A 54,495-nucleotide genomic window follows, 5' to 3' on the forward strand; every position below is an offset into this window, starting at 1 on the left:
CAAATCAGAGGGCAGGGCGGGTTCTTCGGGGCCCGCCCGGTTCACTTTTTTTAAGCAAGTTGGCCCTGCTGACTTGCTTATGACATGAAAATGTAGCAAATGGCGCGCGAGCGCTATTTGCGCCTTGCTTCGTTTTATCGAGGCAGGCAATTGCCAAAGACATTAAGGTGGGCCTTCGGCCTGGAGACGAGAACGGACTGCCGCTGTTGGCGCACCCGTTCGATCTTTGACACTGGTGGTCCCGCCTTAGGATAACGAACAACTCGTGCTGTAACGTTGGCACGTGGAAACAAGAAACAAGGATAACGTCGAATGAACGGCCAAAATATCCGCATTCGCCTGAAGGCGTTCGATCACCGCATTCTCGACGCTTCGACGCGTGAGATCGTGTCGACGGCGAAGCGCACCGGCGCAAGCGTCCGGGGCCCCGTTCCGCTTCCGACTCGCATCGAGAAGTTTACGGTTAACCGGTCCCCCCACATCGACAAGAAAAGCCGCGAGCAGTTCGAGATGCGCACACACAAGCGCCTTCTCGATATCGTAGACCCGACACCACAGACCGTGGACGCGCTGATGAAGCTCGACCTCGCCGCAGGTGTCGATGTTGAGATCAAGCTCTGAGGCTTTTGTCTCGAGCTGAGTGAGAAGGATTGAACCGATGCGTTCGGGTGTAATTGCACAGAAAGTGGGAATGACCCGCGTCTATAACGACGCTGGTGAGCACATCCCGGTTACCGTTTTGCGGCTGGAGAGCTGCCAGGTCGTCGCACAGCGCACTGTTGAGAAGAATGGCTATGTTGCCGTTCAGCTCGGTGCTGGCGTCGCCAAGGTAAAGAACACCTCCAAGGCTATGCGTGGCAACTTCGCCATCGCTAATGTCGAGCCGAAGTCGAAGCTCGTTGAGTTTCGCGTTTCCGAAGAAAATCTGATCGACGTCGGCACTGAGCTGAAGGCCGATCATTTTGCTGCTGGTCAGCTGGTGGATGTCACCGGCACTTCGATCGGTAAGGGTTTTGCCGGTGCTATGAAGCGCCATAACTTCGGTGGTCTGCGGGCGACCCACGGTGTTTCCGTGTCGCACCGTTCGCACGGTTCGACTGGTAACAACCAGGATCCGGGCAAGGTCTGGAAGGGCAAGCGCATGGCTGGTCACATGGGCCAGACGCGTATCACCACGCAAAACCTCGAAATCGTCTCGACGGATGAAGACCGCGGACTGATCCTCGTCAAGGGTGCCGTTCCCGGCTCCAAGGGCGCCTGGATTGAAGTTCGCGACGCCGTCAAGTCGGCCGCGAAGTAAGGGAGCCAGCTATTATGGAATTCAACGTCAAGACCCTCGAGGGAAAAGACGCCGGCCAGGTTTCCCTGTCGGACGCGATTTTCGGCCTCGATCCACGCGAGGATATCCTCGCACGCATGGTGCGTTACCAGCTCGCTAAGAAGCAGCAGGGCACGCACAAGACCAAGAGCCGTTCCGAGATTGCTCGCACCGGTGCGAAGATGTTCAAGCAGAAGGGTACGGGCCGCGCTCGTCACCATTCGGCTCGCGCTCCGCAGTTCCGCGGCGGTGGTCGTGCACACGGCCCGGTCGTTCGCAGCCACGAGCATGATCTTCCTAAGAAGGTTCGCGCTCTTGCTCTGCGTCACGCTCTGTCTGCAAAGCTGAAGTCTGAAGATCTGATCGTCATCGACAACCTGGTTGCTTCTGAAGCAAAGACCAAGGCTCTCGTCGGTACGTTCGCATCGCTTGGCCTGACCAACGTGCTGTTCATCGGCGGTGCTGAGCTCGACAGCAACTTCAAGCTCGCAGCCCAGAACATCCCGAATGTGGACGTTCTGCCGGTCCAGGGCATCAATGTTTACGACATCCTGCGTCGCGGTAAGCTCGTGCTTTCCAAGGCTGCGGTTGAAGCCCTCGAGGAGCGTTTCAAGTGACCGACATTCGCCACTATGATGTGATCGTATCTCCTTCGATCACCGAAAAGTCGACACTGGTTTCCGAGTATAACCAGATCGTCTTCAACGTTGCCAAGACTGCTTCGAAGCCGGAAATCAAGGCTGCTGTGGAAGCTCTCTTCGGTGTGAAGGTCACTGCCGTCAATACGCTGGTCCGCAAGGGCAAGGTGAAGCGCTTCAAGGGCTTCATCGGCAAGCAGAAGGACGTCAAGAAGGCTGTCGTAACCCTGGCCGAAGGTCAGACGATCGACATCTCCACCGGTCTCTGAGGTAAAGAAAAATGGCACTGAAAAGCTATAATCCGACGACCCCGAGCCAGCGTCAGCTGGTTATCGTCGACCGTTCGGGCCTCTGGAAGGGCAAGCCCCTCAAGTCGCTGACTGAAGGTCTGTCCAAGAGCGGTGGTCGCAACAACAACGGTCGTATCACTGCCCGCTTCATCGGCGGTGGTCACAAGCGTACCTATCGCTTGGTCGACTTCAAGCGTCGCAAGTTCGATATTGAAGGCACGGTCGAGCGTCTGGAATACGACCCTAACCGTACCGCGTTCATCGCGCTCGTCACCTACACGGACGGCGAACAGGCCTACATCATCGCTCCGCAGCGTCTTGCTGCAGGCGACAAGGTCATCGCTTCCTCGAAGGCTGTCGACGTGAAGCCCGGCAACACCATGCCGCTGCAGTTCATCCCGGTTGGTTCGATCGTTCACAACGTCGAAATGAAGCCAGGCAAGGGCGGTCAGATTGCTCGCTCCGCCGGCACCTATGTGCAGCTCGTCGGCCGCGATGCCGGCATGGCGATCCTGCGCCTCAACTCTGGTGAACAGCGTCTCGTTCCGGGCTCCTGCCTGGCGTCGATCGGTGCTGTCTCCAACCCCGATCACGGCAACATCAACGACGGCAAGGCCGGTCGTACCGTATGGCGTGGCAAGCGTCCGCATAACCGCGGCGTTGTCATGAACCCGGTCGACCACCCGCACGGCGGTGGTGAAGGCCGTACCTCTGGTGGACGCCATCCGGTGTCCCCGTGGGGCAAGCCCACCAAGGGCAAGCGCACGCGTTCGAACAAGTCCACGGACAAGTTCATCATGCGCTCGCGCCACGTCAAGAAGTAAGAGAGGAAGTCGTTAAATGGCTCGTTCAGTTTGGAAAGGTCCGTTTGTTGACGGCTATCTTCTCAAGAAGGCTGAGAAGGTGCGCGAAGGCGGACGCAGTGAAGTGATCAAGATGTGGACCCGTCGGTCCACGATCTTGCCGCAGTTTGTCGGTTTGACGTTCGGCGTCTACAACGGCAACAAGCACGTGCCGGTCAGCGTCAACGAAGACATGGTCGGACACAAGTTTGGTGAATTCGCTCCCACCCGGACCTATTACGGTCACGGCGCGGACAAGAAGGCGAAGAGGAAGTAATCATGGCGAAGGCAAAGACCGAACGCCGGCTGAAGGACAACGAAGCACAGGCAGTCGCCCGTACGCTTCGCGTCAGCCCGCAGAAGCTAAACCTGGTTGCCGCCATGATCCGCGGCAAGAAGGTTGAACGCGCTCTGGCAGAACTCGAGTTCTCCCGCAAGCGCATCGCAGGCACGGTGAAGAAGACTCTCGAGTCCGCTATCGCCAACGCCGAAAACAACCATGACCTCGACGTCGACACGCTGATCGTAGCGGAAGCCTACGTCGGCAAGTCGATCACGATGAAGCGTTTCCACGCTCGCGGCCGTGGCCGTGCATCGCGGATCGAAAAGCCGTTCGCGCATCTGACGATCGTCGTTCGCGAAGTCGAGGAAAAAGGGGAGGCCGCATAATGGGTCAGAAAATCAATCCTATCGGTTTTCGCCTCGGCATCAACCGTACATGGGACAGCCGTTGGTTCGCCGACAACGCCGAATACGGCCAGCTGCTTCATGAAGACCTGAAGATCCGCGCATACCTGATGTCCGAGCTGAAGCAGGCCGGCATCGCCAAGGTGGTTATCGAGCGTCCGCACAAGAAGTGCCGCGTCACGATCCACTCGGCTCGCCCGGGTCTGATCATCGGCAAGAAGGGTGCGGACATCGAGAAGCTTCGCAAGAAGATCTCCACGATGACCAACTCCGAAACGCACCTCAACATCGTTGAAGTGCGCAAGCCGGAAGTCGACGCAACGCTCGTTGCTCAGTCGATCGCCCAGCAGCTCGAACGCCGCGTGGCTTTCCGCCGTGCGATGAAGCGTGCTGTTCAGTCTGCCATGCGTCTTGGCGCCGAAGGCATCAAGATCACTTGCGCCGGCCGTCTCGGTGGCGCGGAAATCGCTCGTACCGAATGGTACCGCGAAGGCCGCGTGCCGTTGCACACACTGCGCGCCGACATCGACTACGGTACGGCTGAAGCCGAAACCGCATTCGGTATCTGCGGCATCAAGGTCTGGATCTTCAAGGGCGAAATCCTTGAGCACGATCCGATGGCGTCGGAACGTCGCGCGCTGGAAGGCGATGCGCAGGGTCCGGCAAGCCGTGAGCGTGGCGATCGTGGCGACCGTCGCCGCGAACGTGAAAACGCTTGATTAGCGCTGGCGAAAGATAAGCTCGGAGAAGTAATAAAATGTTGCAGCCAAAGCGTACCAAGTTCCGCAAGCAGTTCAAGGGCCGCATCAAGGGCGTTGCCAAGGGTGGCTTCGACCTCGCATTCGGCGAATTCGGTTTGAAGGCTCAGGAACCTAACCGTGTCAACGCACGTGAGATCGAAGCGGCCCGCCGCGCGATCACACGTTACATGAAGCGTGCGGGTCGTGTATGGATCCGCGTATTCCCAGACGTACCGGTCACGGCAAAGCCGACCGAAGTGCGTATGGGTAAGGGTAAGGGTTCTGTTGAATACTGGGCTTGCAAGGTCAAGCCTGGTCGTATCATGTTCGAGATCGACGGCGTTTCGGAAGAGATCGCGCGCGAGGCACTTCGCCTCGGGTCTGCCAAGCTCTCGGTCACGACGCGCTTCGTACAGCGCATCGCAGATTAAGGAGAAGGCACGATGAAAGCCGAAGACGTACGCGGTCTGACCGCCGACCAGCTCAAGGACAAGCTTGCTGACCTGAAGAAGGAGCAGTTCAACCTGCGCTTCCAGAAGGCCACCGGCCAGCTCGAGAAATCCTCGCGCATCACCGAGGTCCGCAAGGATATCGCTCGCGTGAAAACCATTGCCCGCCAGAAGGCGGCAGAAGCCAAGGCCTAAAGGAAGAATAATATGCCGAAACGCATTCTGCAGGGCGTAGTCGTTTCCGACAAGAACGAGAAGACCGTTGTTGTCCGCGTCGAGCGCCGCTTCGCTCACCCTTTGCTTCAGAAGACCGTTCGCCGGTCCAAGAAGTATAAGGCCCATGACGAAAACAACCAGTTCAAGGTTGGTGACGTAGTTTCCATTCAGGAATGCGCCCCGATCTCCAAAGACAAGACCTGGACGGTTATCAACGCCCAGGCTTAAAGACTTCAGGATTTTGCGTCAGGCCCTTGCGTCGGACACAGAATCCTGTAAGAAGCACGCCACTGGCGTAGAACGCTCGGAAACGAGCGTTCTTTTGCTTTCAGCGCACGGAAGGTCCCACTTAGGGAAACCACCTTGGCAAGACCGATCCCGCGCATACTGAAAATGTGTTCATAGCCAGCTCCGTTCGTATTCATGCGCGCGGATAGTTGGTCATTAGAAAAAGGCGACCTGACATGATTCAGATGCAAACAAACCTCGACGTGGCGGATAATTCCGGCGCACGTCGTGTCATGTGCATCAAGGTGCTGGGCGGCTCCAAGCGCAAGTACGCTTCGATCGGCGACGTTATCGTCGTTTCGATCAAGGAAGCTATTCCGCGCGGCCGCGTGAAGAAGGGTGACGTGATGAAGGCGGTGGTTGTGCGTACCGCCAAGGACATCCGTCGCGCCGACGGCAGCGTCATCCGCTTCGACAACAACGCAGCGGTCCTCATCGACAACAAGAAAGAGCCGATCGGCACCCGTATCTTCGGACCGGTTCCGCGCGAACTTCGCGCCAAGAACCATATGAAGATCATCTCGCTGGCTCCTGAAGTTCTGTAAGGAGCGAGAGATATGCAGAAGATCAAGAAGGGCGACAACGTCGTCGTACTGACCGGCAAGGACAAGGGCCGCACCGGTGAAGTAATCCAGGTTATGCCGAAGGAAGACCGTGCGGTCGTTCGCGGCATCAACATGGTGAAGCGCCACCAGCGTCAGTCGCAGACGCAGGAAGCTGGCATCATCAACAAGGAAGCGTCCATCCATCTGTCGAACATCGCGGTTGCCGCGAAAGACGGTAAGCCAACTCGCGTTGGTTTCTCGGTCGTCGACGGTAAGAAGGTGCGTGTCGCCAAGCGTACGGGAGATGTGATCGATGGCTGAGTCCAAGTATGAGCCGCGGCTCAAGGCGGAATACGTTTCCCGCATCCGCGCCGCGCTGAAGGAGCAGTTTTCCTACTCCAACGACATGATGATCCCCAAGCTGGACAAGATCGTCATCAACATGGGTGTGGGCGAAGCAACTGCCGACAGCAAGAAGCCAACGGTTGCAGCAGCCGACCTCGCAGCGATCGCCGGCCAGAAGCCGGTCATCACCAAGGCACGGAATTCCATCGCGGGCTTCAAGGTTCGCGAATTCATGCCGATCGGTGCCAAGGTTACGCTTCGCGGCGCCCGCATGTACGAATTCATGGATCGACTGGTCAACATCGCGCTTCCGCGCGTTCGCGACTTTCGCGGCCTGAACCCGAAGTCCTTTGACGGCCGTGGCAACTTTGCCATGGGCATCAAGGAACACATTGTGTTCCCGGAGATCAACTACGACAAGGTTGATCAGATGTGGGGCATGGACATCATCGTTTGCACGACGGCTACCAACGACGACGAAGCACGGGCTCTCCTGAAAGAGTTCAACTTCCCGTTCCGCCAGTAACCGTAACGACGAGCGTTTAAAAGGAACTCCGATATGGCGAAAACCAGCGCAGTTGAAAAGAACAAGCGCCGCCGCAAGACCGTCGCGGACCATGCAGCCAAGCGTGCTGTATTGAAGGCGACCATCATGAACCAGGAACTTCCGATCGAAGAGCGGTTCAAGGCAACTATCAAGCTCGCTTCTCTGCCACGCGATGGCTCGAAGACGCGTATCCGCAACCGTTGCGAAGTCACCGGTCGCCCACGCGCTTTCTATCGCAAGCTTAAGATGTCGCGTATTGCACTTCGCGAACTCGGCAGCCTCGGCAAAGTGCCGGGCATCGTCAAGTCGAGCTGGTAAGGAGATCGTTAGATGACCATGACTGATCCCTTGGGCGATATGCTCACACGTATCCGCAACGGCGCTTCCCGCCGCAAGTCGACCGTTTCGACGCCAGCCTCCAGGCTGCGCGTTCGCGTTCTCGACGTGCTGCAGGCTGAAGGCTACATCCGCGGTTACACTGAAACCGATTTCGGCAACGGCAAGGCCGAGATCGAAATCGAACTGAAGTACTACGAAGGCGCGTCGGTGATCCGTGAGATTGGCCGCGTGTCCAAGCCGGGCCGCCGAGTTTATGTCTCGGTCAAGTCCATCCCTCAGGTCGCGAACGGCCTCGGCATCACCATCCTTTCGACTCCGAAGGGCGTGATGGCCGATCACCAGGCTCGCGAACAGAACGTAGGCGGCGAGGTTCTTTGCTCGGTCTTCTAAGACTGCGCAAGGATCTCCCTAGCGAACAGACAGGATTGAATAATGTCTCGTATCGGTAAAAAGCCCGTTCAGGTTCCTGCAGGGATCACGGCCTCGGTTGATGGCCAGAAAGTCACTGCCAAGGGCCCGAAGGGCGAGCTTTTCTTCGTCGCTAACGACGAAATCAAGCTTGAAATTAAAGACAATGCCATTTCGGTGACTCCGGTCAACGATTCCAAGGATGCTCGTTCGAAGTGGGGCATGTCCCGCACGATGATCGAAAACATCCTGAAGGGTGTGAAGGACGGTTTCGAGCGCAAGCTTGAAATCAACGGCGTTGGTTACCGCGCGTCGCTGCAGGGCAAGAACCTGCAGCTGGCTCTCGGTTTCAGCCACGACGTGGTCTATCAGACCCCGGAAGGCATCACCATTGCCGTGCCGAAGCCGACGGAAATCATCGTCTCCGGCATTAATAAACAGCAGGTCGGTCAGGTAGCAGCGGAAATCCGCGAATACCGCGGTCCAGAGCCCTACAAGGGCAAAGGCGTCAAGTACGCTGAGGAACGGATCGTCCGCAAGGAAGGCAAGAAGAAGTAAGGACGCGGGATCATGGCTACCAGAAAAGAAGCACTCACAAAGCGTGCGAGCCGTGTTCGCCGTCAGATCAAGAAGGTCGCAAATGGCCGTCCGCGTCTGTCGGTTCACCGCTCCTCGAAAAACATCTACGTTCAGGTCATCGACGACGTGGCCGGCCGCACGCTTGCAGCCGCTTCCACGCTCGACGTCGATCTGCGCAAGTCGCTGAAGACCGGTGCGGACGTTGCAGCAGCTGCTGCCGTTGGCAAGTTGGTTGCAGAGCGCGCTGCCAAGGCTGGCGTGACGGAAGTCGTGTTCGACCGCGGCGCCTTCATCTACCACGGCCGCATCAAGGCTCTTGCTGAAGCTGCCCGCGAAGGCGGCCTGAGCTTCTAAGAAATTTCGCCCGGTCTGCCTGAAGAAGGGGAGGCCGGGCGATTTGCGGTTTTACCGCATCACGTCCGGTACGCCGGACAATCTCAACCTGCCGTTCCACCCGCAAAAGAAAAAGGAAAAGGACAATGGCACAGGAAAGAAGAGGTTCGGGCAACGATCGCCAGAACCGCGAAGAGCGCGATAGCGAATTCGTCGACAAGCTGGTCGCGATCAACCGCGTCGCCAAGGTCGTCAAGGGCGGCCGTCGTTTCGGTTTTGCTGCTCTCGTCGTCGTCGGCGACCAGAAGGGTCGCGTTGGCTTCGGTCATGGCAAGGCACGCGAAGTGCCGGAAGCCATCCGCAAGGCAACCGAATCTGCAAAGCGCGATCTGATCTTCGTACCGCTGCGTGACGGCCGTACGCTGCATCACGACGTCAATGGTCGTCACGGCGCCGGCAAGGTTCTGCTGCGCTCGGCCAAGGCTGGTACCGGTATCATCGCCGGCGGCCCGATGCGCGCTGTATTCGAAACGCTCGGCGTCCATGACGTTGTTGCGAAGTCGACTGGTTCGTCGAACCCATACAACATGGTTCGCGCAACGTTCGACGCTCTGAAGCACCAGGTGCATCCGAAGGACGTAGCAGCTCAGCGTGGCCTCAAGTATGCCACCCTGCAGTCGCGCCGCGCCGCTTCCGGCAATGCGTCGGAAGAATAAGAGGAGTCTGAACCATGGCTAAGGCTACGCAGAAGACTGAAGCAAAGACGGTTACCGTTCAGCAGATCGGCAGCCCAATCCGCCGCCCGGCCGAACAGCGCGCAACGCTGATCGGTCTTGGCCTCAACAAGATGCATCGGACCAGCACTCTGGAAGATACTCCTTCCGTTCGTGGCATGATCCGTGCTGTCCAGCATCTCGTTCGCGTCGTCGAAGAGAAGTGAGACGGAGGAATTGACCATGAAACTGAATGAGATCAAGGACAACGAAGGCTCTTCGAAGGACCGTATCCGCGTTGGTCGCGGTATCGGTTCCGGCAAGGGCAAGACCGGTGGACGCGGCGTCAAGGGTCAGAAGGCCCGTTCAGGCGTCTCGATCAACGGCTTCGAAGGCGGTCAGATGCCAATCTACCGTCGTCTTCCGAAGCGCGGCTTCAACAACATCTTCGCATCTGAATACGCAACCGTATCGCTCGGCCGTATCCAGACTGCGATCGATGCTGGCAAGCTCGACGCAAACGCGACTGTCGACGCAGCAGCTCTCAAGGCTGCCGGCGTCATCCGTCGCCTCAAGGACGGCGTTCGCGTCCTGTCCGGCGGCGAACTGACAACCAAGGTTTCGATCGAAGTCGCCGGTGCCTCCAAGGCTGCCGTCGAAAAGATCGAAAAGTCGGGCGGCTCGATCAAGCTGCTCGTGGTTGCTGAAACAGCCGCTGAATAAATCGTTTGAAAATCACCCGGTGTGAGCTTCACACCGGGTGATTTTATGTCCATATGTGAGCCTCACGATCCCCAAGGCAGTCCGGCCGGTCAGCTACCGGGATCAGACGGAAAAATGGGTGAGGCAGGCGATTGCGACAGCATCTCGCGCCCCCAGCTTTCTGAAAACAGAATCAAGACTGCGTTCCGGAAGGCACATGCCGCCGGGGGATGGGTCGGGCGGAGAATTGCATGGCTTCTGCAGCTGAACAACTGGCCTCAAATCTGAATTTCAAAACTTTCGCCAAGGCGGAAGATCTCAAGAAACGCCTGTGGTTCACGCTGGCAGCGCTTCTTGTCTATCGCTTGGGCACGCATATCCCGCTGCCAGGCCTCAACCCTGAAGCCTATGCGCAGGCCTTTAGCGGTCAGTCGGGTGGCATTCTCGGCCTCTTCAACATGTTCTCCGGCGGTGCTGTCGAGCGCATGGCGATCTTCGCCCTCGGCATCATGCCTTACATTTCCGCTTCGATTATCGTGCAGCTGATGACTTCGGTCGTCCCGTCGCTCGAGAACCTGAAGAAGGAAGGCGAGGCGGGTCGCAAGATCATCAACCAGTACACTCGCTACGGCACTGTGATTCTCGGCGCGCTTCAGGCCTACGGTATCGCTGCCGGCCTCTCGAGCGGTCAGGGCATCGTGTCCAACCCGGGCTGGTTCTTCACGCTCTCAACGGTCGTCACGCTGCTTGGCGGCACGATGTTCCTGATGTGGCTTGGTGAGCAGATCACCTCGCGCGGTATCGGCAACGGTATTTCGCTGATCATCTTTGCCGGTATTGCCGCAGGTCTTCCTGGCGCGCTCGCCAACACAATGGAACTCGGTCGTACCGGCGCTCTGCCGACGGCTCTGATTCTCACCGTTATCATCGTCGCGATCGCCGTCATTGCGCTGATCGTGTTTGTTGAACGCGCCCAGCGTCGGCTTTTGATCCAGTATCCGAAGCGTCAGGTCGGCAACCGCATGTTCCAGGGCGATACCTCGCACCTTCCGCTGAAGCTCAATACAGCGGGCGTTATTCCGGCAATCTTTGCATCCTCGCTTCTGCTTCTGCCGGCAACGGCTGCGGGCTTTGCCGGCAATTCACAGCTGCCAGATTGGGCAACGGGGATCATTGCAGCTCTTGGCCACGGCCAGCCGCTGTTTATGCTGTTCTACGCCATGCTGATCGCGTTCTTCGCCTTCTTCTACACGGCCATCGTCTTCAACCCGAAGGATACGGCTGATAACCTGAAGAAGCACGGCGGCTTCATTCCCGGCATCCGTCCCGGCGAGCGTACCGCGGAATATATCGATTACGTCCTGACCCGAATCACGGTCGTCGGCGCTATCTATCTCGTCGTGGTCTGCATTCTTCCCGAATTCCTGGTGGCCAGAACGGGCGTTCCGTTAGCCCTTGGTGGTACTTCGCTTTTGATCGTGGTCAGTGTAACCCTTGATACGGTTGCGCAGATCCAGGGACACCTCATCGCGCAGCAGTATGAGGGATTGATCAAGAAGTCGAAACTACGCGGTGGAAAGAGGGGACGATGAGACTGATTCTTTTAGGACCGCCGGGCGCGGGCAAGGGGACCCAAGCCCAGCGGATCGTGGAGAAGCATGGCATTCCGCAGCTCTCCACTGGTGATATGCTGCGGGCAGCCGTGGCAGCTGAGACCGAAGTCGGCAAGCGCGCCAAGGCAGTCATGGATGCGGGCAACCTCGTCTCTGACGAGATCGTCAACGCGATCGTCTCCGAGCGCATAGACGCGCCTGACTGCGCGAACGGTTTCATCCTTGACGGTTTTCCCCGCACGCTCGTGCAGGCGGACGCCACTGAGGCGATGCTGTCTGCCAAGGGGCTCGATCTTTCCGTCGTGATTGAACTTCGCGTCGACGATAAGGAGCTTGTCCGTCGCGTCTCCGGTCGCTATTCCTGCGCCCAGTGCGGGACGGTCTACCACGACTCGGATAAGAAGCCTTCGTCGGAGGGCACGTGCGACAAGTGTGGCTCGACCCACTTCAAGCGTCGGCCGGACGACAACGCTGAGACCATGACCAAGCGTCTCGAGGTTTACTACAAGGAAACCTCGCCGCTCATTGGTTACTACTATGCCAAAGGCAAGCTCAAGGTTGTCGATGGCATGGCCGAGATGGATACTGTCACGGCCGATATCGAAAAGATCCTCGCCAGTCTCTGAGACTGTCTTGGATGGTTTAAAGAATCTTGGGGTGGAGCAGTTGCATTCAAGCACTGATTCCGCTACACACCGCGCCAACTCGCGACAGTTTTACAGCGATCGGCGCGGATTCCCGCAAGGACATCCGGGGCGATCATTTTGCCTGTCTCGTATGAAGTTTGAACTGGCGACCGTATCCAAAGGTCGCTTTCATGGAAGAAGTACCGCTTGCCGGATGGCAACCGGAACGCAAGGAGAATAGACGTGGCACGTATCGCTGGCGTCAACATCCCGACTGCGAAGCGCGTTGTCATCGCGCTGACCTACATTCACGGGATCGGCCCGAAATTCGCACAGGAAATTATGGAGAAGGTTGGTCTTGCCGCTGAAAAGCGCGTCCATCAGCTGACCGACTCTGAAGTCCTGCAGATCCGCGAAACCATCGACCGCGATTATCGCGTCGAAGGTGATCTTCGTCGCGAAACCGCGATGAACATCAAGCGCCTCATGGACCTCGGCTGCTATCGCGGCCTGCGTCACCGTCGTGGCCTTCCGGTCCGCGGTCAGCGCACGCACACCAATGCCCGCACCCGCAAGGGTCCGGCAAAGGCGATTGCTGGTAAGAAGAAGTAATTTTGGATCGATAGTCGCAAAGCGGGCAGGGCTCCTGTCCGCTTTTTCGTGACTGTTTGATCTGAGGTGGAGCCGCTGGCATTACGGCGGTGCAGAGATCAACGAAAGGAATACCATGGCCAAGGAAGCCACACGCGTACGCCGCCGCGAACGCAAAAATATTACGTCGGGCGTTGCCCACGTCAATTCGACGTTCAACAACACGATGATCACCATCACCGACGCACAGGGCAATGCAATTGCCTGGTCGTCTGCTGGTGCCAAGGGCTTCAAGGGTTCGCGCAAGTCGACCCCGTTCGCAGCTCAGATCGCTGCCGAAGACTGCGCCAAGAAGGCTCAGGAGCACGGCATGAAGTCGCTCGAAGTCGAAGTCTGCGGTCCGGGTTCCGGTCGCGAATCGGCTCTGCGCGCTCTGCAGGCTGCCGGCTTCATGATCACCTCGATCCGCGACGTGACCCCGATCCCGCACAACGGTTGCCGCCCGCGCAAGAAGCGCCGCGTCTAATGGACGTTTTTGGAGCTCGCTTCGCAGCGATCTTCATCTGAACCCGGTAATAGCCGCTCCGTCTCCTGAAAGAGTCGAGGCGGCTTTCACCGTATAGCCGGAAGGGTATTTCCGGTGTTCCTCGTGCTCGGTTACCACGATTGGATGGTGGTAACGAACGGAAGGTAGTAGGTCATGATCCAGAAGAACTGGCAGGAACTGATTAAGCCGAACAAGGTGGAGTTTTCCTCTTCCGGCCGTACAAAGGCAACGCTTGTTGCTGAGCCTCTCGAGCGCGGCTTCGGCCTGACGCTCGGCAACGCGCTTCGTCGCGTACTTCTGTCGTCGCTGCGCGGTGCTGCTGTTACCGCAGTGCAGATCGACGGCGTTCTGCACGAATTCTCCTCCATCCCCGGCGTTCGGGAAGATGTGACGGACATCGTGCTGAACATCAAGGAAATCGCCATCAAGATGGATGGTGACGATTCCAAGCGTATGGTCGTGCGCAAGCAGGGCCCGGGCTCCGTTACCGCCGGCGACATTCAGACGGTTGGCGATATCGAGATCCTCAACCCCGACCACGTGATCTGCACGCTCGACGAGGGTGCTGAGATCCGTATGGAATTCACGGTCAACAACGGCAAGGGCTACGTTCCTGCCGATCGTAACCGTGCGGAAGATGCTCCGATCGGTCTCATCCCGGTCGACAGCCTGTATTCCCCGGTCAAGAAAGTGTCCTACAAGGTGGAAAACACCCGTGAAGGCCAGGTTCTCGACTATGACAAGCTGACCATGACCATCGAAACCGATGGTTCGGTCTCGGGTGAAGACGCCGTAGCCTTCGCCGCTCGTATCCTTCAGGACCAGCTGTCGGTCTTCGTCAACTTCGACGAGCCGCAGAAGGAAGCAGAAGAGGAAGCCGTCACCGAACTCGCGTTCAACCCGGCGCTCCTCAAGAAGGTCGACGAACTGGAACTTTCCGTCCGTTCGGCCAACTGCCTGAAGAACGACAACATCGTCTATATCGGCGACCTCATCCAGAAGACCGAAGCCGAGATGCTCCGCACTCCGAATTTCGGTCGCAAGTCGCTGAACGAGATCAAGGAAGTTCTGGCATCCATGGGCCTCCATCTTGGTATGGAAGTTCCTGCATGGCCGCCGGAAAACATCGAAGATCTCGCCAAGCGTTACGAAGACCAATACTAACAGGATCAGACTGCAGGCGAATGCCTGCAAGTGAAGGAGACACACCATGCGTCACGGAAATTCGGGCCGTAAGCTCAACCGCACCGCAAGCCACCGCAAGGCCATGTTTGCCAACATGGCGGCTTCGCTCATCACCCATGAGCAGATTGTAACAACCCTGCCGAAGGCGAAGGAAATTCGCCCGATCGTCGAAAAGCTTGTCACCCTCGGCAAGCGCGGCGACCTGCACGCTCGTCGTCAGGCGATCTCGCAGATCCAGGATCAGGACGCTGTTCGCAAGCTGTTCGATGCCATCGCTTCGCGTTACGCAACCCGCAACGGCGGCTACCTGCGCATCATGAAGGCCGGCTATCGTCAGGGCGACAACGCTCCGATGGCTGTCATCGAATTCGTCGAGCGCGACGTCGATGCCAAGGGCGCAGCCGACAAGGCTCGCGTTGCTGCTGAAGCAGAAACTGCCGAAGCCGCATAATTCGATCCCAGGATCGCACTTTTCGAAAAGGCCGGGTGGAAACGCCCGGCCTTTTCTTTTGGGAAATGAGGGGGCGGGCTCGAGCATGACTGCACCACGATCCATACGCGTTCAGCGCTGCCTCGCCACGCTGCTTGTGATCTGCGCGGGGTTTCTGCTGCGCCGCTTCGGTTACGATCTCGGTCTTTCCTTCTTTGTCGTGAAATACGGTGGGTCAGTTCTCTGGGGTGCGATGGTGTTTCTTGCGTTGGCCACGCTGACCGGATCGGTGAACATCGGCAGGCTCGCCTTTGCGGCATTCCTCATCGCCCTTATCGTCGAATTCTCAAGGCTCTATCACCCGCCCGAGTTGGATGCGTTTCGACTGACGACGGCCGGCAAACTGTTGCTCGGACGGGTGTTTTCCCTGTGGCATATCGCAGCTTACGCTTTCGGTATCGGGACTGCCGCATTTGTCGAGGCGTGGGGCCTCAAACGGGGACGTAGATCTTCTGTTTGATATGCTTGAGATTCGCAACGATCGTGAATGTCATCACCACCAGCAGGGACCACGAACTCCATTTGCCAAGATGCACGACCGACCACGCCCCGATCTGGTTCGGATATTGCCAGATCCCGAAAAAGGTCGAGATATTCTCCGCCAGCCAGATGAAGAAGCCGATCAGCACGAACGCGATGAGAAGCGGCATCCGTCTTTCGCGATCGTAGGGCCGGTAGGTGACGGTGGTGCGGGCGTAAAGGCCGAGCGCGCAGGCAGCGATATTCCAGCGATAGTCGCCGATGAAATGGTGGGTGAAGAAATTCGCGTAGATTGCAATCGCGATCAGGCCGGCCATCCAGTAGCTGGGATGGTGGTGGATCCGCAGATCGAAAAGCCGCCAGGCCTGGATGATGTAGCTCCCCACGGCGGCATACATGAAGCCGGAAAACAGCGGCACGCCAAGCACTTTCGCGTAGGCGAAGTCAGGGTAGGACCATGACTGGATGCTGCCGGAGGTCTTGAACACCTCGAGCGCAAAGCCGACCACGTGGAAAAGACCGATCGCTTTTGCCTCATCCCAGGTTTCTAGCTTGCTCCAGATCATAAGGGACTGGATTGCCAGCGCGATGATTAGCAGAACGTCGTAGCGCGGGATGCCGAGCACGCCCGTTCGCGGAACGATGAAGATCGACACAAAAAACAGGCCGGCGAACAGGCAGGCCCGCGCTTCCTTGATGCCGAAGTAGAGAAACTCGATGACGAAACGCGTGATACCGTGGATCTCTCCAAACGGCCGATGGTTGCAAAGATAGACATCCAGCAAGGATAGTCGTCCGCCGTCCGCAGTCGATTCTGGTGTCATCAAAACATCTCCGCTGCACGGACTGAAGCCTGCGGTGACTGTGACTGTCAAGTTCGGGGGATGGCAGGCTGACCGGCCTGCCGAATGACTGAAGCTCCCTATATCGCTGTTGCCACATCCCGTTTTTTTAGCGACAATCGAGCCGTGACGCATTTGGTGGGAGGAGCCCGATGCATGACCCTGTTTCCCATGCCGACCAAGTCTACGCGTCGGCCAATTCCCCTGTCGCGAGTTCAGCTGTAGTCGCGTCCTGGCGCCGCTGCATGACCATGCATCACTTGGCGCCAGAGGACCGGCGGATGCCGGAGCGGGTGACAGAGCAGGAACTTGACGTCGCCCGAAAACAGTCGGAGCGTCTTATCGGGCAGGCGAGGGACGAGCTCGATCGGCTGTTCATGGTCGTCGGTCGCGCCGGCTGCTGCATCCTGATGACCGACAGCAAAGGTATCGCGCTTGACCGTCGCGGCGCAGCGGGCGACGACAAGGATTTTCGTGCGCTGGGCCTCTGGACCGGCTCGGTCTGGACCGAGGAGAGTATCGGGACCAACGGGATCGGCACCGCAATCGCCGACGACCGGCCGATATCGATCATCCGCGACCAGCACTTCTTTGCATCCAATATCGATCTGAGCTGCACGACTGCGCCCATTCGTGATCACCGTGGAGTTCTGGCCGGCGCGCTCGATGTCTCGACGTGCCGAAGTGACGCAAACGAAGGCACGATCGCCATCCTGTCGCAGACGGTGCGTGAGGCGGCATCCCGGATCGAGCTGAACCTGTTCCGAAACGCGTTTCAAGGTGCCCGCTTCGTGATGGTGCCGAGTGAGACGGGATCTCCAATGGCGCTCCTGGCTGTAGATCGCGACGACCTTGTGATCGGTGCCACGCGTGCTGCGCGATCGGCGCTGCGTCTGGACGACGATCGGATTGCGGAAGGGATCCCGGCCTCCGATCTACTTAACGAATCGAGCAGGGATGCGCGCGAACTCCTGGGCGATGCCGAGCGCTCGGCGCTTCTTCGGGCGTTGTCTCGTGTCCACGGCAACGTCTCGCTGGCAGCCCAGGTGCTCGGCGTCAGCCGTTCCACCCTGCATCGCAAGATGAAGCGATTTGGCATTCAATGACGGGGAGTTTTGTCGCAGACTTGCGACAGAGTGCATCGCGGTATCGCGGGTGAGGCCTGTTTTCACCACGCCAGAAGCGCAGATTCTGTTCCATCGGGTTCGCTTTGAACCTGTTCATCATGGGAGGATGACATGCTGCACCAGAAAATCGTTGAGTCACCGTTCAAGCTCAAATACGGCAACTATATCGGCGGTGAGTGGAAAGAACCGATCAGCGGCAAGTATTTCGACAACGTCACGCCGATCACCGGCGGCAAGATCTGCGAGATCCCGCGGTCTGACGAAAAGGATGTCAATGCGGCGCTCGACGCTGCACACGCCGCCAAGGAAAAATGGGGCCGCATGGCGCCGGCTGACCGCTCGAACATCCTGATGAAGATCGCCCAGCGGATGGAAGACAAGCTGGAAGTTCTGGCGCAGGCCGAAACCTGGGACAACGGCAAGCCGATCCGTGAGACAATGGCAGCCGACATCCCGCTCGCCATCGATCACTTCCGCTATTTCGCATCCTGCATCCGTGCCCAGGAAGGTTCGATCAGTGAAATCGACCACGATACGGTCGCCTATCACTTCCACGAACCGCTTGGCGTCGTCGGCCAGATCATTCCGTGGAATTTCCCGATTCTGATGGCCGCCTGGAAGCTTGCACCGGCGCTTGCCGCCGGCAACTGCGTTGTCATCAAGCCGGCCGAGCAGACGCCGGCCTCGCTTCTGGTCTGGGCGGAACTCGTCGGTGACCTCCTGCCACCCGGCGTGCTGAATATCGTCAATGGTTTCGGCCTCGAAGCCGGAAAACCTCTTGCGACCAGCAACCGGATTGCCAAGATCGCCTTTACAGGAGAGACCACGACAGGCCGGCTGATCATGCAATATGCCAGCCAAAACCTTATCCCTGTCACGCTCGAACTTGGCGGCAAGTCGCCGAACATCTTCTTCGCCGATGTGATGAATGAAGACGACGATTTCCTCGACAAGGCGCTGGAAGGCTTTGCGATGTTCGCGCTGAACCAGGGCGAAGTCTGCACATGCCCCAGCCGCGCACTGATCCAGGAATCGGTTTACGATCGTTTCATGGAGCGGGCGGTCAAACGCGTCGAAGCCATCACGCAGGGCAACCCGCTCGATAGCTCGACCATGATTGGCGCGCAGGCATCCTCGGAGCAGATGGAAAAGATTCTGTCCTATCTCGACATCGGCAAGCAGGAGGGCGCGGAAGTCCTGACCGGCGGCGTCAAGAACGATCTCGGCGGCGAGTTGGCGAACGGCTACTACATCAAGCCGACGATCTTCAAGGGCCACAACAAGATGCGGATCTTCCAGGAGGAGATCTTCGGACCGGTAGTGTCGGTAACGACCTTCAAGGACGAAAAGCAGGCGCTGGAGATCGCCAACGATACGCTGTACGGGCTCGGCGCCGGCGTGTGGACCCGCGACGGCAACCGCGCCTATCGCTTCGGCCGGGAGATCCAGGCCGGCCGCGTGTGGACCAATTGCTATCACGCCTATCCCGCGCATGCGGCATTTGGCGGGTACAAGCAGTCCGGGATTGGTCGCGAAAACCACAAGATGATGCTCGACCACTACCAGCAGACCAAGAACATGCTGGTGAGCTACAGCCCGAAGAAGCTCGGGTTCTTCTGATCGATCTCAACCCAAGCATGGGCTCCCGGCTGCAGGGTCGGGAGCCTTTTCAATGTCTCGATGCGAACAGGAATGACATGATGGATGCGACAATCAACGGCGAACCGCGCGTCACGGCCACGGATTCCGCGCTGAACTTCATTGCCGAGATCCAGGCGGACCACCCGGACATCCTGTTCCACCAATCAGGCGGCTGCTGCGACGGGTCGTCACCCATGTGCTATCCGAAGGGCGATTTCATGCTTGCCGACCACGACGTGAAGCTGGGCGAAATCGGCGGCGTGCCGGTCTATATCAGCGGGAGCCAGTTCGAGGCCTGGAAGCACACACAGCTGATTATCGATGTCGTGCCCGGTAGGGGCGGCATGTTCTCGCTCGACAATGGGCGTGAAAAGCGCTTCCTCACCCGGTCACGACTATTCGGCGGCGGTGAGGCCTGCGCGATACCTGCCATACGTTGACGCCGCCCACTATGTCGTGGTGGCGGGACGTGCCGGACGGGTCTTGCCGCGCTTCCAGTTGAGGAACGGCTTCCTCAGCGGCCGGTAGGCGAGCAGCAGCCCGATCGCTGCGATATGGATAAACGGAACGAGCGTCACCGACTTCACCGCGAGCACATAGTGGAGCGCGCCGCCCAGTGCCACGAGATAGATCAGCTTGTGCATTTTCACCCAGGTCTGTCCGAGCTTGCGGATCGACCAGTTGTTGGATGTCACCGCAAGCAGGATCAGCAGCAGCAGGCAGGCAAAGCCGATTGTGATATAGGGGCGCCGCACGATATCGCTGCCAACAGCGCCGAAGTTCAGCTGCAGATCGAGCAGAAGATAGACGCTGAAATGGAACACGACGTAATAGAAGGCGAGCAGCCCTAGCGCACGGCGATAGCGGATCCAGTTGATCCCGAGAATATCGCGAAGGGGCGTGACGGCGAGCGTCAGGATGATGAAACGCAACGCCCAGATGCCGATCAGGTGCTCGAACGTCTTGACCGGATTGAAACCCAGCCCGCCCGTCGCGGCCTGATAGAAGTACCACGCCGCGGGACAAAGCCCCACGACGTAAAGTGCCCAGATGCTGGCGGCATGGTATCGGCGGGGCAGGGCTGGGATCGAGAGCATGGTCAGTAGTTCGCTTTCAGGTCCATGCCGGTATAGAGGCTCGCTACTTCGTTCGCATAGCCGTTGAAGGGCAGGGTATCGACGCGCTTGGTTCCGAAGAAGCCGCCTTCGCCGATTCGCTGTTCGGTCGCCTGACTCCAGCGCGGATGGTCGACAGCCGGATTGACGTTGGAATAGAAACCATATTCCCGGGCGTTCGAATTCTTCCAGGTGGTCTGTGGCTGCTCTTCGACCAGCTTGATCTTGACGATCGACTTGATCCCCTTGAACCCATACTTCCACGGCACCACGAGCCGGATCGGCGCACCGTTCTGGTTGGGCAGCGTTTCGCCGTAGAGACCGACAGCGAGAATGGTCAGCGGATGGCGCGCTTCGTCAAGGCGCAGGCCTTCGACATAAGGCCAGGGTAGAGCCTGGAAGAGACCGCCTTGGCCGGGCATTTCCTCGGGACGCACGACCGTCTCGAACGCCACGTATTTCGCGCTGCCAAGCGGCTCGACCTGGTCGAGGATCGCCGCCAGGGGGAAACCGATCCACGGGATCACCATCGACCATCCCTCGACACAGCGCATGCGGTATGTCCGCTCCTCGAGCTTCATCTTGAGGATCTCGTCGAGACCGAATTCCTTCGGCTTGCCCACCATGCCCTCGACCTTGACGGTCCAGGGTGTCGGTTTGAACGCACCGGAATTCTGCGAGGGATCTTCCTTGCCGACGCCGAACTCGTAGAAATTGTTGTAGGTGGTGACGGCTTCTTTAGGCGTCAGCTTTTCGTCCAGCTTGTAGGGGCCGGGCGATGCGCTGAGAGCCGCAGCGAATGCGCTTGAGCCTCCAAGGACTGAAAGGCCGGCGCCCGCGGCGACGGTGCCCACGAAATTCCGGCGCGACAGATAGATGTCGCGCGGCGTGATCTCAGTCGGCGAAATGTGGGGTGGGCGAAATGCGGGCATGGCGGATCTCCTTCAGGCAAAAGCCTATCCTGTGCTTATACGTACCGCCGACAGGTTTGGTTTCACAGAGGCGGAGGAAAGGCATTAAACCACGTTTGCGTGAAAGAATTAGCGTTGAAACATACGCTAAGCCTTGAACCGGGAAATCGCATGCTCATTTCAGCTTTGACATTAATCAAGGATAGTGAGTATGGCGACGAAAACCTGGGATGCTGCCAGCGAACGCTTCACGGAAACCGATGCGGGCCGGATCGATCGACTGCGGCGTTTGCGGCGTATCCACGGCGTCGCCCGTATGATGGATACGGCGATCGGTATTCCCGGCACCCGGTTTCGGTTTGGTGCCGATTCCATCATGGGCCTTGTTCCGCTCGTGGGCGATGCCGGGGGCGCATTGATTGGCCTATATATCGTCAACGAGGCCCGCCGCATGGGTGTGCCGAACGACAAGCTTGCAAAGATGATCGGCAACCTTGCGGTCGATTCTGTCGTCGGCAGCGTGCCGCTGGCCGGTGATCTGTTCGACGTCTTCTTCAAGTCGCACCGCCGCAACCTCAACATCGTTCTCGACCATTTCGGTGTGACGGCGGACGACCTCCGCGCAAAGCGATAGCGGACACGAGAAGAGGGTGAGGGACGGTGACGTTGCCTCACTCCTCAAGCGCCACGCCGAAGCAGAACCGCTATGAAACTTCGGCCTGGCCTACATCGCTGGGCAGATTTTTACCGCGCTGGTGAGAACCGTACCGTACCGTACTGTTTTTCGCCCCATTGCTAGTGACACTGGCTTTAGCCTGCAGTAGGACGGAGAAAACAAGGTCCTTTGCGCCGCGTCATCCAACGCGGTAAATAGCAATTGCTGAACGCGATCGAGGAAACACCATGCCTGTCTATCGTTCAAGAACCACGACCCACGGCCGCAACATGGCTGGCGCGCGCGGCCTCTGGCGCGCCACCGGCATGAAGGACGGCGATTTCGGCAAGCCGATCATCGCGGTGGTCAATTCCTTCACCCAGTTCGTGCCGGGCCATGTCCACCTCAAGGATCTCGGCCAGCTGGTTGCCCGCGAAATCGAGGCCGCCGGCGGCGTCGCCAAGGAGTTCAACACGATCGCCGTCGATGACGGCATCGCCATGGGCCACGACGGCATGCTGTACTCGCTGCCGTCGCGCGAGATCATCGCCGACTCCGTCGAGTACATGGTCAACGCCCACTGCGCCGACGCCATGGTCTGCATCTCCAACTGCGACAAGATCACCCCCGGCATGCTGAATGCCGCCATGCGCCTGAACATCCCGGCCGTCTTCGTCTCAGGTGGCCCCATGGAGGCCGGCAAGGTCGTCCTGCACGGCAAGACCGTTGCGCTCGACCTCGTCGATGCCATGGTTGCAGCCGCCGACGACAAGATGTCGGACGAGGACGTGACCGCGATCGAAAAGGCGGCCTGTCCGACCTGCGGCTCGTGCTCCGGCATGTTCACCGCAAACTCGATGAACTGCTTGACCGAAGCGCTCGGCCTGTCGCTGCCCGGTAATGGCTCGACGCTCGCCACCCATTCGGACCGCCGTCGCCTGTTCGTCGAAGCCGGTCACCTGATCGTCGATATCGCACGCCGCTACTACGAGCAGGATGACGAACGGGTCCTGCCGCGCAATATCGCCACCAAGGAGGCGTTCGCAAACGCCATGTCGCTCGATATCGCGATGGGCGGCTCGACCAATACGGTTCTCCACATCCTGGCGGCTGCCTATGAGGGCGGCGTCGATTTCGGCATGGAGGATATCGACAAGCTGTCGCGCAAGGTGCCGTGCCTGTCCAAGGTCGCGCCGGCCAAGAGCGATGTCCACATGGAAGACGTTCACCGCGCCGGCGGCATCATGCGTATCCTGGGCGAACTCGAACGCGGCGGTCTGATCAACCGGGACTGCTACACGGTTCACGAAGCAACGCTCGGCGATGCGATCGACCGCTGGGACATCACTCGCACCAATTCCGAGAGCGTCCGCGATTTCTTCAAGGCAGCACCCGGAGGCGTTCCCACTCAGGTTGCCTTCAGCCAGTCTTCGCGTTGGGACGAGCTCGATACGGATAGCGACACGGGCATCATCCGCTCGGTTGAAAATCCCTTCTCCAAGGATGGCGGCCTGGCGGTTCTCTACGGCAATATCGCGGCCGACGGCTGCATCGTGAAGACCGCAGGCGTCGATGAGTCGGTCCTCAAGTTCAGCGGTCCCGCTGTCGTTTTCGAAAGCCAGGATGCGTCGGTCAAGGCAATCCTCAGCAACGAGGTCAAGGCCGGCGATGTCGTCGTTATCCGCTACGAAGGTCCAAAGGGCGGACCGGGCATGCAGGAAATGCTCTATCCGACCAGCTATCTGAAGTCGAAGGGCCTCGGCAAGGCCTGCGCGCTGATCACCGACGGCCGCTTCTCCGGCGGTACATCCGGCCTGTCGATCGGTCACGCTTCCCCAGAAGCAGCCCAGGGTGGCGCGATCGGACTGGTCCGTCAGGGCGATATGATCGAGATCGATATTCCGAACCGGACCATCCATCTGGCGGTTTCGGATGCGGAACTCTCGGCCCGCCGCCACGAGCAGGATGCACTCGGCTGGAAGCCGTCCGCACCCCGCAAGCGCAACGTCACGACAGCCCTCAAGGCCTATGCGGCGTTTGCGTCGAGTGCTGACAAGGGTGCGGTCCGGATTCTGCCTGAGTAAGTCTCGGGTCGAACCAACTCCGCAGACAGAGATCTCAAAACTTCAAAGGCCTCGGTGCACAACACCGAGGCCTTTGTCTTTGATCGTTCCAGTGAACGTCGCTTAAGGACTAAAGCGGTTCCTTGCTCAGTCCGCTAAACGCTTCCTGCAACTGCTTCATCCGCTCCGCATAGGCCGTCGTCAGGCATTGGACGTCTGCCTCGCAAGCCCGACGCTTCTTCAGCCAGTCGCTTTGTTCCTGGCGCAGCTGGTCGCGATTGCCCATGGCGAGCAGGCTGGTCAGGATGTCGAATGTGGTGACCATCTTCACATCGGCATCGTTCAGCGTGCGTGTGTCGCAGATCACCTTCTCGTCGGCGACCAGATCGGTCTTCTCGCAATCGAAGCTCGCCGCCGCTGCCGGGTGAGGGGCAAGGGAAAGGCCGGCGCTCAGGACAAGTGCAGCCACGCCGGTGGCCGCGAATATGGTTTTCATGCTGGAACGCTCCTGTGTGCAGTCTCTGGAGCCGATCCTTGCAAGGCATCGTAAACTCCCGTGGACAAAGATGATGCACATAAGCCAGATGGCAAGGATTATGGGGGCTAGGATCGTGCTGAAAAGCCGATGCTTTTTGCGGATGAGCTGGAAGCAGCAACACCCGCCCACGGGCTTTGTCCGGCAGCGTCTTTCCCTGCCTGCGCCAGATACCCATATAGGCGGTCGCAAGGACGCTGCATCCGGTTTCGGGCACCTTTCTTTTGCCGCGTGCGGCGCTACAACGTCATCCAGCAATTTGTAAGAGGAATCACATGTCCAGCACGCTCAAGCGACCGTTCGAACGGCATCTCAGGCAGCTCTCGCTCAGCGTCGTCCTGCTCGCGGCATTGGCCCCCGCTGGCGCCTTTGCGCAGGACCAGAAGACGGTGCCGCAAAGCCGGCAGGAAATGCAGCTCTCGTTCTCGCCGCTGGTCAAGCAAACCTCCGGTGCCGTCGTCAACGTCTATGCCGAGCGCGTCGTGCAGCGCCCGAACCTGTTTTCCGGCGACCCCTTCTTCGAGCAGTTCTTCGGCCAGCGCATGCCGAACCGTTCGGAAAAGCAGTCTTCGCTCGGTTCCGGTGTCATTCTCTCCGGCGACGGTCTTGTCGTTACCAACAATCACGTCATCGAAGGCGCTGATGATATCAAGATCGCCTTGGCGGACGGCCGGGAGTTTCCCTGCGAACTCGTCCTGAAAGACGAGAGCGTCGATCTGGCCGTGTTGCGGATCAAGGCGAAGGAAAATTTTCCGGTTCTGCCGCTGGCCGATTCCGATCGCACCGAGGTCGGTGATCTCGTCCTTGCGATCGGCAATCCGTTTGGTGTCGGCCAGACAGTCACCAGCGGCATCGTGTCGGCGCTTGCCCGCAACCAGGTGTCGTCGGGAGATTTCGGCTTCTTCATCCAGACCGACGCGTCGATCAATCCCGGTAACTCCGGCGGCGCGCTGATGAACATGAATGGCGAACTGATCGGCATCAACACCGCGATCTTCTCGCGCGGTGGCGGATCGAACGGGATCGGCTTCGCCATTCCGGCAAATCTTGTCAAGGTCTTCCTGGCGGCTGCCTCCGAAGGCAAGTCGGTCTTCGACCGTCCCTATGTCGGCGCGACCTTCGATGCCGTGACCTCTGACGTCGCCGAAGCGCTCGGCTTGAAGGCCGCCCGCGGCGCTCTGGTCTCGCGTGTCGTCGAAGGCGGTCCGGCCGACAAGGCAGGATTGAAGCCCGGCGAGGTCGTGACGGCCGTCAATGGCATTCCAGTCGAGCATCCCGATGCGCTCGGCTACCGGCTGACGACGGCTGGCCTCGGCAAGGGAGCGAAATTGAGCGTCCAGACGCCCGACGGCATGCGCGACCTTCAGCTAGCACTCAATTCCGCGCCGGAAAGCACGCCGCGCGACGAGCGGGTGCTGGAAGGCCGCAATCCCTTCGCCGGTCTTCGGATTGCCAACCTGTCACCGAAACTCGCCACGGAACTGCGCATGCCCACAGACAAGAGCGGCGTCGTCGTCACCGACGTCTCGCGCGGCTCGCCTGCCGGTCGTCTTGGCTTCCAGCCACAGGACATCGTCGTCTCGCTGAACGGCGAGGCGGTCGCTTCGACGACTGTCATGGAAAAGATGCTCCGCACCGATCCGGGGTTCTGGCGGGTCGAGATCGAACGCAAGGGCCAGCGTATCCGGCAGTTCTTCCGATGAACGGTAAGGGCTGATGAGCGACGACCTGTTTGCACCGAAAGTCCCAGAAGAGGTCGCCAGCCGGCGGCCGCTTGCCGACCGGTTGCGGCCGAAGACGCTCTCGGAGGTGACAGGTCAGGCTCATCTGACGGGTGACGATGGCGTACTTCGTCGCATGATCGATTCCGGCTCGCTCGGATCGATGATCTTCTGGGGTCCGCCCGGTACCGGCAAGACGACCGTCGCGAGGCTGTTGTCGGGCGAGGCGGGCCTCGCTTTCGAACAGATTTCTGCGATTTTTTCCGGCGTCGCGGATCTGAAGAAAGTGTTCGAATCGGCACGCCTGAGACGCATGCAGGGCCGCCAGACGCTTCTCTTCGTCGACGAGATCCACCGCTTCAACCGCGCCCAGCAGGACAGTTTCCTGCCCGTCATGGAAGACGGCACGGTGATCCTCGTGGGCGCTACCACCGAGAACCCGAGTTTCGAACTCAACGCCGCTCTTCTCTCTCGCGCGCGCGTTCTGACCTTCCGCAGTCACGACGAGGAGAGCCTCAGCGAACTTTTGGAACGCGCTGAGCAAGTGGAGGCAAAGCCGCTGCCGCTCGATGACGGCGCGCGTGCAAGCCTGATTCGGATGGCGGACGGAGACGGCCGTGCGGTTCTGACGCTCGCCGAGGAAATCTGGCGTGCGGCAAGGACGGGTGAGGTGTTCGACACCGTCGGTCTCACCGAGATCGTCCAGCGCCGCGCCCCTGTCTACGACAAGGCACAGGACGGCCACTACAATCTCATCTCCGCGCTCCACAAGTCGGTGCGGGGCTCGGATCCCGATGCCGCACTTTATTACCTCGCGAGGATGTTCGATGCCGGCGAGGACCCGCTCTATCTCGGCCGACGTCTGGTACGGATGGCCGTGGAGGATATCGGCCTTGCCGACCCGCAGGCGCTTGTCGTGTGCAATGCCGCCAAGGATGCCTACGACTATCTAGGCTCGCCTGAAGGGGAGCTGGCGCTCGCCCAGGCCTGCGTCTATCTGGCGACAGCCCCGAAATCGAATGCGGTCTACATGGCCTTCAAGGCGGCCACCCGGGCTGCCAAGGAAAACGGCTCGCTTCTGCCACCCAAGCATATCCTCAATGCCCCGACCAAGCTGATGAAGGCAGAGGGCTATAATGACGGGTATCGCTACGATCACGACGAGCCCGACGCATTTTCAGGCCAGAACTACTTCCCGGAAAAAATGGGCCGCCAGACCTATTACGATCCCCCGGAGCGTGGCTTCGAGCGTGACATCAGAAAGCGTCTCGACTGGTGGTCGAAGCTGCGCAAGGAGCGCGGCGGCAGCTAAGCCTCAGGAAGCCCTGGCGATGCCTGGTTTCTGCGCCTGACCCGGTGCCGCGACGAGCCTCACCGAAGACTCGGCCAGAGCGTGATGCCCTTCCATATCCACCACCAGATGCCAGTGGCCGTTTTCCGGAACGGCGATCCGCAGCGGCGATTTCTTCGCAACGCCGCCGACGAACTTGAAATCGAGTTGTTCCGTAAACCGCTGGTAGTTCGCAGCAGTCATCAGGCGGACGTTGTTCACCCCATTGAGCGTGACTTCAATGATCGTGCCGGCGCGCTGCGGTTTGAGATCATAATGCGTGTAGCGAAAATTCGGACCTGCCATGCTTGCCTCATTCATGCCAGTATATGGGTACAACAATCCTACAGACACCCGGTTAAAGATCTATGGAACCTACTGCGTTCCTGGGTGTTATTTAAGCATGATGCCGACGCGCTGAGCCACCAGCCCGCTGGCAAGACAGATAAAGCAAGGCGATGTTTCCCCCCGCGTCGCCCAAAAACGACAAAATATTTGACCTCCAATCTACCTGGTCCCGCTGCTCCCCGCAGCGGGACTTTTCTTTTTCTGGTTTCGTAAAAAGCTTTCTCTACAGAGACTTGAAGCGATTTCCGGACTCAGGTCGAGAGCGATTTGATTCAGTTTGTGAGGTGCTGGCGGTCCAGTTGAGCGGTCAGCGCAAAGATGGTTTCGCACACAGGCGTTGGCACGCCGGCCAGTTTTCCGAGCGACACGACCATGCCCGTCAACGGCACGATCTCCAGCGCCTTGCCCGCAAGTAGATCCTGAAGCATCGAGGTTTTTACTGGCCCGAAACCTTGCGCTCTCGCAAACATTTCATCGGCCGTCTGGGTGAACCTCGCACCAAACGCGGTGCCGACGGCCTGAACCTCGTTGATGATTTTCCGAACGATTTCGGCGATATCCGGGTTTGACATCATGTCGATCATCAAGGCGCGGGTGAGGGCGCTGATGGGATTGAAGGCGGCGTTGCCACGAAGCTTCGCCCAGATCTCGTCTCTGATCCGCGGCGTTGCCTTGGCATCGAGATCGCAGCGCTGGAAAAGGTCCACGATCGCCGACAGGTCGTCGGACATCTCGCCGCTGGGTTCTCCGAGAAAGAAGTGGCCTTTGCCGTTCAGGCGTGTCTTGCCGGGTTCGATGATTTCTGCACCTTGATACGCGACGCAACCGATCACGCGTTCCGGACCGATGGCGTTCCAGATGCAACTGTCTGCGTCGAGCTCGGGGATCTGCCGGCCTCCAAAGCCGCTTTCCATATCCCCATGGAAATACCACCAAGGAATTCCGTTCAGGATCATCACGACGCGCGTGCTTTCGCCAAGCAGTGCCGCCAGACCATCTGTTGCGGCTGCGAGCTGATGGCCCTTCAAACCGGTAATTATAAGATCCTGTGGAGGCAGACTGAACGGATCATCCGTCGCGGCAACGAGTACGCGGACCGGATCGATGCCCGTGTCTTCATAAACGACGTTTAACCCGTTCTCTCGGATTGCCTTAAGCTGTGCGCCTCGCGCCACAACCGACAGCTCCGTGTCGGCTCCTGATCCCGCCGCTATCTTTGCGGCAAATGCACTTCCGAGCGCGCCCGCGCCATATACGCAAATTCTTCTGAACGTCATCTGTCCTCGCTGCATTCCGACGTAAGTCGGAAGCAGTGTAGGGGAGCGGTAGAAGCGAGGCGACCGATAATTTCGGCCTGTCCTAGTGCGAGGGGTTGTTCGGCAGCAGTTCGTTCATTCGCAGTTCGTCGATTGCTGTGACAGCCTCTTCCGCGGTCCAGCCGGCCTTCAGGGCCGCTGCAATCATCCTTACTTCCGCCTCTTCCTCGAGCGCAAGAAACAGCGGCTCGAGCGCTTCCTGGACGGTCAGGACATTCTCCTCCGGCGACGGGACGGACTGCCGTGCGGTATTCGTCAGCATGTGCGGTTCTCCTCTGTGATGGTCGAATCTATCCAATTTAACGACCCCCGAAAAGGTTCCCAAAAAACGTCGATTTTGCGGGCTTTCTGGCATCCCAATATCGTGATCTGAAGATATCGCACAAAGGTCGTTCCGGACGGACGCAGTTAACGATGCGTTTATGAATTCGTGAAAATAAATCGCAATACGGTGCGGGATTGTCCTCGCTATCTGGGCTGGGTTGCCTGGATCGTCCCGCGGCTTTCAGCCGGTTGTATCGCCTGCGCATCCGCCACTTGCAGGCTTTGTATGGAGTAAACGCAATGACCCAGAAGACACTTGCCCTGGCGCTCGTCGCCGCCTTTGCCGCCAGCCCCGTTATGGCTGCGGATCTCACCAGCGCCTATGAGGCGCCCGCCTACAGCGAACCTGCGAGCGAACCGGCCGGTTGGTCAGGTGCTTATGTCGGTGGACACGGCGGTGTAACGTCGCCGAGGATCAACCCGTTTGCCAGCGGCAAGGGCCTCAACCTCGGCGTTCACGGCGGCTACAACCACGACCTGGGCGGCGCTATCGTTGGTGGCGAACTCGATTACTCCTATCTCGGCGATGCCGACGTGAAGGCCCGCGGCGGCAAGCTGTCCGAGCGTCATCGCATGGCCGCCAAGGTCAAGGCTGGTGTTCCGCTCGACCAGACGCTGCTTTACGGCACGACCGGTCTTGCCATGACGAAGTATCGCGATGGCGACAATGTTACCGGCCCGGACGGCTGGAAGCCTGGCCTCCTGCTGGGTGCCGGCATCGAGCAGAAGCTGACCGGCAACATCTCGGCCCGCGTCGAGTACAACTATGTCATGACCGACAACGTCAAGAGCTCCTACCAAGGCGTCGAAACCCGTACGGACGTTCATGACCACTCGGTTACCGCTGGCGTGAACTACAGGTTCTGATTAATCCGGTCACACCCGGAACGGAAAAGGCTCGCTCACGCGGGCCTTTTTTCGTTGGGGACTTGGGCTGAGCCGTCTCAACGGTTTGCCTATCGATGTCCGTCGGGAAACGCTGCGAGCCACAACTTCTGCCCCATCGCTCATCCCATAAACTCAAAAGGCCCGCAATCGCGGGCCCTCTTCATGATCGGTATGAAAACGATGGGTCTGAACCGGTGGCCGATCAGCCGTCCGACCAGAACCGGCTATGATCGAACTCTTCGGCAATACCGAGCGGCAGAGGCTCTGCGTTGCTGGGTTTTGCAGTCAGATCCGTCAGCGTGCGGCCGACGACGAGCGGCGCGGTCATTCCGGTCGATGCGCCGGGGGGCGAGATCGCCCAGGAGATCAAAACGTCTTCGCCATCAAACTCGTCTTCCGGATCGATCTGCGGCCCGGTGATCGGCAGCGATGCCAGCGAGTGTCTTGGTTCTGGAAGTCCTTTCGCCGGCGCAGCAAGGGCGAGGGCGGGTACGAAGCCCGGTGCAGGGCGCGGCAGCATCGGCATGCTGTTTCCGAGCGCGGACGCCGATGCGGCCGTCGGTGCCGGACCAAGCGAGGCGGTTTCGATGACGGCGGCAGGAGCCGATGACGCGGTTTCAGCCGCCGGACGCAGGCCCGGGGCCGGGATTGCGAGAGATGCCAGATCGGCAAAGGCGGGTACCGGCGCCACGGCAACCGTCGCACGCGCCGATGGCCGTGGCGTCGTCTGCTCGTCGAGTGCTGCAAGCGCGCGGCTGCGTGGTGTTGGCAGCATCGCGGTGATCAGGCCGCTGCCGACCCGTTTTCCGGCACCTGCATCATCGTCGGCCTCGATATCTATGGTCGCACGCGCAATAGCGATCGACTTGCCGCTGCCACGGCGTTTGAGATCGGCCATCGCGACGCTATAGCCCTGGAGCGGTCTTCCGTCGGCGGGAACATGGATGGTTCTGCCGTTCGGGAAGATACGCGCCAGCTCCTGCCGCGACAGACGTGGCCAGGCTCGGACATTGCCGACATCCACATGCAGGAAGGGCGAGCCGGATGTCGGGTAATAACCGACGCCGCCGCCCTGGATCTGAACAGCGATGGCCCGCAGCGTCGAAAGCTTGACGCCGGGAATGTAGAGATCGATCGCCTTGCCAAGCATATGCTGGCTCTTGCGCGCAACCCCGGTGGAGCGTGAGCGACCGCGCAGCATGTTGTTGGTGGCAGGCGAACGATAGGCCGATACGACGTGGATGTAATTGTTGGTGCCGGAACGCTCGTAGATCTCCCAGACGAGATCGAGCAGGTTCGGATCCATTCGCGCCGTCTCGTTGCGGCGCCAGTCGCGCAGGAACCGGTTCATCTGGGCAAGACCCTTCTGATCCAGCCTGCCGTCCCGCTTGTAGGTAATCGTCGCCTTTTCGCCCGTATGGGTAAAATAGAGCTTGAGAGACCGATCCTCGGCAAAGGCAAACGACGCCGATCCCAACAAAGCCGCCACCGCAAGCCCGGCTGCGCCCGCAGACCGTGCAGCCTTGCCGGCCGCTTGCGAGGCGAGGTTCACAAGTGCGCGTGCAGCACCGGGTACAGACTTAATCGACAGAGACTGGGACACGACAAACCCGCTTTACGCAAACTGTGACAGCGGGATGCGAAAACCGCAGCCCGGCGAATACGGGACCATTATGGTCAACGAAAAGCTAACGGGAGGTTGATGCCCGCAAGGCGAAGTGCGGTGACACGGCTTTGTGAAGTGGGGTGGGCCACGCGAGCGTCAAACCGGATTGCAGGTCATGCCGTTGCTGGCCATGGGTCGCCAGCGCTCTAAGCTCGGTTCCTCGCTTTTGGCATACACGGGAAAGACTGTTTCGAGGGAACAGCTACGAACAGAGTTTATTCAGTGTTTGAGGAAAAGGCCGCAAGAAAAATCCCCGCACTGAACATCATCAGTGCGGGGATCAGGTTAGACTAATTTGGCTCAGGTGAGGGCTAGCCGCTCACCAATCCCGTCTCAAATCAGCTGCAGCCGCTCGTTGCGCCGCAGGTGTCGCACTTTTCGCATGTTCCGTTGCGGACCATGGTGAAGTTCTGGCACTCGGTGCACATGTTGCCGGTGTAGCCCTGCATGATCGACTTCATGCGGCGATCGGCTTCCTTCTTCTTGGCTTCCGCCTTGGCAGCGGCAGCGTCTGCCTCGGCCTTGTCCGAGAAGAGGGCGGTTGCGACCTGCTGGCCTTCGTCGGCAAGCTGCTCGTCGGCGATGTCATCTGCCACTTCGCGAGGCCGCTCTTCGTAGTCGCGTTTGAAGGACACGACTTCCGATGTGGAGATCGCAAGCGTGGTCTCGAGCTTGCGGGCAGCCGAGCCGGCAAACGATGTGACGTTGCCGCCGCCGCTGCCGACCGAGGCCTTTGCCGCGGAGCCCCCTGCCGAACCCTTCGGCTCGTTGCCAGCCAACCGGTCGGAACCACCCGAGACGAGGGTCGGCTTGTAGCCGCGCGTCCAGCCGGTGGAGAGAAGGTTGGTCTTGCCTTCCTCGATACCCTTGCCAAGTGCCGTCTGCGAGAAGTCCGACGTATCCACATGCGCCAGATCGTGACGGCCGAGATAGGACACGGCCAGTTCGCGGAACACGTAGTCGAGGATCGACGTGGCGTTCTTGATCGCGTCATTGCCCGTCACGATGCCGGCCGGCTCGAACTTGGTGAAGGTGAAGGCCTCCACATATTCCTCGAGCGGCACGCCGTACTGGAGACCGAGCGAGATGGCGATGGCGAAGTTGTTCATCATTGCACGGAAGGCGGCGCCTTCCTTGTGCATGTCGATGAAGATCTCGCCGATGCGGCCGTCACCGAATTCACCTGTGCGCAGATACACCTTGTGTCCGCCGACATTGGCCTTCTGGGTGTAACCCTGGCGGCGGTTCGGCAGCTTTTCCCGTTCGCGGGTGACGCGTTCGACAATCCGCTCGACTATCTTTTCGGTGATCGTCACGGCCTGTGCGGCAGTTGGTGCTGCAATCAGGTCCTCGATCGCGTCCTCTGCATCGTCTTCGTCGATCAGCGAGGCGTTGAGCGGCTGCGACAGCTTCGAACCATCGCGGTAGAGGGCGTTGGCCTTCAGAGCCAGCTTCCAGGACAGCATGTAGGCCGCGCCGCAATCTTCGACGGTTGCCTCGTTCGGCATGTTGATCGTCTTGGAGATTGCGCCGGAGATGAACGGCTGGGCGGCCGCCATCATGCGGATGTGGCTTTCAACCGACAGGTAGCGCTTGCCGATCTTGCCGCACGGGTTGGCGCAATCGAACACCGGCAGATGCTCGTCCTTGAGGAACGGTGCGCCTTCCAGCGTCATCGCACCGCAAACGTGGATGTTGGCAGCTTCGATGTCCTTCTTCGAGAAACCGATATGCTCAAGCAGGTTGAAGCTCATGTCGGCGAGCTGCTCGTCGGAAACTTTCAGGGTTTCCTTGAGGAAGTCGGTGCCGAGCGTCCACTGGTTGAACACGAACTTGATGTCGAAGGCAGCCTTGGTTGCGCCGTTGATGGCAGCGATCTTCTCGTCGGAGAAGCCCTTTGCCCTCAGTGTGCCTGGGTTGACGCCGGGAGCCTGGTTGATGTTGCCGTGACCGACCGCATAGGCCTCGATTTCCGCAAGCTGGCTTTCGGTATAGCCGAGGCTGCGAAGCGCTTCCGGAACGGCACCGTTGATGATCTTGAAGTACCCACCACCGGCAAGCTTCTTGAACTTGACCAGTGCAAAGTCGGGCTCGATGCCGGTCGTGTCGCAGTCCATGACCAGACCGATCGTGCCTGTCGGCGCAATCACGGTTGTCTGGGCGTTGCGGTAGCCGTGCTTTTCACCCAGCTGCAGCGCCTTGTCCCAGGCAGCCTCTGCATGGATGACGAGATCCTGGTCCGGGTTTTCCGAGTGGATCAGCGCAACCGGATCGACCGACAGCTGCTCGTAGCCGGAGGTTTCGCCGTAAGCCGCGCGGCGGTGGTTGCGGATGACCCGCAGCATGCTTTCGCGGTTCGGTGCGAAATTCGCGAACGGTCCGAGTTCGCCGGCCATCTCGGCAGACGTCGCATAGGCAACGCCGGTCATGATCGCGGTCAGCGAGCCGGCAATGGCGCGGCCTTCCTTCGAGTCATACGGAATGCCCGACGACATCAGGAAGCCACCAATGTTGGCATAGCCGAGGCCGAGCGTGCGGTACTGGTAGGAGAGTTCGGCAATTTCCTTGGACGGGAACTGCGCCATCATGACCGAGACTTCGAGAACGACGGTCCACAGGCGGACCGAATGCTCGTAATCGGCAATGTTGATGTTCTTCGTCGCCGGGTTCTTGAACTGAAGAAGGTTCAGCGAAGCAAGGTTGCAGGCGGTGTCATCGAGGAACATGTATTCCGAGCACGGGTTCGAGCCGCGGATCGGTCCACCGGCCGGCGACGTGTGCCAGTCGTTCATCGTCGAGTTGAAGTGGATGCCCGGATCGGCAGATGCCCATGCGGCATAGGAAATCTGTTCCCAAAGGTCCTTTGCCTTCAGCGTCTTCATGACCTTGCCGTCCTTGCGGGCGGTCAGGTTCCAGTCGCCGTCATTCTCGACCGCCTTGAGGAAGTCGTCCTTTAGCGAGACAGAGTTGTTGGAGTTCTGGCCGGATACCGTGAGGTAGGCTTCCGAATCCCAGTCCGTGTCATAGGTCTTGAATTCAAGATCCTTGTAGCCCTGGCGGGCGAACTGGATGACGCGCTTGACGTAGTTTTCCGGAACTTGGTCCTTCTTGGCAGCTTTGATCTCGCGCTTCAGGGCAGGGTTCTTCAGCGGGTCATAGCACTCGTCGCCATCGGCCTCGCAGTTGACGCAAGCCTTCATGATCGCCTTCAGATGACGGTTGACGATCTTGGAGCCGGTGACGAGGGCCGCAACCTTCTGCTCTTCCTTGACCTTCCAGTTGATGTATTCCTCGATATCCGGATGGTCGATATCGACCACGACCATCTTCGCCGCGCGACGCGTCGTGCCGCCCGACTTGATGGCGCCGGCTGCACGGTCACCGATCTTGAGGAAGCTCATCAGGCCGCTGGAGCGACCGCCTCCCGAAAGCTTTTCGCCTTCGCCGCGCAGATGGCTGAAGTTGGAGCCGGTGCCGGAGCCGTACTTGAACAGGCGGGCTTCGCGAACCCACAGGTCCATGATGCCGCCTTCGTTGACGAGGTCATCGCCGACCGACTGGATGAAGCAGGCATGCGGCTGCGGATGCTCGTAGGACGACTTCGACTTGGTCAGCTTGCCGGTGAACGGGTCGATATAGAAATGGCCCTGGCCGGGACCGTCGATGCCATAGGCCCAATGCAGGCCGGTGTTGAACCACTGCGGGCTGTTCGGCGCAACGCGCTGGGTGGCAAGCATATAGGCAAGCTCGTCCATGAACGCGGACGCGTCGTCTTCCGACGTGAAATAGCCGCCCTTCCAGCCCCAGTAGGTCCAGGTACCGGCAAGACGCGAAAATACCTGGCGCGCATCGATTTCCGAACCGTAGCGCTCGCCTTCGGGAAGATCGCGCAGCGCCTTTTCATCGGCAACCGAACGCCAGAGGAACGACGGAACGTCGTTTTCTTCGACTTTCTTCAGGCGCGCAGGCACGCCGGCCTTCCGGAAATACTTCTGCGCCAGAACGTCCGTCGCAACCTGCGAGAACTGCGTGGGCACGTCGATATCCGCAAGCCGGAAGACGATCGAGCCATCCGGATTACGGATCTCGCTGGTTGCCTTGCGGAATTCAATCTCTCCGTAGGCGCCCGTTTCCGGCTTGGTGAAACGACGTTCGATGCGCATTGCCTAATCCCTCGTCAGTGAGGCGCCACTCGATGGGGCGCACGTGTTCATGCCGGCTGCTCGCCATCATGGGCAGCCGGTCAAAATTTTATCACCCAGTGAAACATCATGGATGGCATGTCTGTATCTTGTGATGGATGGTGGCTGCAAACACTAAATATAGTATTAACAGTTTCTTTCCGCCAGCGCCAGCACCGTTTCAGCAGACCATCGAGCGGCCATGGAAATCCGTCACCAGGCGATCCTCAAGAACCGCCACGACCTGCAGGAAACCCATTTTGACTCGAAAAAGAACCGGCCTCGTTACTCCCGGTCCAGTCGCCGCCGCAACCTGAAGGCAATGTCGACCTCCAGGGGAGATTCGTCAAGCCGTAGTTGTTAGTGGTTTCGTAACCACAAGATATTGTAGGTTTGGCTGTGGATAACGGGGAAGAAAAAACGTTGAGGAATCTCAGTGATTTACGACGTCAAGTACCGGACTGCGCGAAGTTCACGCAATTGGACGGCGTTCGCGATCAGGACTGCTTCGACAGTGCGACGCCTGTAAAGCAGGGACTTTGCCTATGCTCTGAAGCATCTGTGTGACACTGGCGACAATTTCGGATTATTTTCGAGGTTGGGAAAATGCGGTTCGCTCTGTTGACAGCCGGAAATGTTTCCAAACGGCACGTCTTGCAGGGGTAAGTCCATCGCTCCGATTTCTCATCCCTCGTATTCCGCAAATGTACCGTAAACGGTTTTCGTATATCTAACCGGGATGGAAGTAGGTTTCGCAAAAAGCGAGTTCAAAAGAGGGAGCCCGTGATGTTCGGCGACGTCGTTGCGCGGCATAGTCGTCAGGCAATCTTTCGCACACTCGGGCTCGTGCTGATCTGTACCTCCGGCTCGCTCGCCGCGTTTGCCGATGCGACGCAACGACCTTCGTATCGTTGCGAATTTGCGCATACCATGGATACTGCAGTTTCGAGATCCGCCTGTAATGCTGTCCGCTCCACAGTCGAGCAGATGACGGGTCGAGGACCTGGTTATGGACAGTTCGTCTTCGAGGTGACGCGCGCTCGCACAAACAGCGTGTCTGCGAGATTGCGCTGGAAGGCAGACGGAGCTGCTGGCTGGCGTTCCGGACCGGTCGTGACGACTGTCGTCTCGGACGCGGCTTTGAATGACGATATTCTGAAGGCATTTGCCCGGCAGCTTGTCGAGGCATCAGGATTTTGAATGGCCACAGGAAGGCCGGGGGAGACTTGAATGGCGACTTACACGGAAGAGACTGACGCAGCGGCTAGCCGTTCCACGGCCTACAAGATCGCTGCCGGCGACACGTTCACCGGCGCGCTGGCGACCGGAGATGCCGATTGGATCAAGGTCTCGCTTACGGCAGGCAAAGCCTATCAGTTCGACATGTCGGGGACGGTCGGCTGGGCCGGTCTCCAGGTCATGGACGCGGACGGCATCGCGATTGATATCGACGAGAACAGTCTCGACACGGACTTCGAGAAGTCGACGCTCAGCGTCTTTGCCGAAAAGAGTGGCACCTACTATATCCGCGTCGGCAGTCACGACGACGAATGGTCAGGCGACTATGCGCTGAAGACGACGGTTGTTACCGCCCCGAAATTCGCAAGCTACGATACGATCGCTAAGCAGTTGACCACGGATTTCTGGACCAGCGACGGCGGCACGCCCTTCAAGTTCAATATCGCGGCCGGCGGCACGTTGACCGTCAACATCGGTGCGCTGACCACCCAGGGCCAGCAGCTGGCCAAGTGGGCTCTCACTGCCTGGACGGAAGCCTCCGGCATCAAGTTCAAGTTCGTGTCCGGTTCGGCACAGATCTCCTTCGACGACAAGGAGGGCGGCGCTTACGGCGGATCGACGTCGATCATCGGCGGTTTCACCACGGCGTCTTTCGTCAATGTGGCGGCAAGCTGGATCACCGACTACGGCGCGGGCGCAGACAGCTACACGATGTCCACCTATGTGCACGAGATCGGTCATGCGCTGGGGCTCGGCCATGCGGGCAACTATGACGGCAACGCCACCTGGGGCATAGACAACCGGTTCGAAAACGATTCCTCACAACTGACGGTGATGTCCTATTTCGACGATCAGGTCAGTGTCTGGGCCGGTGGCTCCGGCACCACTTCCATCACGCCGATGATGGTGGACGTCCTTGCCATCCGCAACCTCTACGGGACCACGGCGATCAGTTCGGGCAACACGACCTACGACCTCAAGTCCGACTTCCTCGGCAAGGATGTCGCGATGAACCTGGTCGATACCGGCGGCAGCGATACGCTGAATTTCAGCTGGGCGTCGGGAAACCAGCGGATCGACCTCAATGCTGAGGAATTCTCGAGCGTCTCGGGCGGGATCAACAATCTCTCGCTGTCGCGGGGCACGGTGATCGAGAACGCGATCGGCGGCAAGGGCGTGGACGTCATCGTCGGCAACGCGGTCGCCAACATCCTCGAAGGTCGGGCTGGACAAGACAAGCTGATCGGCAACGGCGGCAACGACAAGCTGATCGGTGGTACCGGAAACGATACCCTGACCGGTGGCAGCGGCAAGGACACGTTCGTCTTCAGTTCGGCGCTGAACAGCTCAACGAATGTCGATACGATCACCGACTTCTCGGTCGTGGACGATCTGATCCATCTGGAGAACGCGATCTTCACCGCCTTCACCAAGAACGGAGCGATTTCCAGCGGCAATTTCCTGAAAAGCACGTCGCCGGCGGCCAAGGACAGCAACGATTTTCTGGTCTACGAAACCGATACCGGAAATCTGTTCTACGATGCCAACGGCAGCAAGTCCGGCGGCTCGATCATGATCGCCCATCTCGATAAGAGCCTGGCGCTGAGCTATCAGGATTTCCTGATCGTCTGAAGCCGGTTGCGCGAAGACAGACCGGCACGGGTGGGCCGGTCTGGATGTCGTATGGGAGTTCAGCCCTTGTGGCCCTTGGCGATCGGCTCCTGGTAGGTGAAGCCCATATCCCAGGGGAAATAGATCCACGTATCCTGGCTGACCTCGGTCACGAACGTATCGATCATCGGCACGCCTGACGGCTTTGCATAGACGCAGCCGAAATGCGCCTTTGGCAGCATGGCACGCACCTCGGAGGCTGTCTTGCCGGTGTCGGTCAGGTCGTCGATCACGAGTATGCCAAGCCCACCGTCTTCGCAGAGCTCGGGCGAAATCCCTTTCAGAAGGTTCATCTCACCCTGGTTGACGTAGTCGTGGTAGGACGCGATGCAGACGGTCTCGATCAGACGGATGTTCAGCTCGCGCGAAATAATCGCCGCCGGCACAAGGCCGCCGCGCGTGATGCAGACGATGGCTCTGAAATCCTGACCCAAACCGGCGAGACGCCACGCCAGCGCGCGCGCATCACGGTGGAACTGGTCCCAGGAGACGGGGAAAGCTTTTTCGGGAAGAGACATTGGAGAGCCTTGGCTTAGATCTGCTTTGGCTCTCGCTAATAGCGGGAAACGGATGTTTCTGGCAAGGTGGGTAGGACGACTTCCGCCCGACCCTTCATCGCGACAGAAGCGTCAGCGCGGTCATTGAATCCAGAACGCTGCGTGTCGTCCCTCCGAACAGCATTTCCCACCAGCGGGAATGGCCGTAGCCACCCATGACCAGCAGATCGATACTGTTGTCCAAAAGCCGGTTTTCGATTGCCTTGGCGGGCGTCTCGCGGCTACCGATCCGCGTGGTGACAGTGACGTTGACGCCATGTCGCGCAAGACTTGTGGCAATCTCGGTTCCCGCAAACTCGGCCGTCTGGTCGCCGCGCTCCGGCGGGTCGACGACGAGCACTTCCACACTTGTGGCGGTCTTGAGGAAGGGCAGGGCGTCGAAGGTCGCGCGGGCCGCTTCCTTGGAGCCGTTCCAACCGATCAGAACACGCTCGATCGGCTTAAAGGCCGTCATCCGGTGGGGAACGAGCAACATCGGGCGACCGCTCTCGAACAGGAATGTTTCGAGATCGGCCCGGTGATCCGAATGGGAAGGGTCGCTCTGGCTTGCAATGATGAGGTCCGCGGTCCGGGCAGTCTCCATCACCGAACTCGCGCCATATCCGGCAGAGGAGACGAAACTGCGCCATTCGCGCGACAGTCCCTCACGCGTGGACACCGTGTTGAAGATGTCGGCGACCATGGCCGTTTCCTTCTGGGCAACCTCCTGCAGGACCTGGACCGCTGCGGGATCGGGGATCTCCATTGGCGCGATCAACGGCACGGCGGCAAGCGTCTCGGCATGCACGCCAATCAGGTGGGCGGAGAACGTTTCAGCCAGGGCCGCGCCAAAATCCGCCATTTGCCGGGCGTTCTGCGGAATGTCGAGGACAGCAAGAATGGTTTTGTAAGCCATGGCGTCATCTCCCTTGTTGACCGGCGCCGGGGAGCCGAAAGCCGGTCTCTAATTGTTACGTGATGCCCAGATCGGGCTTGGTCGATCGACTTGGGGAAGGCCAGCTCGCGCAGGTCTCTCTCAGGCGTCCGCCGTCGGGTTGTCGGCAATCCGGGTGCTGTCGATATTGGCAATCATGTCCGCGACAGCCTGCGCGGCCGCGTCCAGAACCTGCGGATCGCGGGCGCGGACCACCAGCTCGGTTGAAAAGCGCTTGCCGTCGTATTTTGGATAAGAGCCGATGCTGGTCTCCGGATGCGCCTTCTGCACAGCCGCAAGCGGGGTCCCGATATCGCCCTCGCCATAAGGGCAGGCAATTGCACGCGACAGCACTTTCGAGCCCGATTTGAGCGTCGGCAGAACATTGTCCATCATCGCCTGGAACACCTGCGGTACACCGGCCATCACGTGGACATTGCCGATGACGAAGCCGGGTGCCGTCGAAACCGGATTGGCAATATGCGTGGCACCCTCCGGCATCCGCGCCATGCGTTGGCGGGCCTCGGTGAATTCCATTTCGCGGCGCTTGTACATCTCGGCGAGCAACCGCATCGCTTCCGGGTCGTGAATGCAGGGCACTTCGAATGCTTTTGAGACTGCATCCGCGGTGATGTCGTCATGGGTCGGGCCGATGCCGCCGGACGTGAAGACGTAATCGTACCGGGCACGCAAAGCGTTCAGAGCCTCAACGATCGCGTCTTCTTCGTCCGCAACGATGCGCACTTCCTTCAGGTCGATGCCTGAAAGCGTCAGCAGGTCGGCGAGGTGGCCGATATTCTTGTCCTTGGTCCGGCCGGAAAGAAGCTCGTCGCCGATGGCGAGCATCGCCGCGCTGACGAGGGTAGGTGAGGATGACAGGGTATCGGACATGGAGGCGCTCGCTTTCTCATTGCACGGGAACGTTAGCGCGCGCCGGGAAACGATTGCAATCGTTCAATCCAAAAACTGACGTGCGAATGAAACGACAAACATTCGATCGCGTTCAGCAATTGTGGACAGTCCGTGCAGAGATCGCCCTCTGGCCGGTGCTGTGACACTGCGCTAGCTAAGCCTCAAGGCCTGTTAACGGAAAGCGTCCTGCTTGCCATGATCGTGACGTGGTCCGTCGCCGCCTTGCGATCATCATTCCAGCACCTGCAAAGGAATTGAAAACAATGACAAAAGTACTGGTTCTCTACTATTCCTCGTACGGCCATATCGAGACGATGGCGTATGCTGTCGCCGAAGGCGCGCGCTCGGCCGGTGCCGAAGTGACCGTCAAGCGCGTTCCGGAACTGGTTCCTGAAGAGGTTGCCAAGGCATCGCACTTCAAGCTTGATCAGAAGGCTCCGATCGCCACACCGGACGAGCTCGCTGAATACGATGCGATCATCGTCGGTGCCGGCACCCGCTACGGTTCGGTTGCCTCGCAGATGCGCAATTTCTGGGATCAGACCGGTGGCCTGTGGTTCGCCGGCAAGCTGATCGGCAAGGTCGGCTCCGTGTTCACCTCGTCGGCCACCCAGCATGGCGGCCAGGAATCGACGATTCTCGGCTTCATCCCGACCTTCCTTCACCAGGGCATGGCCGTGGTTGGTCTGCCTTACTCCTTCCAGGGCCAGATGGGCACGGAAGAAGTCATGGGTGGCTCCCCTTACGGCGCCACGACCATCACCAACGGCGACGGCTCGCGCCAGCCTTCCGAGATTGAACTCGAAGGCGCACGCTTCCAGGGCGCCCATGTTGCAAAGACTGCAGCCAAGCTCTGCGCCTGATCTGCCCACTTCAAGTGAAAAGCGCGGGGCCTCGGCTCCGCGCTTTTTTGTTGCGCGCCTGCCGCCGCCTGCAATTTCCGTCCTTGACGTCGAAGGCGAACTTCACGAAACAGGAACCCAGGCGGACGTGGCGAAATTGGTAGACGCAGCAGACTTAAAATCTGCCGACCTCAGGTCTTACGGGTTCGACCCCCGTCGTCCGCACCATCATTCTTAACCTTTTCAAATTGAATTGATCTCCTTGCCCTCTACTTCCATGAGGAGCGGTAGGAGAAAAACGTATGCTCAGGGCAATTTTGATCGTTGTGGCCGGTCTATTCGTCAGCGCGAATGCATTCGCGGCTGGCGTCGTAAAGGAAGGCCAGGTGATGGCGAGCCGGATCCTCGGCAAGAATGTCGAGTTTACGCTCTATCTTCCTCCAGGCTACGGATCCGACGAACGGCGATACCCGGTCATCTATCTGATGCACGGTGGTGGCGATGGAAAGAATCAGGACTGGTACCGGTATGGGAACGCCAACCTGATCTTCGACAAACTGATCGAAAGCGCCGAAGTACCGCCCTTCATCGCCGTGACGCCTGAGGGTCGGCGGGACGAGGAAAACAAGTTCAACACCTATTATATGAACGATGCCGACGGAAAATATCTGTGGCAGGATATGTTCGTGAAGGAATTCATTCCGCACGTTGAGGGCTCGTTCCCGGTGATCGCAGGCAAGAAGTCGCGCGGCATTCTGGGCCTTTCCATGGGTGGTTATGCAGCCATGGCCTACGCGCTGAAATATCCGGATCTGTTTGCCGGTGCTGCAGCGCTGAGTGCTGCGTTCAGAACCGATCAGCAGATTGTAGCGATGGATCAGGCAGGCTATGACCGTCGGTACGGCAAGGCTTGGGGTGAGGGGTTGAGTGGCACGGATCGGCTGAACCAGCCTTACTACGCCAACAGCGTTCTCGATCTCGTCGACAAGACGCCTCCAGACGCAATCCGCAAAACGGAACTGTTCATCGATTGCGGATCGTCCGACAGCTTCTTCGTGGGCAATGCGGAACTGACGGTCAAGCTGCAGAAGCTCGGCGTGCCGCACCGCTTCATGGCGCGTGAAGGTGGCCACGACTGGACCTATTGGCGCTCGGGTCTGCCGGAAGCGACCCGGTTCATCGGCAAACTCCTGCATCAATAGTGCCGCGCAGAGCCGTCGCCATTACCCGAAGATTCTGGGGCATCGATGTTTTTGTTCCCAAAAACGCGCACAGAACGGAAAGTCTGCAAAACGGCCTTGGTCTTGTTACGGCACGTGTGGCATAGCGGATGAAATCGTGAAGAATTGGGATGTTTAGCGTGACGAAGCTCGGTGTCGACGAAGCAAAAGCCGCAATGCGGACGATCTTTCCGGAGACGCCGCTTCAGCTCAACGAACATTTGAGCCGTAAATACGGCGCAGAGATCTGGCTGAAGCGCGAGGACCTGTCTCCGGTCCGCTCCTACAAAATCCGCGGCGCCTTCAACTTTCTTCGCAAGGCGATCGCCGACGGGGCAAAGGATCGCACCTTCGTCTGTGCCTCAGCCGGCAATCACGCGCAGGGATTTGCCTTCGTGTGCCGGCATTTCGAAGTGCCGGGCGTCGTCTTCATGCCGGTAACGACGCCGCAGCAGAAGATCGACAAGACGCGGATCTTCGGCGGCCAGTACATCACCATCAAGCTCGTCGGCGACATCTTTGACCAGTGCTATGCCGCGGCCCGCGCCCATGTGGAGGAGACTGGTGGCATGATGGTGCCACCGTTCGATGCGGCTCATATCATCGAGGGGCAGGCGACAGTCGCTGCTGAAATCCTCGAGCAACTGCCGGAAGGCGCAACGCCTGATCTCGTCATCATGCCGGTCGGCGGTGGGGGGCTTGCGTCAGGACTGAGCGGCTATCTTTCCGACGTGGTGGCGAAGGAAAACTTTATTTTCACCGAGCCGACAGGTGCTCCAAGCCTGAAGACCAGCCTCCAGACCGGGTCGCTCGTCACACTTCCGAAGGTCGACAACTTCGTGGATGGCGCTGCGGTTGCGCGGATCGGCGAACTGAATTTCGAGATGCTGAAGGGATTTTCTCCCGATCAGGTTCTGCTCGTTCCCGAAAACGCGATCTGCGTGACGCTCACGGAGATGCTCAACCTCGAAGGCTTTGTGCTGGAGCCCGCCGGTGCTCTGTCGATCACCGCGCTCGAGATGCTCGGCCGCGAGAAGCTGGCCGGAAAGCGGGTAGTCTGCATCGTTTCCGGCGGCAACTTCGATTTCGAACGCCTTCCGGACGTCAAGGAACGGGCGATGCGCTATGCGGGGTTGAAGAAATACTTCATCCTGCGCCTTCCGCAGCGTCCGGGCGCCCTGCGAGACTTTCTTAACCTGCTCGGTCCGGAAGACGATATCGCGCGTTTCGAATACCTGAAGAAGTCGGCCCGCAACTTTGGCTCGATCCTCATCGGTATTGAAACGACCGCGTCCGGAAACTTTGCCGGTCTGCACGAGCGCTTCGAGGCGGCGGGGCTTGGTTACGAGGACATCACCGAAAACGAGATCCTTGCCAACCTGATCATCTGATTTTGTCGAAATCGCACCGGAATGGTCTTCGGATTCCGCCGGTGCCGAGCAAAGTGTAGCACTCATCCATGGCTTCGTTTCTTTCCTCTCTTCTTTCGATGTTTTCCGGCCCGAAATCCGAAACCGCGCCCGCACGGGAAGCCGAGCCGCAGATGCATGGCGAATGCCGCATCTATCCTGCACCGATCAAGGAAGGCAGCCAGTTCCGGCTTGCCGGCCGCATCGAAAAAGATGTCGCCGGCGAAACACTCGTCCGCACTTTCGTGCGGGCAGACATGTTCACCTCTGCGGAGGACGCATCCGAATATGCCGTTCGCAAGGCACAGCAGATCATTGATCAGAACGGCGCCTCGCTGTTCTCGGATGGCGCCGTTTCGCGCTCTGCCTGATTGTTCGTGGGTCCCGCGAGATCCTCTATTGCGCCGCAGCAATTTACCGGCATAACTGGTGTTGCGATTATCTAACAAAGTCATCGCTTTGGGATGTGAACGCGAGGTCCGCCAGGCTTAAAAGGCGTGATGATGCAGGTTTTGAACCTCTTTCTGTTTGTTGCAGAAGCGATCGTCTATTTCACGATCATGGCCGCCTTCCTGCATTTCAGGCGCCAGCTTGGCCTTGGCGTGTTCTTGGCTGCGCTCGGTGTGATGCACTTCATGGAGACCTACCTCGCGGCGGTCTTCTATGTCGAACTGCCGTTCGGGCTGGTATCGCCCGGATCGTCCGTCTTCTTCGCGGGCAAGCTGATGATGATCCTCCTCTTGTACTTGAAAGAGGATGCCTCGACGGTGCGCCAGCCCATCTACGGACTGTTTCTCGGCAATCTCCTGACGGTTCTCATCGCGCAGATCCTGCAGGCGCATCCGGTCGTCACCCTTCCTGCGGGACGGCCTGCCGACATGGTCTTTCTCAACGAGATGGGCTCACTCATGGTATGGGGTACGGCGCTACTCTATATCGACGCCATCGCCATCATTCTTCTCTATGAGCGTTTCGGCCGGATCTTCAGGCGCCATATCATCCTGCGCTTTGCCGTCAGCGGTGCGATCGTTCTAAGCTTTGACCAGCTTGCCTTCTATTCCGGACTACGATTGCTGTTCGACGCGCCGCTGTCGGTCCTGTTCGGCGGTTGGTACGCCAAAATGCTCGCGGTGATCATCTATTCCGTGCTGCTGCTCGCCTATCTCAAGGTCGAACAGATCCCGAGGCTTGCCTTGTCGCGGCGCGAAATTGCCGACATTTTTCACGATCTGACGTTTCGCGAGCGGTATCAGGCGCTGCTTGCCACAAGCGGCGTCGATCGGTTGACTGGCGTTTTCGATCGCAACCGGCTGGAAGCCGATGCGCCGGCGATGATCAAGCAAAGTATCGACATGCGGCAGCAGCTCAGTCTCGTGATCATCGACGCAGACCGGTTCAAGGACGTGAACGATCTCTTCGGTCACATGAAGGGGGACGAGGTGCTCAAGGACGTGGCAGCGCAGCTCAAGGCCCGAACGCGGCCGCGCGATCATCTCTCGCGGTTCGGCGGCGAGGAGTTTGTGCTGATCCTGCCGAACACTAATCACGAAGGAGCTTTGGCGCTCTCCGAGCGGCTTCGCCAGGATATCTGCGCGTCTGTGATCAGGCCGGATGGCAAGTGCATCACCGTATCGATCGGAGTGGCGACCACGTCTGACGATGGCGACACATTCGCGACGCTGTTCGGCGTTGCGGACCAACGCCTCTATCACGCAAAGAAAGACGGCCGGGACAATGTCCACGGCCGTCAGGGGCGTCTCGTCTCACCAACCGGTGTGGACGTCTAGGATCAGGCCGCCAGTGCAAGCTGCTGCGTGCGATCCTGTGCGGCGGCAATCGCCTTCTCATACGCTTCCGGACCGAATGCGGTACCTTCAATGTAGATCACTTCGACATCCGTCATGCCCATGAAGCCAAGAACCGTCTTGAGGTAAGGAACGGCGTGGTTCATCGCCATGGCCGGGCCTTCCGAATAGATGCCGGCGGCCGACAGAACGACATATACCTTCTTGCCGGTCGCAAGTCCCTGCGGACCTTCGGCTGTGTAGCGGAACGTCATGCCGGCGCGGGCAACGTTGTCGATCCAGCTTTTCAGCGTCGAATAGATATTGAAATTGATCAGGCCCGTGGCAAGCACGACCGTATCGGCGGCGAGCAACTCGGCGACGAGTTCGTCGGACAGTTTCGCTGCTGCCGCTTCCTCGGAATTGCGAGCATCTGCGGGCTTGCGGATCGCAGATGTGGTCACGGTGTCGAGATGGGCGATCGGGTTCTGACCCAAATCACGGGTCACAACAGTCGCGCCCGGATGCTGGACCTTCAGCTTGTCGACAAATTCCGTCGCAATCTTTGTCGACAGCGATTCGTTGCCGCGAGGGCTGGATGTCACGAGAAGGATGGATGGCATTGCTTTGTTTCCTATGAATTTCTCGACGATGGGAGACTGGAGGTCGCCTGTCTGAGAAGACAAATAGGAGTAGACGGCAATCGATGGAATGGGGATAATGTCGAAGCTTTCCATCTAAAATCTGGATAGGTCAAATGGACGCGAATCCCACGCTCGATCAGCTGCAGGTCTTCATCGCAGTCGCCGAAAGCGGCAGTTTTTCAGCCGCCTCACGCCTGCTGAACCGGGCTCAGTCGGTTGTCAGCTACACGATTGCCAACCTCGAGACGCAGCTTGAGATACAGTTGTTCGACCGGGCCGGGGCGCGTCAGCCAAAACTGACCGAGGCCGGGCGGGCGATGCTGATGGATGCGCGGCGGATCGTTGCCGACCTGCAGATCATGCGGTCTCGGGCAAAGAGCATCACTCAGGGATTGGAAGCCGAGATCACGCTGGCCGTCAGCGTGATGGTGCCGGCCGACGCGGTGGTAAGCCAGCTACGCGAATTCCGAGAGAAATTTCCAAGTGTCGCCCTCAACCTCAGCGTCGGGGAACTCGGCATGGTGATGGGCCAGGTCATCAGTGGACGGGCCGGCATCGGCATCGGTGGCGCTCTCCTGAAGCAGGACGATTCGCTGATTGCCGAAAGGATCGGTCATTCCTACCTCTTGCCGGTCGCAGCGCCTGACCATCCACTGGTGAAGCTCAACCGCACACTCACCCTTGCCGATGTGCGCGACGAGACGCAACTGGTCGTGACCGACGCGTCAGGGCTTACCGCAGGGCGTAACTTCAATGTCCTGTCCTACAAGATCTGGCGCATCAGCGACATCGCCACCAAGTATCAGCTGATCAAGGGTGGGCTTGGTTGGGGTGGGCTTCCGGCGTCCCTGGTGCTCGATGACATCCGCAACGGCGATCTGGTCGCGTTGGATATCGACGCTTACGAGCAGGGGCAATATCCGATCTACGCCTTGCGAAAGGCATCCAATCCGCCCGGACCCGCGGGACAGTGGTTGATCGAATCGTTTGCAGCCAAGCTGTCCTTATGTCCTAACCATGATGACCTTCCCGAACTCCTGAAGCAGGAGCCGGAAAGGACGTATTGGCAGGCTGCCGAATAACACGCGTCCTCGGCCGGACGACTGGATGGGGCGTCTCAGAGCACCAGTCTGAACTTCGCGAAACCGTTCTCGCCGTCGCCGGCATCCTCGATCTTCGTCCCCTTCAGACTGCCGGCAAACTGGCGCGCCTTGGGTCCGGTCTCGAACAGGGCCGTGGATCCGGGCTGCGCCTTGAACGACCAGTTGTCGTCGGCCGAAGGATTGATCGTCCCTTGATCGATGATGTAGCGAACAACGACGTCGCGGTTGGTGTCTGGTGCGACGAAAATGACCTTGTCGCTGGCGATCTCCGGAAACTTGCCCCCACCGCCGGCACGGTAGTTATTGGTGACGACGACAAACTTCTGTGCCGGATCGATCGGCTTGCCGTCAAACTTCAGGTCGACGATACGGTGAGCATTCTCGTCCAGTACCTTTCCATCCTTGTCGAAGCGCGACGGCTGGGACAGGTCGATCTGGTAGGTCACGCCATCGATCACGTCGAAATTGTAGGACGGGAAACCGGCGTTGAGCAGCGGAACATCCTTTGATCCCGGCTTGACCTGGTTGAACATGCCAGCCGACATTTCCAGCCAGTTCTTGACCTGCGCGCCCGATATCAGCACGGCCTGAACCGTGTTGGGATAGAGATAGAGATCCGCGACATTCTTGATGGCGATGTCGCCGGTCGGGACGTCGGTGAAGTAATCCGCACCGCCGCGACCGCCGGCCTTGAAGGGAGCGGCAGCGGACAGCACCGGGAGGTCCTTGTACTCGCCTTCCTTCAGCATGTCCTTGATGTACCAGGTCTGCGCATTTGAGACGATCTGCACCGACGGATCATCCGCGACCAGCGCGAAGTAGGAATAGAGCGGCGCAGATGTCTTGCCGACCGGGCGGCGGATATAGGCAAGCGTCGCCTCGTGTTCCGGCTTGATGGCCGCTGTGACCTCAGGCTTGTCCTTGACGTCGGCAACGATCTTGCGATTTTCGTCACGGTGATAGATCGGTCTGACTTCCGAGGTGGAATCGACGATCTTCCAGCCGCTGCCATCCTTTTCGATCAACAGGTCGATCAGACCCATATGGGAGCCCCAGAACCCGGCCATGACGGCGGGCTTGCCCATCAGCGTGCCTTTCTTGGCATCAGCGCCGGCAATGCCCTCGAAATCCTTTGGACCCGGGAAGACCAGATGCTGGTGACCGGTGAAGATCGCATCGATACCCTCGATCCCTGCGAGATAAAGAGACGCGTTTTCCATCCGATCGCTCTGGCCGGAACCATCGATGCCGGAATGAGAGAGGGCGATGACGATGTCGGCGCCTTCCTCCTTCATGACGGGCACCCAGGCCTTGGCAGCATCGACGATATCGCGCGTCTGCGCCTTGCCCTCAAGATTCTTGCTATCCCAGGTCATGATCTGTGGCGGCACGAAACCGATAAAGCCGACCTTGATCGGGGTCGACTGGCCGGAACCGTCGCGGATCTGCTTTTCGATGATCACGTAGGGTTTGAAGAAGAGATCGTCGTCCTTGGCACTGGAGGCAAGCTGGCCCTTGGTCAGGTTGGCGCATACATGCGGGAAGCCGGATCCTGCAAGAACCTTGAACAGGAAATCGAGGCCGTAGTTGAATTCGTGGTTTCCAAGCGTGCCGACGTCATATCCCAGCACGTTCATCGCAGTGATCACCGGATGCTTGTCGCCCTCCTTCATGCCACGCTCATAGGCGATGTAGTCCCCGAGCGGATTGCCCTGCAGGAAGTCGCCGTTGTCGATCAGCATCGAATTTCCGGCTTCGGCTCGAATCGAATCGATGATCGAGGCGGTACGGGCCAGTCCAAGTGTGTCGTTCGGCTTGTCGGCATAATAATCATAAGGGAAGACATGCACGTGGATGTCTGTCGTCTCCATCAGCCGCAGATGCGCCTGGTTGGCGGCCGCGCGTGCCGCAAACGGGTGGAGCATGACCAGCGCCGATGTGGCCGCAATGCCACCGAGAAGGGATCGGCGCGAGACCGCATGATTTTCGAAAAGGTCTTTGGTGAAAAGCGACATCTAATATCTCCCTCCGGATCACTGATGGAGGCGAGCTTAGGCACAATCGCCCACGGACGCATCCCTAAAATGACGGTCGGCGAAAGTTCGGTGACTGCCGGGTAACGACGCGACGGTCAATCCGGGTCGACCGCACCGCGCGCCGCAGATAGCTCGAAAAAAATCCGCCACAAAAATCAAACGGATATGACTTAGATATATCTGGCAGCTTGCAGTATTGCGGAAATGTGCTAGCTTTAGATATATCGAAAGATACTCTAAAGGAGAGTAAGATGTTTCAACGATTTGAAACCCACAGAAGCTGCAACGCCGATCGCTCGGGCTTCGAGGGACTATTTACCATGCGGGGCGGTCCGTTCAGCAAAGGCTTTGCGGGTAGGGGTTTTGGCGGAAAAGGCGGGCCGGGCGGTGGTCGTGGCTTCGGCGATGATGGCGAGGGTCGTATCGGTCGCTTTCTGATGCAGGGCGATCTCAGACTGGTCGTCCTGGCCTTGATCGAGAAAGAAGCCCGCCACGGCTACGAGATCATAAAACATATCGAAGATATGACGTATGGTTTCTACGCACCCAGCCCCGGCGTCATCTATCCGACGCTGACCTATCTTGAAGAAGCCGGTTACGTGACGGCTGAAGCGGATGGCAACAAGAAGCGTTACACCATCACTGACGAGGGCCGTGCGCACCTCGATGAGAACCGCAGTTTCGCAACGACCATCCTCGAGCGCTTGTCCGAGCTGGCTGAAAAGATCAAGCAGAAGCAGGAACGGCACGAACACCACCGCGATCACGACAGGGGGCCACATCATGACCGCGGCCCGGCTCTGCCGCGCAGTGTGGAAGCGGCGCTTCTCAACCTGAGAGAAGTGTCGGCTCGCAGGATCGAACAAAACGACAAGGCTGCGGGCGATCTCGTGCGGCAGCTCCTCGATTTTGCCGAAAAGCTGGAGCGGGACGGCGGAGACCCGCAGGCATAAGGGGCTCCTGCTAAGCCGCGTCAATCCGGCACTGGAAACAGTTGTTGCGGGCCGAACGAACGTGGACATAGGCGATATCGGCGCGTTGAAGCAGGTCTTCGGCGCGCCGCATGATGTCGGACGTCGGGGTCACCGCACCCGTGCCATAGACGATCCTGTTATCTTCTGCATAACCCCGGACGATGTAATCGGGACTGACCAGAATTGGCGGTAGAACCTCTTCCGCGATAAACCGTGGGCAGGGCGTCTTATGCAGGAAGATGGGACCGGTTTCGGCATAGGGCTGCGTTGTCGGAAACGGTCGATAGGCAAGAACGAACAGGCTTTCGCCCGCGTCGATATTCCTGAGGCAATGGCGGCAGGGATATCCGGGACCATCCGAGATCATGGTCTCCGGCTGGTGTCCGTAGGAATCGCTGCCTCCGTTCCATAGATGCTCTGCGTGGTCACCCGGGATCGCGTTGAAGATTGGCATGGTCATCTCCTTTTCTATATATAGGAGATGACCCGTCGAGCTTTGAAGCGCCACCCGATCCTTGCGCGAGCTAGCTGTCCAGCACCTTTACCAGTTCCGCGCTGGTCATCGGCACGATCTCGGCCTCGTATGTCGAGACAGGCGAAAAACCCATCATCTGGTAGAGCTGCAGCGCTCGGGGATGGTCGAGCGAATTGGTGGTGACGGTGACCTTCTCCGGGTTGTTCTGCCACGCAGAATAAAGAGCCTGCGTCAGGAACCACTTGCCGATGCCGAGCCCGAGGGCCCGTTCGAACAGGCCGAAATAGGACAGCTCTACGACGTTGTCGTCAGTAGAGTTCAGCTCGTAGAAGCCGGCTGGCGATCCGTCGACTAGAAGGATCGTGATCGAACAGCGCGGGTTGTGGATCGCGGCCGCAAGCTCTGCGTCGGACAGCCGTAGCCTATCGTACCAGTGCCAGCGTTTGCCGACTTGCCGGTATAGGTACCGGTAGAAATGCAACGGCACTTCGGTAGCGCGTATGATGGCGGTTTGAATGTTGGCCGGAATCGGTATGCTTGTCTTGGGCGCGGCCGTCATTTCCAGAACGGTGACGCGCGCCTTCAGCGGTACGGGCTTTTTCGCCATCGTTACGCCTGCGACGAGATTGCAGGGGTAGGCTTAGCCGGTCCTGTCTCGATCGGCGTGTCCGAGCGTCCGCCCCATTCCGTCCAAGACCCGTCATAAAGCGCGTTGTCCTCATGCCCGAGCGATTCCAGCGCAAGCGTGATGATCGCAGCGGTAATGCCCGAACCGCAGCTCGTCACGACCGGGCGCCCCAAATCGATTCCCGCGGCTTCGATAGCCTGGCGCAGTTCGGGTATCGTCTTCAGCTTGCCGTTTGTCGAAAAGCTGCTGGAGGGAGCGTTGACGGCACCCGGCATGTGACCGGAGCGCATGCCAGCGCGGGGTTCCGGCTCTGTGCCGGTAAAGCGTCCGGCCGGCCGTGCATCCGCAATCTGGCTTGTACGATCGCTGACGATCGACATCATCTGATGGTAGTCGATGACCTTGTCGAGGCGAAGCTCCGCATCGAAATTTGACGCAACCGGCGAGGGGATCTCGGTTTCGAGCGCTCGCCCTTCCGCTTTCCAGCCATCGAGGCCACCGTCCAGGATAAACACCTGTTTCGCACCCATAATGCGGAACAGCCACCAGCCGCGCGGCGAAGAAAAGATGCCCGGGCCGTCATAGATGACGATGCGGTCATTCTCGCTGATGCCGAGCTTGCCGACAGCATCGGCAAACACATCGGGCGAGGGCACCATATGCGGGAGACCGGTGGAATGATCCGCGACTTTGTCGTGATCGAAACGCACGGCACCGGGAATATGCCCTGCCGCATATTCGGCATCTGCATCGCGGTTGTGGGCAGGCAGGTAGAAGGAGGCGTCGACGATCCTCAAATCCGGGCTTCCGAGCTCGTTTTCGAGCCACCCGGACGAAACGACGAAACGGCTGGTGTCGCTCATGTCAAAACTCCTACCTTGATAAAACGCGGTATTCGGTGAGAAACCGGTCCGGACAAACGAGTGTCTTCAGGCATCCGTGGCGATATCGCCGAACCGGATCCGGAAGCGACGGTTTTCCTTGCCCTTTCTCTCGATTTTGGAAATGTGGATAGCGCCCACTTCCCCGGTGTTTGCAACATGTGTGCCGCCGCACGGCTGGCTGTCAACGCTCGAATCCTCGCCGATGCAGACAAGGCTGACGCGCCCGAGCCCGACCGGCGGCCGGACGTTCTTCGATTTGACGATGCCAGGGTTGGCCGCCAGTTCCGCGTCGGTGATCCATTGCAGGTAGACCGGATGGTTCTGCGTGACGAGATCCATCAAGCCGGCGGTCACCTCGTCCTTGTCGATCACGGCCGTCATGTCGAAATCGACACGCGATTCGTCTTCGCCAACTGCGGCACCGGTGATCGGGTAGGAGCAGACGACCGACAGCAGATGGCAGGCCGTATGCATTCGCATCAGCTTGTGCCGTCTGTCCCAGTCGACATGCATGACAACAGTTTCACCTACCGTCGGCCGCGGTTCGCCTTCCAGCGGAACGTGGACGACGATGTCCTTCGTCTCGCCGTGCCGTGTCTGGCCAAGCTTGATCCTGGTTCCGTCGGCGCGTTCCAGACTGCCGGTATCACCAGGTTGCCCCCCAGATGTCGCATAGAAGCAGGTGCGGTCGAATTCGATGCCGCCATCCTCATGGATCGCGGTAACAACCGCCTCCAGTGTCGAGAGATAGAAGTCGTCGCGATAGAGGAGTTCGGTTGCCATCGGTTCTGTTCTCTGCGGTCGGTTTCAGACGGTTTCGAACGGAATATCGATCTTGGTCTTCTTCGTGAGCCAGCCCGGAACCGGCAGGCCCTTGGACTGCAGAAAATCCGGGTTGAAAAGTTTGGACTGATAGCGGTTGCCGTAGTCGCAAAGGATCGTCACGATCGTATGGCCGGGACCGAGATCCTTCGCGAGGCGCATCGCGCCAGCGATGTTGATGCCGGAAGAGCCGCCAAGGCAAAGCCCC

The 54,495-nt window shown here is 59.2% G+C and carries 64 protein-coding genes and 1 tRNA gene (1 of these 65 running past the window's edge); 46 read left to right on the forward strand and 19 right to left on the reverse strand.

All coding sequences use genetic code 11. The annotated features are described in order from the left end of the window. Positions 1–312 precede the first annotated feature (312 nt). From rpsJ to ASF70_RS12960, 28 genes are all read left to right on the forward strand, one after another. Complete coding sequence (rpsJ, locus tag ASF70_RS12825) at positions 313–621, forward strand: 30S ribosomal protein S10 (RefSeq protein ID WP_003547547.1); 309 nt, start codon at positions 313–315, stop codon at positions 619–621. A 37-nt stretch (positions 622–658) separates the two neighbouring features. Next, entirely contained in the window at positions 659–1,300 is a 642-nt protein-coding gene (gene rplC / locus ASF70_RS12830; RefSeq protein ID WP_062580268.1) for a 50S ribosomal protein L3, read from the forward strand. 14 nt (positions 1,301–1,314) lie between these two features. Continuing rightward, positions 1,315–1,935: a 50S ribosomal protein L4 gene (gene rplD / locus ASF70_RS12835; RefSeq protein ID WP_062457774.1), complete on the forward strand. Its 621-nt coding sequence runs from the start codon at positions 1,315–1,317 to the stop codon at positions 1,933–1,935. Further along, the gene (locus ASF70_RS12840; RefSeq protein ID WP_062457771.1) at positions 1,932–2,225 is read left to right on the forward strand and encodes a 50S ribosomal protein L23; all 294 of its coding nucleotides are present in this window, start codon (positions 1,932–1,934) and stop codon (positions 2,223–2,225) included. The genes rplD and ASF70_RS12840 overlap by 4 nt, the downstream gene beginning before the upstream one ends. An 11-nt stretch (positions 2,226–2,236) precedes the next feature. After that, a complete protein-coding gene (gene rplB / locus ASF70_RS12845) occupies positions 2,237–3,070 on the forward strand; it encodes a 50S ribosomal protein L2 (protein WP_062457768.1) in 834 nt (277 codons plus the stop codon). Between the two features lie 16 nt (positions 3,071–3,086). Continuing rightward, positions 3,087–3,365, forward strand: coding sequence for a 30S ribosomal protein S19 (gene rpsS, locus ASF70_RS12850; RefSeq protein WP_062457765.1), 279 nt, complete (start codon positions 3,087–3,089; stop codon positions 3,363–3,365). Positions 3,366–3,367: 2 nt separating this feature from the next. Then, positions 3,368–3,757, forward strand: coding sequence for a 50S ribosomal protein L22 (rplV, locus tag ASF70_RS12855; RefSeq protein WP_062457763.1), 390 nt, complete (start codon positions 3,368–3,370; stop codon positions 3,755–3,757). Next, positions 3,757–4,494, forward strand: a complete 738-nt coding sequence (rpsC, locus tag ASF70_RS12860) for a 30S ribosomal protein S3 (RefSeq protein WP_062457759.1) — start codon at positions 3,757–3,759, stop codon at positions 4,492–4,494. Before rplV ends, rpsC begins: the two co-directional genes overlap by 1 nt. A 38-nt stretch (positions 4,495–4,532) precedes the next feature. Then, positions 4,533–4,946, forward strand: coding sequence for a 50S ribosomal protein L16 (gene rplP / locus ASF70_RS12865; RefSeq protein WP_062457756.1), 414 nt, complete (start codon positions 4,533–4,535; stop codon positions 4,944–4,946). Positions 4,947–4,958: 12 nt separating this feature from the next. Next, positions 4,959–5,159 (forward strand): 50S ribosomal protein L29, encoded by a 201-nt coding sequence (gene rpmC / locus ASF70_RS12870; protein WP_007770142.1) that lies wholly within the window; start codon positions 4,959–4,961, stop codon positions 5,157–5,159. A 12-nt stretch (positions 5,160–5,171) separates the two neighbouring features. Next, the gene (rpsQ, locus tag ASF70_RS12875) at positions 5,172–5,408 is read left to right on the forward strand and encodes a 30S ribosomal protein S17 (protein WP_062457753.1); all 237 of its coding nucleotides are present in this window, start codon (positions 5,172–5,174) and stop codon (positions 5,406–5,408) included. Positions 5,409–5,644: 236 nt separating this feature from the next. Next, positions 5,645–6,013 (forward strand): 50S ribosomal protein L14, encoded by a 369-nt coding sequence (rplN, locus tag ASF70_RS12880; protein ID WP_052638136.1) that lies wholly within the window; start codon positions 5,645–5,647, stop codon positions 6,011–6,013. 12 nt (positions 6,014–6,025) lie between these two features. Then, on the forward strand, positions 6,026–6,334 hold the full coding sequence (gene rplX, locus ASF70_RS12885; RefSeq protein WP_062457750.1) for a 50S ribosomal protein L24: 309 nt from the start codon (positions 6,026–6,028) through the stop codon (positions 6,332–6,334). Beyond that, positions 6,327–6,884, forward strand: a complete 558-nt coding sequence (rplE, locus tag ASF70_RS12890; RefSeq protein ID WP_062457747.1) for a 50S ribosomal protein L5 — start codon at positions 6,327–6,329, stop codon at positions 6,882–6,884. The genes rplX and rplE overlap by 8 nt, the downstream gene beginning before the upstream one ends. 33 nt (positions 6,885–6,917) lie before the next feature. Continuing rightward, a complete protein-coding gene (gene rpsN / locus ASF70_RS12895) occupies positions 6,918–7,223 on the forward strand; it encodes a 30S ribosomal protein S14 (RefSeq protein ID WP_062457744.1) in 306 nt (101 codons plus the stop codon). 12 nt (positions 7,224–7,235) lie between these two features. Beyond that, the gene (gene rpsH, locus ASF70_RS12900) at positions 7,236–7,634 is read left to right on the forward strand and encodes a 30S ribosomal protein S8 (protein WP_062457741.1); all 399 of its coding nucleotides are present in this window, start codon (positions 7,236–7,238) and stop codon (positions 7,632–7,634) included. Positions 7,635–7,676: 42 nt separating this feature from the next. After that, on the forward strand, positions 7,677–8,210 hold the full coding sequence (gene rplF, locus ASF70_RS12905; RefSeq protein WP_062457738.1) for a 50S ribosomal protein L6: 534 nt from the start codon (positions 7,677–7,679) through the stop codon (positions 8,208–8,210). Positions 8,211–8,222: 12 nt separating this feature from the next. Continuing rightward, complete coding sequence (gene rplR / locus ASF70_RS12910; RefSeq protein WP_062457734.1) at positions 8,223–8,585, forward strand: 50S ribosomal protein L18; 363 nt, start codon at positions 8,223–8,225, stop codon at positions 8,583–8,585. A 125-nt stretch (positions 8,586–8,710) separates the two neighbouring features. After that, the gene (gene rpsE, locus ASF70_RS12915; protein WP_062457730.1) at positions 8,711–9,280 is read left to right on the forward strand and encodes a 30S ribosomal protein S5; all 570 of its coding nucleotides are present in this window, start codon (positions 8,711–8,713) and stop codon (positions 9,278–9,280) included. Between the two features lie 14 nt (positions 9,281–9,294). Further along, positions 9,295–9,504: a 50S ribosomal protein L30 gene (gene rpmD, locus ASF70_RS12920; protein WP_062457727.1), complete on the forward strand. Its 210-nt coding sequence runs from the start codon at positions 9,295–9,297 to the stop codon at positions 9,502–9,504. 16 nt (positions 9,505–9,520) lie between these two features. Continuing rightward, on the forward strand, positions 9,521–10,000 hold the full coding sequence (gene rplO / locus ASF70_RS12925) for a 50S ribosomal protein L15 (protein ID WP_062457725.1): 480 nt from the start codon (positions 9,521–9,523) through the stop codon (positions 9,998–10,000). Positions 10,001–10,230: 230 nt separating this feature from the next. Next, on the forward strand, positions 10,231–11,571 hold the full coding sequence (secY, locus tag ASF70_RS12930; RefSeq protein ID WP_062457722.1) for a preprotein translocase subunit SecY: 1,341 nt from the start codon (positions 10,231–10,233) through the stop codon (positions 11,569–11,571). Next, entirely contained in the window at positions 11,568–12,218 is a 651-nt protein-coding gene (locus ASF70_RS12935; protein ID WP_062580269.1) for an adenylate kinase, read from the forward strand. Before secY ends, ASF70_RS12935 begins: the two co-directional genes overlap by 4 nt. Positions 12,219–12,461: 243 nt before the next feature. Then, positions 12,462–12,830 carry a 30S ribosomal protein S13 gene (gene rpsM / locus ASF70_RS12940; RefSeq protein ID WP_062457717.1) on the forward strand — a complete coding sequence of 123 codons (369 nt, stop codon included), beginning with the start codon at positions 12,462–12,464 and terminating at the stop codon, positions 12,828–12,830. A 115-nt stretch (positions 12,831–12,945) separates the two neighbouring features. Beyond that, positions 12,946–13,335, forward strand: coding sequence for a 30S ribosomal protein S11 (gene rpsK, locus ASF70_RS12945; RefSeq protein ID WP_007766864.1), 390 nt, complete (start codon positions 12,946–12,948; stop codon positions 13,333–13,335). Between the two features lie 174 nt (positions 13,336–13,509). Continuing rightward, positions 13,510–14,520 carry a DNA-directed RNA polymerase subunit alpha gene (locus ASF70_RS12950; RefSeq protein WP_062457714.1) on the forward strand — a complete coding sequence of 337 codons (1,011 nt, stop codon included), beginning with the start codon at positions 13,510–13,512 and terminating at the stop codon, positions 14,518–14,520. A 46-nt stretch (positions 14,521–14,566) separates the two neighbouring features. Continuing rightward, on the forward strand, positions 14,567–14,992 hold the full coding sequence (rplQ, locus tag ASF70_RS12955; RefSeq protein WP_062457711.1) for a 50S ribosomal protein L17: 426 nt from the start codon (positions 14,567–14,569) through the stop codon (positions 14,990–14,992). A gap of 85 nt (positions 14,993–15,077) precedes the next feature. Continuing rightward, entirely contained in the window at positions 15,078–15,491 is a 414-nt protein-coding gene (locus ASF70_RS12960; protein WP_062580271.1) for a DUF2809 domain-containing protein, read from the forward strand. Here ASF70_RS12960 and ASF70_RS12965 read toward each other — a convergent pair. Next, complete coding sequence (locus tag ASF70_RS12965) at positions 15,463–16,335, reverse strand: DUF817 domain-containing protein (protein ID WP_062580272.1); 873 nt, start codon at positions 16,333–16,335, stop codon at positions 15,463–15,465. The genes ASF70_RS12960 and ASF70_RS12965 overlap by 29 nt on opposite strands. 170 nt (positions 16,336–16,505) lie before the next feature. Between ASF70_RS12965 and ASF70_RS12970 the strand changes: the two genes are divergently transcribed. From ASF70_RS12970 to ASF70_RS12980, 3 genes are all read left to right on the forward strand, one after another. Beyond that, positions 16,506–17,459, forward strand: coding sequence for a helix-turn-helix domain-containing protein (locus tag ASF70_RS12970; RefSeq protein ID WP_062580274.1), 954 nt, complete (start codon positions 16,506–16,508; stop codon positions 17,457–17,459). Positions 17,460–17,591: 132 nt separating this feature from the next. After that, positions 17,592–19,100, forward strand: coding sequence for an aldehyde dehydrogenase (adh, locus tag ASF70_RS12975; RefSeq protein ID WP_062580275.1), 1,509 nt, complete (start codon positions 17,592–17,594; stop codon positions 19,098–19,100). An 80-nt stretch (positions 19,101–19,180) separates the two neighbouring features. Continuing rightward, positions 19,181–19,561: a DUF779 domain-containing protein gene (locus tag ASF70_RS12980; protein ID WP_062457697.1), complete on the forward strand. Its 381-nt coding sequence runs from the start codon at positions 19,181–19,183 to the stop codon at positions 19,559–19,561. A 9-nt stretch (positions 19,562–19,570) separates the two neighbouring features. Here the strand turns inward: ASF70_RS12980 and msrQ are convergent, their stop codons facing one another. Both msrQ and msrP read right to left on the reverse strand, forming a co-directional pair. Further along, positions 19,571–20,218: a protein-methionine-sulfoxide reductase heme-binding subunit MsrQ gene (gene msrQ / locus ASF70_RS12985; RefSeq protein ID WP_062580277.1), complete on the reverse strand. Its 648-nt coding sequence runs from the start codon at positions 20,216–20,218 to the stop codon at positions 19,571–19,573. A gap of 2 nt (positions 20,219–20,220) precedes the next feature. Next, complete coding sequence (gene msrP, locus ASF70_RS12990) at positions 20,221–21,168, reverse strand: protein-methionine-sulfoxide reductase catalytic subunit MsrP (RefSeq protein WP_062580278.1); 948 nt, start codon at positions 21,166–21,168, stop codon at positions 20,221–20,223. 190 nt (positions 21,169–21,358) lie between these two features. Here msrP and ASF70_RS12995 point away from each other — a divergent pair, with 190 nt between their 5' ends. Continuing rightward, positions 21,359–21,781, forward strand: coding sequence for a DUF4112 domain-containing protein (locus ASF70_RS12995; RefSeq protein ID WP_062457688.1), 423 nt, complete (start codon positions 21,359–21,361; stop codon positions 21,779–21,781). Positions 21,782–22,050: 269 nt separating this feature from the next. After that, entirely contained in the window at positions 22,051–23,886 is a 1,836-nt protein-coding gene (gene ilvD / locus ASF70_RS13000) for a dihydroxy-acid dehydratase (protein WP_062580280.1), read from the forward strand. A 109-nt stretch (positions 23,887–23,995) separates the two neighbouring features. Here the strand turns inward: ilvD and ASF70_RS13005 are convergent, their stop codons facing one another. Then, complete coding sequence (locus ASF70_RS13005) at positions 23,996–24,361, reverse strand: hypothetical protein (protein WP_062580282.1); 366 nt, start codon at positions 24,359–24,361, stop codon at positions 23,996–23,998. A 314-nt stretch (positions 24,362–24,675) separates the two neighbouring features. On the opposite strand from ASF70_RS13005, the gene ASF70_RS13010 reads away from it, so the two are divergent. Next, positions 24,676–26,103 carry a DegQ family serine endoprotease gene (locus ASF70_RS13010; RefSeq protein ID WP_062580284.1) on the forward strand — a complete coding sequence of 476 codons (1,428 nt, stop codon included), beginning with the start codon at positions 24,676–24,678 and terminating at the stop codon, positions 26,101–26,103. 13 nt (positions 26,104–26,116) lie between these two features. Further along, positions 26,117–27,433, forward strand: a complete 1,317-nt coding sequence (locus ASF70_RS13015) for a replication-associated recombination protein A (protein WP_062580286.1) — start codon at positions 26,117–26,119, stop codon at positions 27,431–27,433. Positions 27,434–27,436: 3 nt separating this feature from the next. Here the strand turns inward: ASF70_RS13015 and ASF70_RS13020 are convergent, their stop codons facing one another. The 3 genes from ASF70_RS13020 to ASF70_RS13030 form a co-directional block, all read right to left on the reverse strand. Further along, the gene (locus ASF70_RS13020) at positions 27,437–27,757 is read right to left on the reverse strand and encodes a DUF1883 domain-containing protein (protein ID WP_062457672.1); all 321 of its coding nucleotides are present in this window, start codon (positions 27,755–27,757) and stop codon (positions 27,437–27,439) included. A 314-nt stretch (positions 27,758–28,071) separates the two neighbouring features. Then, the gene (locus ASF70_RS13025; RefSeq protein WP_062580288.1) at positions 28,072–29,076 is read right to left on the reverse strand and encodes a 2-dehydropantoate 2-reductase; all 1,005 of its coding nucleotides are present in this window, start codon (positions 29,074–29,076) and stop codon (positions 28,072–28,074) included. An 82-nt stretch (positions 29,077–29,158) separates the two neighbouring features. Continuing rightward, positions 29,159–29,377 (reverse strand): hypothetical protein, encoded by a 219-nt coding sequence (locus ASF70_RS13030; RefSeq protein WP_062457666.1) that lies wholly within the window; start codon positions 29,375–29,377, stop codon positions 29,159–29,161. 302 nt (positions 29,378–29,679) lie between these two features. Here ASF70_RS13030 and ASF70_RS13035 point away from each other — a divergent pair, with 302 nt between their 5' ends. Continuing rightward, positions 29,680–30,306, forward strand: a complete 627-nt coding sequence (locus ASF70_RS13035) for an outer membrane protein (RefSeq protein ID WP_062580290.1) — start codon at positions 29,680–29,682, stop codon at positions 30,304–30,306. 223 nt (positions 30,307–30,529) lie between these two features. On the opposite strand, the gene ASF70_RS13040 is transcribed toward ASF70_RS13035, so the two are convergent. Together ASF70_RS13040 and ASF70_RS13045 are read right to left on the reverse strand one after the other, a co-directional pair. Beyond that, positions 30,530–31,930: a DUF882 domain-containing protein gene (locus ASF70_RS13040; RefSeq protein WP_244474035.1), complete on the reverse strand. Its 1,401-nt coding sequence runs from the start codon at positions 31,928–31,930 to the stop codon at positions 30,530–30,532. Between the two features lie 401 nt (positions 31,931–32,331). Then, positions 32,332–36,156 carry a vitamin B12-dependent ribonucleotide reductase gene (locus tag ASF70_RS13045; protein WP_062580292.1) on the reverse strand — a complete coding sequence of 1,275 codons (3,825 nt, stop codon included), beginning with the start codon at positions 36,154–36,156 and terminating at the stop codon, positions 32,332–32,334. Positions 36,157–36,960: 804 nt separating this feature from the next. Between ASF70_RS13045 and ASF70_RS13050 the strand changes: the two genes are divergently transcribed. Then, the gene (locus ASF70_RS13050) at positions 36,961–37,374 is read left to right on the forward strand and encodes a hypothetical protein (protein WP_062580294.1); all 414 of its coding nucleotides are present in this window, start codon (positions 36,961–36,963) and stop codon (positions 37,372–37,374) included. Positions 37,375–37,404: 30 nt separating this feature from the next. Next, positions 37,405–39,045, forward strand: a complete 1,641-nt coding sequence (locus ASF70_RS13055; protein ID WP_062580295.1) for a M10 family metallopeptidase C-terminal domain-containing protein — start codon at positions 37,405–37,407, stop codon at positions 39,043–39,045. Between the two features lie 59 nt (positions 39,046–39,104). Here the strand turns inward: ASF70_RS13055 and gpt are convergent, their stop codons facing one another. The 3 genes from gpt to ASF70_RS13070 all read right to left on the reverse strand — a co-directional run bounded on the left by gpt (position 39,105) and on the right by ASF70_RS13070 (position 41,445). Beyond that, positions 39,105–39,602: a xanthine phosphoribosyltransferase gene (gene gpt, locus ASF70_RS13060; RefSeq protein ID WP_062457651.1), complete on the reverse strand. Its 498-nt coding sequence runs from the start codon at positions 39,600–39,602 to the stop codon at positions 39,105–39,107. 94 nt (positions 39,603–39,696) lie between these two features. Further along, the gene (locus ASF70_RS13065) at positions 39,697–40,536 is read right to left on the reverse strand and encodes a universal stress protein (protein WP_062580297.1); all 840 of its coding nucleotides are present in this window, start codon (positions 40,534–40,536) and stop codon (positions 39,697–39,699) included. A gap of 120 nt (positions 40,537–40,656) precedes the next feature. Continuing rightward, the gene (locus ASF70_RS13070; protein ID WP_062580299.1) at positions 40,657–41,445 is read right to left on the reverse strand and encodes a competence/damage-inducible protein A; all 789 of its coding nucleotides are present in this window, start codon (positions 41,443–41,445) and stop codon (positions 40,657–40,659) included. 284 nt (positions 41,446–41,729) lie between these two features. On the opposite strand from ASF70_RS13070, the gene wrbA reads away from it, so the two are divergent. The 6 genes from wrbA to ASF70_RS13100 all read left to right on the forward strand — a co-directional run bounded on the left by wrbA (position 41,730) and on the right by ASF70_RS13100 (position 46,724). Continuing rightward, entirely contained in the window at positions 41,730–42,329 is a 600-nt protein-coding gene (gene wrbA, locus ASF70_RS13075; RefSeq protein ID WP_062581387.1) for an NAD(P)H:quinone oxidoreductase type IV, read from the forward strand. A 121-nt stretch (positions 42,330–42,450) separates the two neighbouring features. Continuing rightward, positions 42,451–42,536 (forward strand) — tRNA-Leu (locus ASF70_RS13080). Between the two features lie 74 nt (positions 42,537–42,610). Further along, a complete protein-coding gene (locus ASF70_RS13085) occupies positions 42,611–43,510 on the forward strand; it encodes an alpha/beta hydrolase-fold protein (protein ID WP_062580300.1) in 900 nt (299 codons plus the stop codon). A gap of 149 nt (positions 43,511–43,659) precedes the next feature. Beyond that, complete coding sequence (ilvA, locus tag ASF70_RS13090) at positions 43,660–44,919, forward strand: threonine ammonia-lyase (RefSeq protein WP_062457637.1); 1,260 nt, start codon at positions 43,660–43,662, stop codon at positions 44,917–44,919. A 68-nt stretch (positions 44,920–44,987) separates the two neighbouring features. After that, positions 44,988–45,308, forward strand: a complete 321-nt coding sequence (locus ASF70_RS13095; protein WP_062580306.1) for an HlyU family transcriptional regulator — start codon at positions 44,988–44,990, stop codon at positions 45,306–45,308. A gap of 129 nt (positions 45,309–45,437) precedes the next feature. Next, positions 45,438–46,724, forward strand: a complete 1,287-nt coding sequence (locus tag ASF70_RS13100) for a GGDEF domain-containing protein (RefSeq protein WP_174196768.1) — start codon at positions 45,438–45,440, stop codon at positions 46,722–46,724. Positions 46,725–46,726: 2 nt separating this feature from the next. On the opposite strand, the gene ASF70_RS13105 is transcribed toward ASF70_RS13100, so the two are convergent. Beyond that, positions 46,727–47,344, reverse strand: coding sequence for an FMN-dependent NADH-azoreductase (locus ASF70_RS13105; RefSeq protein WP_062581389.1), 618 nt, complete (start codon positions 47,342–47,344; stop codon positions 46,727–46,729). Between the two features lie 134 nt (positions 47,345–47,478). Between ASF70_RS13105 and ASF70_RS13110 the strand changes: the two genes are divergently transcribed. Beyond that, entirely contained in the window at positions 47,479–48,447 is a 969-nt protein-coding gene (locus ASF70_RS13110; protein ID WP_062580308.1) for a LysR family transcriptional regulator, read from the forward strand. A gap of 35 nt (positions 48,448–48,482) precedes the next feature. On the opposite strand, the gene ASF70_RS13115 is transcribed toward ASF70_RS13110, so the two are convergent. After that, positions 48,483–50,483 (reverse strand): bifunctional 2',3'-cyclic-nucleotide 2'-phosphodiesterase/3'-nucleotidase, encoded by a 2,001-nt coding sequence (locus ASF70_RS13115; RefSeq protein WP_062580310.1) that lies wholly within the window; start codon positions 50,481–50,483, stop codon positions 48,483–48,485. A 272-nt stretch (positions 50,484–50,755) separates the two neighbouring features. Here ASF70_RS13115 and ASF70_RS13120 point away from each other — a divergent pair, with 272 nt between their 5' ends. Beyond that, complete coding sequence (locus tag ASF70_RS13120; protein ID WP_062580312.1) at positions 50,756–51,457, forward strand: PadR family transcriptional regulator; 702 nt, start codon at positions 50,756–50,758, stop codon at positions 51,455–51,457. Between the two features lie 10 nt (positions 51,458–51,467). Here ASF70_RS13120 and ASF70_RS13125 read toward each other — a convergent pair whose 3' ends face one another. The 5 genes from ASF70_RS13125 to ASF70_RS13145 all read right to left on the reverse strand — a co-directional run. Next, on the reverse strand, positions 51,468–51,938 hold the full coding sequence (locus ASF70_RS13125) for a DUF1203 domain-containing protein (RefSeq protein WP_062580314.1): 471 nt from the start codon (positions 51,936–51,938) through the stop codon (positions 51,468–51,470). Positions 51,939–52,002: 64 nt separating this feature from the next. Next, positions 52,003–52,560: a GNAT family N-acetyltransferase gene (locus ASF70_RS13130; RefSeq protein ID WP_062580315.1), complete on the reverse strand. Its 558-nt coding sequence runs from the start codon at positions 52,558–52,560 to the stop codon at positions 52,003–52,005. A 2-nt stretch (positions 52,561–52,562) separates the two neighbouring features. Beyond that, positions 52,563–53,444: a 3-mercaptopyruvate sulfurtransferase gene (sseA, locus tag ASF70_RS13135; protein ID WP_062580317.1), complete on the reverse strand. Its 882-nt coding sequence runs from the start codon at positions 53,442–53,444 to the stop codon at positions 52,563–52,565. 66 nt (positions 53,445–53,510) lie between these two features. Continuing rightward, positions 53,511–54,248, reverse strand: coding sequence for an alanyl-tRNA editing protein (locus ASF70_RS13140; protein WP_062580319.1), 738 nt, complete (start codon positions 54,246–54,248; stop codon positions 53,511–53,513). Positions 54,249–54,272: 24 nt separating this feature from the next. Continuing rightward, positions 54,273–54,495, reverse strand: partial view of a cysteine synthase A gene (locus ASF70_RS13145; protein WP_062580321.1) — the 3' portion only. The gene runs 815 nt beyond the window's last position; the window shows 223 of its 1,038 coding nt (coding positions 816–1,038); its start codon lies off the right edge, out of view; its stop codon occupies positions 54,273–54,275.

This window comes from Rhizobium sp. Leaf321 (assembly GCF_001423215.1).
Lineage (GTDB): Bacteria > Pseudomonadota > Alphaproteobacteria > Rhizobiales > Rhizobiaceae > Neorhizobium > Neorhizobium soli.

Bases quoted from the DNA above. Each gene is read 5' to 3' on its own strand.
- rpsJ (WP_003547547.1), top strand. From the start codon at position 313: ATGAACGGCCAAAATATCCGCATTCGCCTGAAGGCGTTCGATCACCGC.
- rplC (WP_062580268.1), top strand. From the start codon at position 659: ATGCGTTCGGGTGTAATTGCACAGAAAGTGGGAATGACCCGCGTCTAT.
- rplD (WP_062457774.1), top strand. From the start codon at position 1,315: ATGGAATTCAACGTCAAGACCCTCGAGGGAAAAGACGCCGGCCAGGTT.
- rplB (WP_062457768.1), top strand. From the start codon at position 2,237: ATGGCACTGAAAAGCTATAATCCGACGACCCCGAGCCAGCGTCAGCTG.
- rpsS (WP_062457765.1), top strand. From the start codon at position 3,087: ATGGCTCGTTCAGTTTGGAAAGGTCCGTTTGTTGACGGCTATCTTCTC.
- rplV (WP_062457763.1), top strand. From the start codon at position 3,368: ATGGCGAAGGCAAAGACCGAACGCCGGCTGAAGGACAACGAAGCACAG.
- rpsC (WP_062457759.1), top strand. From the start codon at position 3,757: ATGGGTCAGAAAATCAATCCTATCGGTTTTCGCCTCGGCATCAACCGT.
- rplP (WP_062457756.1), top strand. From the start codon at position 4,533: ATGTTGCAGCCAAAGCGTACCAAGTTCCGCAAGCAGTTCAAGGGCCGC.
- rpmC (WP_007770142.1), top strand. From the start codon at position 4,959: ATGAAAGCCGAAGACGTACGCGGTCTGACCGCCGACCAGCTCAAGGAC.
- rpsQ (WP_062457753.1), top strand. From the start codon at position 5,172: ATGCCGAAACGCATTCTGCAGGGCGTAGTCGTTTCCGACAAGAACGAG.
- rplN (WP_052638136.1), top strand. From the start codon at position 5,645: ATGATTCAGATGCAAACAAACCTCGACGTGGCGGATAATTCCGGCGCA.
- rplX (WP_062457750.1), top strand. From the start codon at position 6,026: ATGCAGAAGATCAAGAAGGGCGACAACGTCGTCGTACTGACCGGCAAG.
- rplE (WP_062457747.1), top strand. From the start codon at position 6,327: ATGGCTGAGTCCAAGTATGAGCCGCGGCTCAAGGCGGAATACGTTTCC.
- rpsN (WP_062457744.1), top strand. From the start codon at position 6,918: ATGGCGAAAACCAGCGCAGTTGAAAAGAACAAGCGCCGCCGCAAGACC.
- rpsH (WP_062457741.1), top strand. From the start codon at position 7,236: ATGACCATGACTGATCCCTTGGGCGATATGCTCACACGTATCCGCAAC.
- rplF (WP_062457738.1), top strand. From the start codon at position 7,677: ATGTCTCGTATCGGTAAAAAGCCCGTTCAGGTTCCTGCAGGGATCACG.
- rplR (WP_062457734.1), top strand. From the start codon at position 8,223: ATGGCTACCAGAAAAGAAGCACTCACAAAGCGTGCGAGCCGTGTTCGC.
- rpsE (WP_062457730.1), top strand. From the start codon at position 8,711: ATGGCACAGGAAAGAAGAGGTTCGGGCAACGATCGCCAGAACCGCGAA.
- rpmD (WP_062457727.1), top strand. From the start codon at position 9,295: ATGGCTAAGGCTACGCAGAAGACTGAAGCAAAGACGGTTACCGTTCAG.
- rplO (WP_062457725.1), top strand. From the start codon at position 9,521: ATGAAACTGAATGAGATCAAGGACAACGAAGGCTCTTCGAAGGACCGT.
- secY (WP_062457722.1), top strand. From the start codon at position 10,231: ATGGCTTCTGCAGCTGAACAACTGGCCTCAAATCTGAATTTCAAAACT.
- ASF70_RS12935 (WP_062580269.1), top strand. From the start codon at position 11,568: ATGAGACTGATTCTTTTAGGACCGCCGGGCGCGGGCAAGGGGACCCAA.
- rpsK (WP_007766864.1), top strand. From the start codon at position 12,946: ATGGCCAAGGAAGCCACACGCGTACGCCGCCGCGAACGCAAAAATATT.
- ASF70_RS12950 (WP_062457714.1), top strand. From the start codon at position 13,510: ATGATCCAGAAGAACTGGCAGGAACTGATTAAGCCGAACAAGGTGGAG.
- rplQ (WP_062457711.1), top strand. From the start codon at position 14,567: ATGCGTCACGGAAATTCGGGCCGTAAGCTCAACCGCACCGCAAGCCAC.
- ASF70_RS12960 (WP_062580271.1), top strand. From the start codon at position 15,078: ATGACTGCACCACGATCCATACGCGTTCAGCGCTGCCTCGCCACGCTG.
- ASF70_RS12965 (WP_062580272.1), bottom strand. From the start codon at position 16,335: ATGACACCAGAATCGACTGCGGACGGCGGACGACTATCCTTGCTGGAT.
- ASF70_RS12970 (WP_062580274.1), top strand. From the start codon at position 16,506: ATGCATGACCCTGTTTCCCATGCCGACCAAGTCTACGCGTCGGCCAAT.
- adh (WP_062580275.1), top strand. From the start codon at position 17,592: ATGCTGCACCAGAAAATCGTTGAGTCACCGTTCAAGCTCAAATACGGC.
- ASF70_RS12980 (WP_062457697.1), top strand. From the start codon at position 19,181: ATGGATGCGACAATCAACGGCGAACCGCGCGTCACGGCCACGGATTCC.
- msrQ (WP_062580277.1), bottom strand. From the start codon at position 20,218: ATGCTCTCGATCCCAGCCCTGCCCCGCCGATACCATGCCGCCAGCATC.
- msrP (WP_062580278.1), bottom strand. From the start codon at position 21,168: ATGCCCGCATTTCGCCCACCCCACATTTCGCCGACTGAGATCACGCCG.
- ASF70_RS12995 (WP_062457688.1), top strand. From the start codon at position 21,359: ATGGCGACGAAAACCTGGGATGCTGCCAGCGAACGCTTCACGGAAACC.
- ilvD (WP_062580280.1), top strand. From the start codon at position 22,051: ATGCCTGTCTATCGTTCAAGAACCACGACCCACGGCCGCAACATGGCT.
- ASF70_RS13005 (WP_062580282.1), bottom strand. From the start codon at position 24,361: ATGAAAACCATATTCGCGGCCACCGGCGTGGCTGCACTTGTCCTGAGC.
- ASF70_RS13010 (WP_062580284.1), top strand. From the start codon at position 24,676: ATGTCCAGCACGCTCAAGCGACCGTTCGAACGGCATCTCAGGCAGCTC.
- ASF70_RS13015 (WP_062580286.1), top strand. From the start codon at position 26,117: ATGAGCGACGACCTGTTTGCACCGAAAGTCCCAGAAGAGGTCGCCAGC.
- ASF70_RS13020 (WP_062457672.1), bottom strand. From the start codon at position 27,757: ATGGCAGGTCCGAATTTTCGCTACACGCATTATGATCTCAAACCGCAG.
- ASF70_RS13025 (WP_062580288.1), bottom strand. From the start codon at position 29,076: ATGACGTTCAGAAGAATTTGCGTATATGGCGCGGGCGCGCTCGGAAGT.
- ASF70_RS13030 (WP_062457666.1), bottom strand. From the start codon at position 29,377: ATGCTGACGAATACCGCACGGCAGTCCGTCCCGTCGCCGGAGGAGAAT.
- ASF70_RS13035 (WP_062580290.1), top strand. From the start codon at position 29,680: ATGACCCAGAAGACACTTGCCCTGGCGCTCGTCGCCGCCTTTGCCGCC.
- ASF70_RS13045 (WP_062580292.1), bottom strand. From the start codon at position 36,156: ATGCGCATCGAACGTCGTTTCACCAAGCCGGAAACGGGCGCCTACGGA.
- ASF70_RS13050 (WP_062580294.1), top strand. From the start codon at position 36,961: ATGTTCGGCGACGTCGTTGCGCGGCATAGTCGTCAGGCAATCTTTCGC.
- ASF70_RS13055 (WP_062580295.1), top strand. From the start codon at position 37,405: ATGGCGACTTACACGGAAGAGACTGACGCAGCGGCTAGCCGTTCCACG.
- gpt (WP_062457651.1), bottom strand. From the start codon at position 39,602: ATGTCTCTTCCCGAAAAAGCTTTCCCCGTCTCCTGGGACCAGTTCCAC.
- ASF70_RS13065 (WP_062580297.1), bottom strand. From the start codon at position 40,536: ATGGCTTACAAAACCATTCTTGCTGTCCTCGACATTCCGCAGAACGCC.
- ASF70_RS13070 (WP_062580299.1), bottom strand. From the start codon at position 41,445: ATGTCCGATACCCTGTCATCCTCACCTACCCTCGTCAGCGCGGCGATG.
- wrbA (WP_062581387.1), top strand. From the start codon at position 41,730: ATGACAAAAGTACTGGTTCTCTACTATTCCTCGTACGGCCATATCGAG.
- ASF70_RS13085 (WP_062580300.1), top strand. From the start codon at position 42,611: ATGCTCAGGGCAATTTTGATCGTTGTGGCCGGTCTATTCGTCAGCGCG.
- ilvA (WP_062457637.1), top strand. From the start codon at position 43,660: ATGTTTAGCGTGACGAAGCTCGGTGTCGACGAAGCAAAAGCCGCAATG.
- ASF70_RS13095 (WP_062580306.1), top strand. From the start codon at position 44,988: ATGGCTTCGTTTCTTTCCTCTCTTCTTTCGATGTTTTCCGGCCCGAAA.
- ASF70_RS13100 (WP_174196768.1), top strand. From the start codon at position 45,438: ATGATGCAGGTTTTGAACCTCTTTCTGTTTGTTGCAGAAGCGATCGTC.
- ASF70_RS13105 (WP_062581389.1), bottom strand. From the start codon at position 47,344: ATGCCATCCATCCTTCTCGTGACATCCAGCCCTCGCGGCAACGAATCG.
- ASF70_RS13110 (WP_062580308.1), top strand. From the start codon at position 47,479: ATGGACGCGAATCCCACGCTCGATCAGCTGCAGGTCTTCATCGCAGTC.
- ASF70_RS13115 (WP_062580310.1), bottom strand. From the start codon at position 50,483: ATGTCGCTTTTCACCAAAGACCTTTTCGAAAATCATGCGGTCTCGCGC.
- ASF70_RS13120 (WP_062580312.1), top strand. From the start codon at position 50,756: ATGTTTCAACGATTTGAAACCCACAGAAGCTGCAACGCCGATCGCTCG.
- ASF70_RS13125 (WP_062580314.1), bottom strand. From the start codon at position 51,938: ATGACCATGCCAATCTTCAACGCGATCCCGGGTGACCACGCAGAGCAT.
- ASF70_RS13130 (WP_062580315.1), bottom strand. From the start codon at position 52,560: ATGGCGAAAAAGCCCGTACCGCTGAAGGCGCGCGTCACCGTTCTGGAA.
- sseA (WP_062580317.1), bottom strand. From the start codon at position 53,444: ATGAGCGACACCAGCCGTTTCGTCGTTTCGTCCGGGTGGCTCGAAAAC.
- ASF70_RS13140 (WP_062580319.1), bottom strand. From the start codon at position 54,248: ATGGCAACCGAACTCCTCTATCGCGACGACTTCTATCTCTCGACACTG.